This window comes from Actinosynnema sp. NPDC023794 (assembly GCF_040639675.1).
In the GTDB taxonomy this organism is placed as follows: Bacteria; Actinomycetota; Actinomycetes; order Mycobacteriales; family Pseudonocardiaceae; genus Actinosynnema; species Actinosynnema luteola.
Window position 1 is genome coordinate 56,871 of the sequence record NZ_JBFAFR010000029.1, and the last position, 54,605, is coordinate 111,475.

45 protein-coding genes and 1 tRNA gene (1 of these 46 only partly in view) are annotated in these 54,605 nt (G+C 71.0%); 26 read left to right on the forward strand and 20 right to left on the reverse strand.

Annotation, left to right across the window (positions count from 1 at the left end; translation table 11 throughout):
• The 3 genes from AB0H12_RS36225 to AB0H12_RS36235 all read right to left on the reverse strand — a co-directional run.
• Positions 1 to 311, reverse strand: partial view of a lytic polysaccharide monooxygenase auxiliary activity family 9 protein gene (locus tag AB0H12_RS36225; protein WP_499629012.1) — the 5' end (the start) only. 361 nt of this gene lie to the left of the window's left edge; only the first 311 of its 672 coding nucleotides appear in the window; the start codon lies at positions 309 to 311; its stop codon lies off the left edge, out of view.
• Between the two features lie 231 nt (positions 312 to 542).
• The gene (locus AB0H12_RS36230) at positions 543 to 950 is read right to left on the reverse strand and encodes a nucleoside deaminase (RefSeq protein WP_230571930.1); all 408 of its coding nucleotides are present in this window, start codon (positions 948 to 950) and stop codon (positions 543 to 545) included.
• Positions 947 to 1,780 carry an LLM class flavin-dependent oxidoreductase gene (locus tag AB0H12_RS36235; protein WP_499629014.1) on the reverse strand — a complete coding sequence of 278 codons (834 nt, stop codon included), beginning with the start codon at positions 1,778 to 1,780 and terminating at the stop codon, positions 947 to 949. Before AB0H12_RS36235 ends, AB0H12_RS36230 begins: the two co-directional genes overlap by 4 nt.
• Positions 1,781 to 1,873: 93 nt before the next feature.
• On the opposite strand from AB0H12_RS36235, the gene AB0H12_RS36240 reads away from it, so the two are divergent.
• On the forward strand, positions 1,874 to 2,320 hold the full coding sequence (locus AB0H12_RS36240) for an Lrp/AsnC family transcriptional regulator (RefSeq protein ID WP_499629016.1): 447 nt from the start codon (positions 1,874 to 1,876) through the stop codon (positions 2,318 to 2,320).
• 21 nt (positions 2,321 to 2,341) lie between these two features.
• On the opposite strand, the gene AB0H12_RS36245 is transcribed toward AB0H12_RS36240, so the two are convergent.
• The 3 genes from AB0H12_RS36245 to bdeA form a co-directional block, all read right to left on the reverse strand.
• Positions 2,342 to 3,232, reverse strand: a complete 891-nt coding sequence (locus AB0H12_RS36245; protein ID WP_499629018.1) for a hypothetical protein — start codon at positions 3,230 to 3,232, stop codon at positions 2,342 to 2,344.
• Positions 3,229 to 3,819 (reverse strand): RNA polymerase sigma factor, encoded by a 591-nt coding sequence (locus AB0H12_RS36250; protein WP_499629020.1) that lies wholly within the window; start codon positions 3,817 to 3,819, stop codon positions 3,229 to 3,231. The genes AB0H12_RS36245 and AB0H12_RS36250 overlap by 4 nt, the downstream gene beginning before the upstream one ends.
• A gap of 319 nt (positions 3,820 to 4,138) precedes the next feature.
• A complete protein-coding gene (bdeA, locus tag AB0H12_RS36255) occupies positions 4,139 to 5,008 on the reverse strand; it encodes a bis(hydroxyethyl) terephthalate hydrolase (protein WP_499629022.1) in 870 nt (289 codons plus the stop codon).
• A 273-nt stretch (positions 5,009 to 5,281) separates the two neighbouring features.
• Between bdeA and AB0H12_RS36260 the strand changes: the two genes are divergently transcribed.
• The gene (locus AB0H12_RS36260) at positions 5,282 to 7,882 is read left to right on the forward strand and encodes a glycoside hydrolase family 3 protein (protein ID WP_499629024.1); all 2,601 of its coding nucleotides are present in this window, start codon (positions 5,282 to 5,284) and stop codon (positions 7,880 to 7,882) included.
• 224 nt (positions 7,883 to 8,106) lie between these two features.
• Here AB0H12_RS36260 and AB0H12_RS36265 read toward each other — a convergent pair whose 3' ends face one another.
• Complete coding sequence (locus AB0H12_RS36265; protein ID WP_499629027.1) at positions 8,107 to 8,994, reverse strand: EamA family transporter; 888 nt, start codon at positions 8,992 to 8,994, stop codon at positions 8,107 to 8,109.
• An 80-nt stretch (positions 8,995 to 9,074) separates the two neighbouring features.
• Here AB0H12_RS36265 and AB0H12_RS36270 point away from each other — a divergent pair, with 80 nt between their 5' ends.
• From AB0H12_RS36270 to AB0H12_RS36280, 3 genes are all read left to right on the forward strand, one after another.
• Positions 9,075 to 9,566: a MarR family winged helix-turn-helix transcriptional regulator gene (locus AB0H12_RS36270; protein WP_499629029.1), complete on the forward strand. Its 492-nt coding sequence runs from the start codon at positions 9,075 to 9,077 to the stop codon at positions 9,564 to 9,566.
• Between the two features lie 134 nt (positions 9,567 to 9,700).
• On the forward strand, positions 9,701 to 11,779 hold the full coding sequence (locus AB0H12_RS36275; protein WP_499629031.1) for a glycosyl hydrolase: 2,079 nt from the start codon (positions 9,701 to 9,703) through the stop codon (positions 11,777 to 11,779).
• A gap of 156 nt (positions 11,780 to 11,935) precedes the next feature.
• Positions 11,936 to 12,292, forward strand: a complete 357-nt coding sequence (locus AB0H12_RS36280) for a hypothetical protein (RefSeq protein WP_499629033.1) — start codon at positions 11,936 to 11,938, stop codon at positions 12,290 to 12,292.
• Between the two features lie 73 nt (positions 12,293 to 12,365).
• On the opposite strand, the gene AB0H12_RS36285 is transcribed toward AB0H12_RS36280, so the two are convergent.
• Complete coding sequence (locus AB0H12_RS36285; RefSeq protein WP_499629035.1) at positions 12,366 to 13,388, reverse strand: alpha/beta fold hydrolase; 1,023 nt, start codon at positions 13,386 to 13,388, stop codon at positions 12,366 to 12,368.
• Between the two features lie 58 nt (positions 13,389 to 13,446).
• On the reverse strand, positions 13,447 to 14,763 hold the full coding sequence (locus AB0H12_RS36290; RefSeq protein WP_499629037.1) for a cytochrome P450: 1,317 nt from the start codon (positions 14,761 to 14,763) through the stop codon (positions 13,447 to 13,449).
• Positions 14,764 to 14,943: 180 nt separating this feature from the next.
• Here AB0H12_RS36290 and AB0H12_RS36295 point away from each other — a divergent pair, with 180 nt between their 5' ends.
• The 3 genes from AB0H12_RS36295 to AB0H12_RS36305 all read left to right on the forward strand — a co-directional run bounded on the left by AB0H12_RS36295 (position 14,944) and on the right by AB0H12_RS36305 (position 18,652).
• Entirely contained in the window at positions 14,944 to 15,762 is an 819-nt protein-coding gene (locus tag AB0H12_RS36295; RefSeq protein WP_499629096.1) for an SAM-dependent methyltransferase, read from the forward strand.
• 264 nt (positions 15,763 to 16,026) lie between these two features.
• Positions 16,027 to 18,021: a putative bifunctional diguanylate cyclase/phosphodiesterase gene (locus AB0H12_RS36300; RefSeq protein ID WP_499629038.1), complete on the forward strand. Its 1,995-nt coding sequence runs from the start codon at positions 16,027 to 16,029 to the stop codon at positions 18,019 to 18,021.
• Positions 18,022 to 18,184: 163 nt separating this feature from the next.
• Entirely contained in the window at positions 18,185 to 18,652 is a 468-nt protein-coding gene (locus tag AB0H12_RS36305) for a DoxX family membrane protein (protein ID WP_499629040.1), read from the forward strand.
• 39 nt (positions 18,653 to 18,691) lie between these two features.
• On the opposite strand, the gene AB0H12_RS36310 is transcribed toward AB0H12_RS36305, so the two are convergent.
• The gene (locus tag AB0H12_RS36310) at positions 18,692 to 19,438 is read right to left on the reverse strand and encodes a TetR/AcrR family transcriptional regulator (protein WP_499629041.1); all 747 of its coding nucleotides are present in this window, start codon (positions 19,436 to 19,438) and stop codon (positions 18,692 to 18,694) included.
• A 102-nt stretch (positions 19,439 to 19,540) separates the two neighbouring features.
• Here AB0H12_RS36310 and AB0H12_RS36315 point away from each other — a divergent pair, with 102 nt between their 5' ends.
• Genes AB0H12_RS36315 through fxsT form a run of 3 tightly spaced genes read left to right on the forward strand, consistent with a single transcriptional unit; the run spans position 19,541 to position 23,610 of the window.
• Positions 19,541 to 20,464 carry an ATP-binding cassette domain-containing protein gene (locus tag AB0H12_RS36315; RefSeq protein WP_499629043.1) on the forward strand — a complete coding sequence of 308 codons (924 nt, stop codon included), beginning with the start codon at positions 19,541 to 19,543 and terminating at the stop codon, positions 20,462 to 20,464.
• Positions 20,461 to 21,219, forward strand: a complete 759-nt coding sequence (locus AB0H12_RS36320) for an ABC transporter permease (protein ID WP_499629045.1) — start codon at positions 20,461 to 20,463, stop codon at positions 21,217 to 21,219. The genes AB0H12_RS36315 and AB0H12_RS36320 overlap by 4 nt, the downstream gene beginning before the upstream one ends.
• Before the next feature lie 18 nt (positions 21,220 to 21,237).
• Complete coding sequence (gene fxsT / locus AB0H12_RS36325) at positions 21,238 to 23,610, forward strand: FxSxx-COOH system tetratricopeptide repeat protein (RefSeq protein WP_499629047.1); 2,373 nt, start codon at positions 21,238 to 21,240, stop codon at positions 23,608 to 23,610.
• Positions 23,611 to 23,613: 3 nt separating this feature from the next.
• On the opposite strand, the gene AB0H12_RS36330 is transcribed toward fxsT, so the two are convergent.
• Entirely contained in the window at positions 23,614 to 24,129 is a 516-nt protein-coding gene (locus AB0H12_RS36330; RefSeq protein WP_499629049.1) for an ArsR/SmtB family transcription factor, read from the reverse strand.
• 55 nt (positions 24,130 to 24,184) lie between these two features.
• Between AB0H12_RS36330 and AB0H12_RS36335 the strand changes: the two genes are divergently transcribed.
• Positions 24,185 to 24,829, forward strand: a complete 645-nt coding sequence (locus AB0H12_RS36335) for an MFS transporter (RefSeq protein WP_499629051.1) — start codon at positions 24,185 to 24,187, stop codon at positions 24,827 to 24,829.
• Positions 24,742 to 25,146, forward strand: a complete 405-nt coding sequence (locus tag AB0H12_RS36340) for a hypothetical protein (protein ID WP_499629053.1) — start codon at positions 24,742 to 24,744, stop codon at positions 25,144 to 25,146. The genes AB0H12_RS36335 and AB0H12_RS36340 overlap by 88 nt, the downstream gene beginning before the upstream one ends.
• Before the next feature lie 3 nt (positions 25,147 to 25,149).
• On the opposite strand, the gene AB0H12_RS36345 is transcribed toward AB0H12_RS36340, so the two are convergent.
• Together AB0H12_RS36345 and AB0H12_RS36350 are read right to left on the reverse strand one after the other, a co-directional pair.
• On the reverse strand, positions 25,150 to 25,512 hold the full coding sequence (locus AB0H12_RS36345) for a MerR family transcriptional regulator (RefSeq protein ID WP_499629054.1): 363 nt from the start codon (positions 25,510 to 25,512) through the stop codon (positions 25,150 to 25,152).
• Positions 25,513 to 25,607: 95 nt separating this feature from the next.
• The gene (locus AB0H12_RS36350) at positions 25,608 to 26,534 is read right to left on the reverse strand and encodes a MerR family transcriptional regulator (protein WP_499629056.1); all 927 of its coding nucleotides are present in this window, start codon (positions 26,532 to 26,534) and stop codon (positions 25,608 to 25,610) included.
• Positions 26,535 to 26,689: 155 nt separating this feature from the next.
• Here AB0H12_RS36350 and AB0H12_RS36355 point away from each other — a divergent pair, with 155 nt between their 5' ends.
• Positions 26,690 to 27,178 carry a hypothetical protein gene (locus AB0H12_RS36355; protein ID WP_499629059.1) on the forward strand — a complete coding sequence of 163 codons (489 nt, stop codon included), beginning with the start codon at positions 26,690 to 26,692 and terminating at the stop codon, positions 27,176 to 27,178.
• A 6-nt stretch (positions 27,179 to 27,184) separates the two neighbouring features.
• Here AB0H12_RS36355 and AB0H12_RS36360 read toward each other — a convergent pair whose 3' ends face one another.
• Positions 27,185 to 27,817 (reverse strand): TetR/AcrR family transcriptional regulator, encoded by a 633-nt coding sequence (locus tag AB0H12_RS36360; RefSeq protein WP_499629060.1) that lies wholly within the window; start codon positions 27,815 to 27,817, stop codon positions 27,185 to 27,187.
• Positions 27,818 to 27,843: 26 nt separating this feature from the next.
• On the opposite strand from AB0H12_RS36360, the gene AB0H12_RS36365 reads away from it, so the two are divergent.
• From AB0H12_RS36365 to AB0H12_RS36385, 5 genes are all read left to right on the forward strand, one after another.
• The gene (locus AB0H12_RS36365; protein WP_499629062.1) at positions 27,844 to 28,545 is read left to right on the forward strand and encodes a hypothetical protein; all 702 of its coding nucleotides are present in this window, start codon (positions 27,844 to 27,846) and stop codon (positions 28,543 to 28,545) included.
• Between the two features lie 87 nt (positions 28,546 to 28,632).
• On the forward strand, positions 28,633 to 29,079 hold the full coding sequence (locus tag AB0H12_RS36370) for an SRPBCC domain-containing protein (RefSeq protein WP_499629064.1): 447 nt from the start codon (positions 28,633 to 28,635) through the stop codon (positions 29,077 to 29,079).
• Complete coding sequence (locus AB0H12_RS36375; RefSeq protein ID WP_499629066.1) at positions 29,076 to 29,408, forward strand: ArsR/SmtB family transcription factor; 333 nt, start codon at positions 29,076 to 29,078, stop codon at positions 29,406 to 29,408. The genes AB0H12_RS36370 and AB0H12_RS36375 overlap by 4 nt, the downstream gene beginning before the upstream one ends.
• Before the next feature lie 124 nt (positions 29,409 to 29,532).
• The gene (locus tag AB0H12_RS36380; protein ID WP_499629068.1) at positions 29,533 to 30,930 is read left to right on the forward strand and encodes an MFS transporter; all 1,398 of its coding nucleotides are present in this window, start codon (positions 29,533 to 29,535) and stop codon (positions 30,928 to 30,930) included.
• Between the two features lie 41 nt (positions 30,931 to 30,971).
• The gene (locus AB0H12_RS36385) at positions 30,972 to 31,322 is read left to right on the forward strand and encodes a VOC family protein (protein ID WP_499629071.1); all 351 of its coding nucleotides are present in this window, start codon (positions 30,972 to 30,974) and stop codon (positions 31,320 to 31,322) included.
• A 72-nt stretch (positions 31,323 to 31,394) separates the two neighbouring features.
• Here AB0H12_RS36385 and AB0H12_RS36390 read toward each other — a convergent pair whose 3' ends face one another.
• Together AB0H12_RS36390 and AB0H12_RS36395 are read right to left on the reverse strand one after the other, a co-directional pair.
• Entirely contained in the window at positions 31,395 to 32,555 is a 1,161-nt protein-coding gene (locus AB0H12_RS36390) for a polysaccharide lyase family 7 protein (RefSeq protein WP_499629073.1), read from the reverse strand.
• 72 nt (positions 32,556 to 32,627) lie between these two features.
• On the reverse strand, positions 32,628 to 33,398 hold the full coding sequence (locus AB0H12_RS36395; RefSeq protein ID WP_499629074.1) for an NAD(P)H-dependent oxidoreductase: 771 nt from the start codon (positions 33,396 to 33,398) through the stop codon (positions 32,628 to 32,630).
• A gap of 99 nt (positions 33,399 to 33,497) precedes the next feature.
• On the opposite strand from AB0H12_RS36395, the gene AB0H12_RS36400 reads away from it, so the two are divergent.
• The 4 genes from AB0H12_RS36400 to AB0H12_RS36415 all read left to right on the forward strand — a co-directional run bounded on the left by AB0H12_RS36400 (position 33,498) and on the right by AB0H12_RS36415 (position 42,391).
• Positions 33,498 to 34,364, forward strand: coding sequence for a helix-turn-helix transcriptional regulator (locus tag AB0H12_RS36400; RefSeq protein WP_499629076.1), 867 nt, complete (start codon positions 33,498 to 33,500; stop codon positions 34,362 to 34,364).
• Positions 34,365 to 34,594: 230 nt separating this feature from the next.
• The gene (locus AB0H12_RS36405) at positions 34,595 to 38,938 is read left to right on the forward strand and encodes an alpha-L-arabinofuranosidase family protein (RefSeq protein ID WP_499629078.1); all 4,344 of its coding nucleotides are present in this window, start codon (positions 34,595 to 34,597) and stop codon (positions 38,936 to 38,938) included.
• A 5-nt stretch (positions 38,939 to 38,943) separates the two neighbouring features.
• Positions 38,944 to 41,358, forward strand: a complete 2,415-nt coding sequence (locus tag AB0H12_RS36410) for an OmpL47-type beta-barrel domain-containing protein (protein ID WP_499629080.1) — start codon at positions 38,944 to 38,946, stop codon at positions 41,356 to 41,358.
• A gap of 88 nt (positions 41,359 to 41,446) precedes the next feature.
• Positions 41,447 to 42,391 carry an acyltransferase domain-containing protein gene (locus tag AB0H12_RS36415; RefSeq protein ID WP_499629082.1) on the forward strand — a complete coding sequence of 315 codons (945 nt, stop codon included), beginning with the start codon at positions 41,447 to 41,449 and terminating at the stop codon, positions 42,389 to 42,391.
• A 258-nt stretch (positions 42,392 to 42,649) separates the two neighbouring features.
• Here the strand turns inward: AB0H12_RS36415 and AB0H12_RS36420 are convergent, their stop codons facing one another.
• Together AB0H12_RS36420 and AB0H12_RS36425 are read right to left on the reverse strand one after the other, a co-directional pair.
• Positions 42,650 to 43,657: a hypothetical protein gene (locus AB0H12_RS36420; RefSeq protein WP_499629084.1), complete on the reverse strand. Its 1,008-nt coding sequence runs from the start codon at positions 43,655 to 43,657 to the stop codon at positions 42,650 to 42,652.
• Between the two features lie 401 nt (positions 43,658 to 44,058).
• Positions 44,059 to 44,130, reverse strand: a tRNA-Arg gene (locus AB0H12_RS36425).
• Positions 44,131 to 44,261: 131 nt separating this feature from the next.
• On the opposite strand from AB0H12_RS36425, the gene AB0H12_RS36430 reads away from it, so the two are divergent.
• Together AB0H12_RS36430 and AB0H12_RS36435 are read left to right on the forward strand one after the other, a co-directional pair.
• Positions 44,262 to 45,791 carry an SDR family oxidoreductase gene (locus AB0H12_RS36430; RefSeq protein ID WP_499629085.1) on the forward strand — a complete coding sequence of 510 codons (1,530 nt, stop codon included), beginning with the start codon at positions 44,262 to 44,264 and terminating at the stop codon, positions 45,789 to 45,791.
• A gap of 43 nt (positions 45,792 to 45,834) precedes the next feature.
• Positions 45,835 to 46,743: a cation diffusion facilitator family transporter gene (locus AB0H12_RS36435; protein WP_499629087.1), complete on the forward strand. Its 909-nt coding sequence runs from the start codon at positions 45,835 to 45,837 to the stop codon at positions 46,741 to 46,743.
• 11 nt (positions 46,744 to 46,754) lie between these two features.
• Here the strand turns inward: AB0H12_RS36435 and AB0H12_RS36440 are convergent, their stop codons facing one another.
• Positions 46,755 to 51,014, reverse strand: coding sequence for a GH92 family glycosyl hydrolase (locus tag AB0H12_RS36440; RefSeq protein WP_499629090.1), 4,260 nt, complete (start codon positions 51,012 to 51,014; stop codon positions 46,755 to 46,757).
• A gap of 178 nt (positions 51,015 to 51,192) precedes the next feature.
• Between AB0H12_RS36440 and AB0H12_RS36445 the strand changes: the two genes are divergently transcribed.
• Entirely contained in the window at positions 51,193 to 52,338 is a 1,146-nt protein-coding gene (locus AB0H12_RS36445; protein WP_499629098.1) for an ROK family transcriptional regulator, read from the forward strand.
• 213 nt (positions 52,339 to 52,551) lie between these two features.
• Here the strand turns inward: AB0H12_RS36445 and AB0H12_RS36450 are convergent, their stop codons facing one another.
• Entirely contained in the window at positions 52,552 to 54,438 is a 1,887-nt protein-coding gene (locus AB0H12_RS36450; RefSeq protein ID WP_499629092.1) for an acyl-CoA dehydrogenase family protein, read from the reverse strand.
• Positions 54,439 to 54,605: the final 167 nt, after the last annotated feature.

A 54,605-nucleotide genomic window follows, 5' to 3' on the forward strand; every position in this document is an offset into this window, starting at 1 on the left:
CCGTTCGGCAGGGCGCCCTGGTGGTTGCCGCCGACGCCGTTGCGGTACAGGCCGTTCCAGTTCCACATCGCGTTCGGGTCGGCCTTCCAGGCCTGCGCGCACATCGGGTCCGTCTGGCCCATGTTCGGGTTCAGGTGGTCGCTGCCCCAGCGCTGGTAGCAGCCGTAGTTGCGCGACGGCGGGTCGGTGACCGAGCCGTGCGCGCTCGCGACGCCTGATGCGCCCACCAGGGTGACCACGCTGGCGGCGAGGACCGCGAGGACCGAGCTGAAGACGCCGATCACCGATCGGGTACCGCGTCGGAAGGTCATGTGAGTGTGTCCTCCACGTTGAGGATGACCGAGTACAGGGCTGGGAGCGCTCCCAGATCCCAAGGTAGCGAACCGCACACCGTCTGTGAACCCCATCCGCGCACGAAGCTGTTTCCTCGCAGTTGGGCACCCGAACGGCCCAACCAGCACCCCCAACCGCGAGAGTCCAACGCCCAGACCGCGAGAGTCCTACGTTCAGAACACCCGGATTCACCGTTCAGAACGCGGTCACTACCGGTAGTAGCCCTCCACCGGAACGGTCGCCTCCTCCAGCAGCGCCGGCCCCTCCTGCGGCACGGGCGCGAAGCCGCCACCCGGCTTCAGCGCGTTCAGCTGCTCGGTCGACAACGCGAACACCACCCGCCCCAGCCCCGACCGCTCGATCGCGCCGACGCACATCCCGCACGGCTGGCAGCTGGTGAACATCGTGGTCCCGGCCGCCACCTCCGGCGCGAGCGACCGCGCCGCCCACCGGGCCAGCTTCAACTCCGGGTGCGCCGTGATGTCGTCGTCCGTCACGCTGGAGTTGCGCTCTTCCTTCAACACTGCGCCGTCCGGCCCCACCAACAACGACCCGAACGGCGGGTTGCCCGACGCACGCGCCTCCGCCGCCAACTCGATCGCCCTGCGCAAGCTCATCGGAACTCCTTTCGCACCGTGGCCAACGCCTGCCACGCGACTTCCGGGTGGACGGTCTCCTGTGGATCCCCGACGAACGGGTCCAGCACCACGGCCGACGCTCCCGACGACCGCAACTCGGCCAGGTCGCCCAAGACCTGCGCCACGGTCCCCTCACCCAACCGCCGCTCCGGCCCCAGCTCGTCGGACGTGATGTGCAGCAGGACACGAGGAGTCAACGCGGGCAACGGTTTCCCCTCGGCCTCCGCGATGACCTCCAACCGCGCCAACGCCTCCCGGTACGCCGCAGGCGTGAGGCGCAAGCTGTGCCACGCGTCCCCCAGTCGAACGGCCCGCCGCAGCGCCGCGTCGGAGTGCCCGCCCACCCAGATCGGGATCCGCCCGGCCCGGTAGTCCGACTCGTCCCGCCACGCCTCCCGCACCACCCGCAGCCCCTCGTCGGTCAACCGGCCGCGTTCGGCGAAGCGCACGCCCAGCGCCTCGTACTCCTGCCGCGCCCACCCGACGCCGACACCGAGCACGAACCGACCGCCGGACAGCTCGTTCACGTTCGCCGCCATCCGCGCCACCAGCAACGGGTGCCGGTAGGGCAGCACCAGCACGGTGGTGCCGAGCCGGATCCGCGACGTCACACCGGCCAGCCACGCCAGCGCGGTGAACGGCTCGTAGAACGGGGCCGGGTACTGCTCGGCCACGTCCGGCGTCACGGCCACGTGGTCGGACACCATCAACAGGTCGAAGCCGAGGCCCTCGACCGTCCGCGCCCAGTCCCGCAGCACGTCCGGCGAGGTGCCCGGCCCGAAGTTCGGGACGTTCACACCGATCTGCACGGCGCCAACGCTATGCCGAAATGCCGCGATCCTGAAGAGACTTCGCCCGGCCTGGAGCGGCTTCCGCCGCAAATTCCACGGTAAAATCGGCACGTGACCGGGAACCTCGATCCGACCGACTGGTCCATCCTCGCCGAGCTGCAACGCGACGGCCGGATCGCGCTCAGCGAGCTGGGCCGCCGGGTCAACCTCAGCGCCTCGGCGACCACCGAACGCGTCCGCAGGCTGGAGTCCGCCGGCGTGATCACCGGCTACCGGGCCGAGGTCGACCTGGCCAAGGTCGGCTACGCCGTGCTCGCCGTCGTCCGCCTGAAGTACCCGGGCAACCGGCACGAGCCGCTGCACGCGCTGCTGGCCGACCGCCCCGAGATCCTGGAGTGCCTGCGCACCACCGGCGACGACTGCTACACGCTCAAGGTCGCCGCCACGTCCATGCCGCACCTGGAGCAGGTGGTCAACGACCTGACCGGCTTCGGCAGCACGACCACGAACATCGTCTACAGCCAGACCCTGCCGTACCGGGGTGTGTCGCCGGCGTAGCGCGGCACACCCCGGTCCCGACTACCGCCACTCCACGGCCGGCGCGCACGTCGCCGGGTCGAGGTCGCGCGCACCCGCCACGACCATCCCGTCCGGGCGCACCCAGCACTTGGTCCGGTCCCACACGTTCAACCAGTCGCCGAGCAGCGTCCCCTGCGCGTCGTACGCCTGGAGGACGGCCTGCTGGTCCCACCCGTCGGGGATCTGCCAGTCGGACGGGTGAGCCAGGCGGGCCACGAACGTGCCGTTGACCGGCCGCACCTCGGTCGACCTGCCGCCCTGCCGGTAGACGACCTTGGCGACGCGACTCGTCACGCGGCCGACCGCCATGTCGTACCCAAGGGCGCCCGCGTGCTCGGGCTTGCCGCCGTCTCCGCCGGAGGCCGAGGCGGCCTGGTCCACGGCGAGCTCGCCGGGCAGCCACCCGACCTCCATGCCGCCGGTCATCGCCGAGTTGTAGGGCATGGTGGGGCCGTCGACCGTGCAGCTCAGCATGTGGTGCTCGGTGTAGAGCAGGGCGAGCGTGCCGACCTCGTCGGTCAGGTACTGGTGCAGCACGGCCTCGCCGTCGACACCCGCGCTCTCCGCGCAGCCCTTCGCGATCTCGGCGATCCGCGCCGGTGACAGGTCCGGGATCACCGGCTGCCGCGGCGTCGAGGAGGGGGCCGCGGACGGCGTGGTCGACAACTCGACGGGCGTGTCGGACGTCGCCGCGGGCTCCACGCCGGCCTGCCGCGACGGCACCACGACCGCGACCAGGGCGACGACGGCCGCCGCCGCGACACCGGCCGTGAGCAGGGGTGCGAACCGGACGGCACGGCGACCGCCGGTCACCTCCTGCTCCAGGCGCGCGCGGATCTGGGCGCGACGTCGGGGCGGAACGTCCCGGTTCGGGGGGAGTGCGTGGTTCATCGGTCCTCCAGGGTGAGCGCGGGGACGGCGACGACCTGCGCGGCGCCCAGCCTGCGGGTCAGCCGGGCCTTCGCCTTGCTGACCCTGGCCCGGACGCTGACCTCGGCGATCCCGAGCACGCCTGCGGCGTCGGCGTACGACACGCCGGACCACACGCACAGCGCGAGCGCTTCGCGTTCGTTGCGGGGCAGTTCCTCGACGGCGGCCAGCAGCAACGCCATCCGCCGCTGGTCGTCGACCCGCTCGGCCACCTGGTCGGCGTGGTCGGGCACCGGGGTCTCCACCGGCGCCTTGCGGAACAGCCGCAGCCGACGCGCCACCGTGCGCCGGTCGCTGCGCACCACGTTCGTGGCCACGGCCAACAACCACGGCAGGGCGGAGTCGTGCTCCAGCCGCAGCCGGTCGCGCTTGCGCCAGGCCACCAGGAACGTGTTCTGCAGGTGGTCCTCGGCCGCCGCCCACGACGCGGTCAGCCGGAAGCAGTGGTTGTAGACCGCCTTGGCGTGCCGGTCGAACAGCACGCCGAAGGCCGGCCCGTTCCCCGCCGCGGCCTGTGACCACAGGGTGCGGTCGTCATCGGTCGTCATGTCCTGCTTGTGCCCGCCAGTCGGGGAGGTGTTGCCACTCCGCGGACCTGGACGAACGCCGAAAGGGCCGCCGTCAGCCGGGGCGGTCTCATCGTCGAGACCCCCGAAGTGCGGGGGAGAGCGCTCCCGCCCCACACCTCTGCCAAGCTGACGACGGCCCCTCGAACCCGACAACGCCGCCGCCGTGCGTTGCGGGGACGTCTGGGAACGTTCCCAGGCCTGACGGTAGCGCACCGCCGGCACGCCGGCAAGCGCTTACCTGCGGACCGACCAACGGGCCGTTCACGCTGCTGAACAGCGAGAACGGCCCACCGGACGGTCAGGAGTGCGGACAGGTGTCGCGGTACTCGGAGATGGCCGCGCCACGGGGCGCGGGGCACAGGAACTGCTCGTACCTGGTGTCGTTGTCGACGAACCGCTTGAGCCACGCGATGCTGTACTTCGCGATCGTCGTGTTGGAGCTGTTCGGCGCGTAGTGGCTCGCGCCCTCCAGCTCCAGGTACGCCTTGTCCAAGGTGGAGGGAAGGCTGGTGTAGAACGGCTCCGAGTGCGACGAGACGGACGCCACCGAGTCGTTCTCCGCGCCGACGATCAACGTGGGCGTCTGCACCGTCGACCACGTCTTGGTGGTGTTCCACGCCGTCAGCGGGATCGACGCCTGCAGACCGGGTCGGTCCTTCGTGGCCTCCAGCGCGCCGCCGCCACCCATCGAGTGGCCCATCACGCCCAGTCGCGAGGCGTCGATCCGACCCCGCACGGAACTGCTCGTCGTGAGGTAGTCCAGCGCGGCCAGCAGCTGGTCGCCCCGCGAAGCGGGCTGGTCGTACCGGGAGTTCGTGTCGATGATGAAGATGACGAAGCCCTGCGAGGCCAGGCGCGGTCCGAGCCACGAGAGGCTGGACTGGCCGGCCGTGTAACCGGGCGAGACCGCGATCGCGCCGAACGTGCCCTCGGCGGTGCTGGTCGGGTAGTAGATGGTGCCGCCGCCGAAGCCGCGCACGCTCGCCGACGACACCGCGGTCTGGCTGGTGGCGAACGGCCCGCGGGTGGCCTCGATGCTCGAGGTGGTCGGCGCCGGGCCGCGTTCGTAGGGGTTCTCGGCGGCCTCGGCGACCGTTCCGGAGGTGGTGAGGGCAACCGCCGCGGCGAAGACCAGGGCGCGGCGGGACAGGGGAGACCTCAGGGACATGGTGTGCTCTTCCCGGCGTGGCAAGGACTTGGCGGAGAGTCCTCAGTGGACCTTGCTTGGCGCGTCAGAGTCTGACCCCTTACCTACTCCAGAGTCAAGTAACTGTCTCGACACGCAGTGTGACACGAAGGAAATTCACTTCCACGAACCGGGAACGCGACCGACGACCGTAACTCCGACCTGCGAGGAAGCGCTCCCACGCACCTCTTGACCACGACCCGCGCGATCACGAGGATCGGCCGCGACAGAGCCGTCGGACGAACGGAACCGCCGATGTCCCGCAGACACCTGAGCACCGCCCTGGCCGCGGTGCTCGCCGCCGGTCTCATCACCGGAGCCGCCGCAGCCTCCCCGGACGCGTCACGCCGGCCGGTCATCGGCGAGCCGCGCACCGAGCACGGCTGCGCCCGGATCGAGGAGCGCCTCCCGCACCTGGCGGAGTGGCCGAAGGTCGACAGCCGGGTCAAGTCGAACCCGTCCGACGAGCGGCGCGTCAAGAACATCCTCGCGGGCATGACCCTGGCCGAGAAGGTCGGCCAAATGACCCAGCCGGAGATCGGCGCCATCACCCCCGACGAGGTGCGCGAGTACGGCATCGGCTCGGTCCTCAACGGCGGTGGCTCGTGGCCGAACCGCGACAAGCACGCCGCGCCCGAAGCCTGGCTCGCCCTCGCCGACGCCTATTGGGACGCGTCCAAGGCCAGTCGCACGGGCATCCCCGCCATCTGGGGCATCGACGCCGTGCACGGCAACAACAACGTCTACGGCGCCACGGTCTTCCCGCACAACATCGGCCTGGGCGCGGCGCACGACCCGTGCCTGATCCGGGACATCGGCAAGGCGACCGCCGAGCAGATCCGCGCCACCGGCCAGGACTGGGCGTTCGCGCCGACCCTGGCCGTGCCCCTCGACGACCGCTGGGGCCGCACCTACGAGGGCTTCTCCGAGGACCCGCGGATCACCCGCGCGTACGGCTACGAAGCCACCCGGGGCCTGCAGGGCAACAGCCGCAACCGGGTCGGCGTGCTCGCCACCGCCAAGCACTTCATCGGCGACGGCGGCACGACCGGCGGCAAGGACCAGGGCGTCAACCCGGCCTCCGAAGCGGAGATGATCAACGTCCACGGCCAGGGCTACTACGGCGCGCTCGCCGCCGGCGCCCAGACCGTGATGGTGTCGTTCAACAGCTGGACCAACGACGACCTCGACGAGGGCAAGCTGCACGGCAGCAAGCTCGCGGTGAACGACATCCTCAAGGGCAAGATGGGCTTCGACGGCCTGGTCGTCTCCGACTGGAACGGCATCGGCCAGGTCACCGGCTGCACCAACTCGTCCTGCCCCCGGGCGATCAACGCGGGCATCGACGTCGTCATGGTGCCCAACGACTGGAAGGCGTTCATCGCCAACACAGTCACCCAGGTCGAGAGCGGTCAGATCCCGCTCTCCCGCATCGACGACGCCGTGACCCGGATCCTCCGCGTCAAGCTCCGCTCCGGCGTCCTCGACGGCGAGAAGCCGTCCCAACGCGACCACGCCGGCTCCGCGGACGCCCTCGAAGCCCGCAAACTGGCCCGCGAGTCGGTCCGCAAGAGCCAGGTCCTGCTCAAGAACGACAACCGCGTCCTCCCCCTCTCCCCGCGCTCCAAGGTGCTGGTCGTCGGCAAGAGCGCCGACAGCATGCAGAACCAGACCGGCGGCTGGACCCTGACCTGGCAGGGCACCGGCAACACCAACGCCGACTTCCCGAACGGCACCACCGTCCTCGGCGGCCTCGAGGAGGCCCTCGGCGAGCAGAACGTCGTGTTCAGCGAAACCGGCGACGTCGATCCCGCCGGCTTCGACGCCGTGATCGCGGTGCTCGGCGAGACCCCGTACGCGGAGGGCGTCGGCGACATCGGCAAGCGCTCCCTGGAGGCGGCCAAGCTCTACCCGAACGACCTCGCCGTCCTCGACAAGGTCAGCGGCAAGGGCACCCCGGTCGTCACCGTCTACCTCTCCGGCCGCCCGCTGCACGTCAACAAGGAACTGAACCGCTCCGACGCGTTCGTCGCGGCCTGGCTGCCCGGCACCGAAGGCGGCGGCGTCGCCGACCTGCTGGTCCGAGGCAAGCACACCTACCCGGGCTTCACCGGCAAGCTCTCGTTCTCCTGGCCGCGCAGCGCCTGCCAGACGCCCCTCAACGCCGACGGCGACCCCCTCTTCAAGCCGGGCTACGGCCTGCGCTCCTGGCAAACCGGCAACGTCGGCCGACTGGACGAGACCTCCCCCGAGTTCGGCTGCTCCGGCAACGGCGGCGGCGGCACCGCCACGGAGGACCTCGAACTCCACGTCCGCACCGACATCGCCCCCTACCGCGCCTACATCGGCTCCCCGGACAACTGGAGCGGCACCGAACTGGGCCCGGACGGCGAGGCGGCCCACAGCTCGATCACCGTCGTGCCCGCCGACGTCAACGTCCAGGGCGACGCCATGAAGACCAGTTGGACCGGCACGGGCCCCGGCCAGGTCTACCTCCAGGACCCGGCGGGCGGCGCCGACCTGCGCGGCTACCTCAACGCCAACGCCGCACTGGTCTTCGACGTCATCGTCCACCAGCCCCCAGCCGCCCGAACCGTCCTCAGCACCCACTGCCAGTACCCGTGCTTCGCCGAGGTCGACGCGACCAACCTCTTCACCAACCTCCCGACCGGCACGAAGTCCACGGTGAAGATCCCGATCTCCTGCTTCGCCCAAGGCGGCCTCGACCTGGAGAACGTCAACACACCGTTCCTCGTCTACACCGAGGGCGCCTTCCAAGCCTCCTTCGCCAACGTCCGCTGGACCCCGAAAGCCGCCGCCGACCCGGACGCGAAAACCTGCGCCGAACTGACCTGATTCCCCAACGTGGGGGGCGAGCCACGCTCGCCCCCCACCACTCCCCATCCCGCCCACTGCCACTTCGCCCACCCGACCAACAACGGACCCGGCACACCGCCAACTGCTCGGCACCCGCCCTCGCGACCGGTCCCAGCTCCGCCGGGAAGTCCGGCGCCTCCAACACCGTGCCCAGCCGGCGTCACGAGGCTTCTCGCGCCTCCTCGACCACCTGCCTTCCGACGCTACCGAGCGCTCCGAACACGGTCATCCGCACGGCCTTCCCCCTTCTCCACCGACTTCCCCTTCTCCTCCGCTGACCTCCGTTGCGCCACCACCAACGCCCCGAGCACCACCACCGCACCGACCACCTGCGACCCGGTCAGTTCCTGGCTCAGCACGAGCCACCCCACGGCCGTCGCGACAACCGGGCTGAGCAGCCCGAGGAACGTCACCTGCGTCGCCGCCAGCACCCGAATCCCGCGGAACCACAGGGCGTACGACAGCGCCCCGCCGATCACGCCGAGGTACGCGAAGCCGCCGACGTTCGCCGCCGTCAACGCGGGTGGCAGCCCTTCGACCACCAGCGTCGCCGGCAGCAGCACGACGCCGCCGGCCACCAGCTGCCACCCGGTCACCGCCAACAACGGCGCGGGCGTCGTCCACCGCTTGCTCAGCACCACCCCGGCCGCCATCACGACCGCACCACCCAGCGCAGCAGCCACGCCGACCCAGTCCAGCCGCGCGTCGGCCCGCAACACCAGCAGCGCCACACCAACGACGCCCGCCACCCCGGCCAACGCCACCCGGGCCGTCATCCGCTGGCCGAGCAGCACCACCGCCAACCCCGCCACCACCAGCGGCTGCACGGCCCCGACCGTGGCCGCCACCCCGCCCGGCAACCGGTACGCCGCCAGGAACAGCAACGGCAGGAACACGCCGATGTTCAGCGTGCCCAGCACCAGCGAACGCCACCACCAATCACCCCTCGGCAGCCGTCGCGTGACCGCCACCAGCAGCAACCCGGCCGGCAACGCCCGCAACAACCCGGCCAGCAGCGGCCGGTCCGGTGGCAGGTACTCGGTGGTGACGAAGTAGGTCGTGCCCCACACGGCGGGGGCGAGCGCGGTCACCCATTTGCTTAGCACTAAGACAAACTAACTCACCGCTAAGGTATCTCCATCGTGACTTGCCTCACCGCTAAGCTAGTTCGATGGCAGACCACGTCGACCTCGTCCTCGGCCAGTGGCACGCGCAGCGCCCCGACCTCGACGTCTCGCCGATGGCGGTGATCGGCAGGCTCAGCCGCCTGGCCCGCCTGGTGGACGTCGAGCTGGGCAAGACCTTCGCCGCGCACGACCTGGACCGGGCGTCGTTCGACGTCCTCGCGACCCTGCGCCGCAGCGCGCCACCGCACCGGCTGACCCCGACCGAGCTGATGCGCGCCTCGATGGTCACGTCAGGCGCCGTCACGCAACGCCTCGACCGCCTCGAAGCGCGTGGGCTGGTGGTCCGGACTCCCCACGAGCGCGACGGTCGTGGTGTCGTCGTCGCCCTCACCGACGCCGGGCGCGACCTGATCGACCGGACGCTGCCCGACCACCTCGCCACCGAGAACCGGCTGCTCGGCGGGCTGTCGCACCCGGAGCGAACCGCTCTCGCCGACAGCCTGAAGCACCTGCTGGAATCCCTCGGCGACAAGTAACCACACCAAGTTTCTTCACTTACCAAACTTATGGCGCTATCGTGCCTTCTCGTCGAGCAGTACTTAACCGCTTAATCCACCCCGCACCTCACACCCCCGCCTCACACCGCTCAACGCCGAGAGGGTCCCCAGCCATGAGGAAACGCTCAGCCGCCAGACAGGTGACCACCACCGCCTCCTTCACCGCCGCCACCGTCACCGCCATCACCGCCGCCCTGCTGACCTCCGGTGCGATCACCTCCACCGCCGCACCGGCCGACACCGCCCCACCACATCCCAAGCCGCAGGCGGTCCGGATCTCCGACCCGCACGCCACCCCCGAAACCCGGTCCCTCTTCTCGTACCTGCGCGACCGGCAGGGCAAGGGCGTGCTGTTCGGCCACCAGCAGACGACCGAGTTCGGCGTCACCTGGGACGAGTTCACCGAGACCGACGGGCTGAAGTCCGACGTCAAGGCCGGCGTCGGCGACCACCCGGCGCTGTTCGGCTGGGACACCGGCCACCTCGGCCACGGCTCCTCGCCCGGCGACCCGGCCCCGGAGGAGAACTTCCGGGCCACCGTCGAGCTGATCGAGACCGCGCACAACGAGATCGGCGGCGTGCACACCCTCGCGTCCCACATGGACAACTTCGTCACCGGCGGCAGCTTCTACGACACCAACGGCGACGTCGTCACCCGCATCCTGCCCGGCGGCGACCACCACGCGCAGTTCAACGCCTACCTCGACCGCGTCGCCCGCCTCGCGCACGAGGTCGACGACCGCGACGGCAACCCGATCCCGATGATCTACCGGCCGTTCCACGAGAACAGCGGCTCGTGGTTCTGGTGGGGCGCCGCGCACGCGTCACCGGCGAAGTACATCGAGCTGTTCCGGTACACCGTCGAGTACCTGCGCGACGTCAAGGACGTGCACAACTTCCTGTACGCCTACTCGCCCGGCGGTGGCTTCGGCGGCGTGGACGACGTCTACATGCGCACGTACCCGGGCGACAACTACATCGACGTGTTCGGCATCGACAGCTACGACGGCAGCAACGGGTCGCCGCAGTTCCTGGACGGCATCGTCGCCGACCTCGGCATGATCGCGCGCATCGCCCAGGCGAAGGACAAGGTCTCGGCGTTCACCGAGTACGGCATCAGCGGCGCCCTGAAGCCCAACGGGCAGAACGGGAACCTCAACTGGTTCACCACGATGTTCAACGCCATCAAGGCCGACCCGTGGGCGAGCCGGAGCGCGTTCATGCTGACCTGGGTGAACTTCGGCACCGAGCAGTTCTTCCTGCCGTACCCGGCGACCGCCACCGAGCCCGAGCACGAACTGCTGCCGGACCTGAAGCGGCTGCACGCCGACCCGTTCGCGGTGTTCAGCTCCGCGCTCGATCTCTCCGACGTCTACGGGCGCAAGGTGAAGGCCGAGGCGCACAAGCCGTTCCTGCACGTCGTGTCGCCGCCCGACGGTGAGCGGATCACCACGCCCACGACCACCGTTCGCGTGCGGCTGCTCGACGCCAAGGCCGCGCTCGTCCACTACACCGTCGGGGACGACCCGACCAAGCACCCGCTCAGGCTGGACCGGCGCACCGGGTACCACACCGGCACGTGGAACATCGGCGAGGAGAACCTGACCAACAAGGTCACGCGGCTCGAGGTGACCGCGGTGACGCCGCGTGGCACGTTGTCCGCGACGAACCGCTTGATCCTCGGCGCGAAGCCGCCGCTCGCGCCCGGCGTCGTGGACGACTTCGAGGGCCACGTCGACGACGTGGCGTTGGGCGCGGAGTACAGCCCGTACGGGACGAACCGGATCTCGCTGGCGGCGGAGAACGGCGGCAAGGCGCTGAAGTTCGACTACGACTTCGGCTTCCAGACCTACACCGGCGTCGGCAAGCGGATCTCGGGTGACTGGTCGACGTACACCGGGTTGTCGTTCTGGCTGCGTCCCGACGGGTCGAACCACAAGCTCGTGCTGCAGCTCAACGCCGGCGGGGTGGCCTACGAGGCGTACCCGTCCATGTCCGGCACGTCGGCGGGCATCGTGACGATCCCGTTCGCGGACTGGCGCCCGGCGCCGTGGGACACGGGCAACGCGCACCGGCGGATCACGCCGGAGGACCTGAAGAACCTGTCCCAGTTCAACATCTTCATCAACCAGGCCGAGGGCAACCCGGTCGTGACCGGCACCTTCCACCTGGACGACATCCGCGCGGGCTGAGCCGACCCACCGCACCCACCGAACTCACCTCACCCACCGACCCCGCCCGCGTGCGCCGCCACATGCCCGGCGCGCACGCGGGCGGTTCCATTCAGCCGATTGCCATCGCCGTCCACCTTGGGTTGGCTTTGGATACACGCGATCCAAGGGGGACCGATGACACGACTCTCCACACTCTTAGGCGCGCTCCTGCTCGCCTCCGCCGCAGCCACCGCCTCCACCACCGCAGCCGCAGCCTCCGAGGTGAGCCCGCACTGCCAGGAATCCGGCTACTGCCTCTTCTCCGGCACCTCGTTCACCGGCACCCGGGCCGTCCTGCCCCTGTCGTACGGCTGCCACCCCGTCACCGACCTGGGCTTCACCACGGCCCGCTCAGCCGCCCGCGGCTTCGGCGACGGCACCGCTCTGCAACTGTTCGCCGACTCCACCTGCACCACCCGAGTGGCCACCGTCTACCACGAGGTCCCCACCACCGCCGCCGCCTCTTACCGCCTGATGCCGATCCCGAGCTGACCCGCGTTCTGAGCGTTCAACACGGGTGATCTGAACGTAGGACACACGCGACGCGAACCTAGGACTCTCGCGGTCAGAGGGTGGTGGTCCAGGCCTGGACGGCTTGGTGGTAGGTGGGGGCGTTGGGGGCGTAGTTGATCGAGTGGCCGTAGTCGGGCAGCACGTGGGCGTGCAGGCGGGCGGCGGGGGAGAAGAACGGGGACTCCGAGGCGCGCAGGGTGTCCGCGGACCGGCAGTCGCTGCCCAGCGGCCGGCCGCAGAAGTGGGTGTCGCCCGCGCCGACCACGACCATCACCGGCACGTCGATCAGCCGCGTGAACGGGATGACCACGTTGTGCAGCGTGATCGTGTCCACCGCCTCCGACGCCGCGAACACGTCCTTGGTCGCCTCGTCGAACCCGATCGCGTCGTCCACCCGCGCACCGGGCGAGTGGAACGACCCGTAACGCGTGCCGGGCGCGGTCGTCAGGTAACCCACGTCCAGGCCGGACCGCCGCAGCTGCGGGTCCAGCACGGCCGGGATCATGCCCGCCAACGCCGGGACCACGGTGACGAGGTTCATCCGGTGCGTGAAACCGGTGACCAGCACGCCGTCCACGTCGCGATACGTCCCCGCCTCGATCAACGCCATCGCCGCACCGATCGAGTGCCCGCCGACGACCACCTTCTCGAACCGCGGTCGAACGGCCCGCACCACCTGGTGCACGGCGTGCGCCTGCGTCGACGCCGTCACCAACGCGCTCAACGGCCGCGAGCTGCGCCCGGTGCCGAGCCGGTCCACGGCCAGCGTCGCGACACCGGCCCGGTTCATCGCCTGCCGGTACGACCGGGTGTCCGGCGAGTACGGGATGTCCCAGTACGAGCTGTTGTACGTGCCGCCGGGGATCAACACCTGGACGGTGGACGCGCCCGCCGGCGTGCACAGCCTGCCGTGCACGGAATGCGGCGTGCCGAGCACCGTCACCGGCACGCGCAAGTCCTCGCACGCGACCGCCCCCGCACCCGACCCCGACACGGCACTTGCAGGTGCGGGCAGCAGACCGGCCGACGCGGCGAGCACAGCGACCGCCGACAACCGCAAACGCGACCAACGCACGACTCAACAACCTCCTGGGTTCGAAACCGCCGTCACGAGAGGCGCCGCGACCTCGCGGTCAACGGGGTACCGCCGTCATCAGCAAGCCGCTGGGATAGGCGGTGGACGTGAACTTGGTGCGCACGGTCCTGCCGGGCACCGGCACGAGCCGCCACCTCGACAGCACGGTGGCGAGGGTGATCACGATCTCCGTCTGCGCGAACACGTTGCCCAGGCACTGCCGCGCGCCCGCCGCGAACGGGATGTAGGCGCCGCGCGGCACCGCGACGGACGGGGACGACCACCGGTCGGGGTCGAACCGGTGCGGGTCGGGGAAGGACGCCGGGTCGTGGTGCAGGGCGTGCGGGCTCACGATGACCTCGGCGCCCGCGGGTAACTCGACCCCGCCGAGGTCGACCGGCTCGACGGCCCGCCGCATCAGGATCCACAGCGGGTACCTCCGGAGCACCTCGTTCACCACCGCCGCCGCGTACTTCAGCCGCGGCACGTCGGCGAACGTCACCGGGCGCCCGCCGAGCACCTCGTCGAACTCGGCGACCAGCCGTCGCTCCACCTCGGGGTGCCGCGCGACCTCGTGGAATGCCCACGCCAGCGCCAGCGCCGTGGTCTCGATGCCCGCGGTGAGCAGGGTCAGCACCTCGTCGTAGGTCTGCTGGTCGGTCATGCCGTCGCCGGACTCGTCCTGCGCCAGCAACAGCATCGACAGCAGGTCGCCGTGGTCGGCCAGGCCGTCGGCCCGCCTGCTCGCGATGACCTCCAGCACGATGGCGCGCATCCGCGCGATGGCCCGGTCGAACTCGCGGTTGCCCGGCAGCGGCAGCTTCTCCACGAACGACGGCGACAGCGCGCGCACCATGCCCTGCTTGATCACCACGAACACGGACCGCCGCACCTCGGCGATCGCCCGCTGCCCGAGCTCGGTGGAGAACAGCGCCCCGCCGACGACCGTGACCGCCAGGGCCTGCATGTCGTCCTCGACCACCCGCACCTCGCCGGGCGTCCACGACGCGGTCAACGCGGTCGCGGCGCGTGTCATCGTCTCCGCGTAGTGGTCGATCCGGTCGCGGTGGAACGCGGGCTGGACCATCCGCCTCTGCCGCAGGTGGAACGCGCCGTCGGAAAGCACCAGACCATTGCCCACGTAAGGGCGGAACTTGTCGAACATCGCGCCTTTGCGGAACCGCGGACCGTCCGTGACCAGCACTTGGTGCACAAGTTGAGGAGTGGTCACGAAATACGTCGTCATCGGACCGAGGTCGACCTTCACCACATCGCCGTGATCGCGCAGTGATGAGGTGAACTCATGTCGCCGGCGCAGCATCGCCACGGAGTGGCCGAGGAATGGCAGGCGACCGGGAGCCGTCGGGACAGCCACGTCAGCTCCTCTCCGGCCGCCGAAAGCGACGGCCCACGGTAGGACCCGTTCGGTGGAAGGTGATAGCGCCCGTTCGGGTGGGTTGGTGTCGCACTGAAGGGGGGACGAGTGTTGGTTCCGCCCACCCAGTACTCTCGCCGATCCCCGAGATCATCCCCGAGGTGTGAAGAGGTGTGCGCAATTATGGCGCAGCGCGACTGGATTCCATCCGGCGTGGACATCTCCGTGCCCAGCGTGGCCCGGACCTACGACTACATGCTCGGCGGCGGGCACAACTTCGCCGTCGACCGGGCGCTCGGCGAGCAGATCGAGTCCGTGATGCCCGGCCTGCGCAACGCCGCGCGCGTCAACAGGGCGTTCCTCGGCCGCGTCGTGCGGTTCATGGTGGACCAGGGCGTGCGGCAGTTCCTCGACATCGGCTCCGGCATCCCGACCGTCGGCAACGTGCACGAGGTCGCCCAGGCGGCGGCGCCCGGCTGTCGCGTCGTCTACGTCGACCGGGACCCGGTCGCCGTCGCGCACAGCGAGCTGATGCTGGTCGACAACGACGACGCGGCCGTCGTGCAGGCCGACATGCGCGAGCCCGACGCCGTCCTGGGCAGCGACGCGGCCCGCCGGCTGCTCGACTTCGATCAGCCGATCGGCGTGCTGATGCTGCTGATGCTGCACTGGGTGCCAGACTCGGCCGACCCCCGCGCCCTGGTCGCCCGGTACCGCGACGCGCTCGCGCCCGGCAGCTACCTGGCGGTCACCCACGCCACCGGCGACAACCAGAGCGAGAACCTGACCGGGGCGACCGACGCGATCAAGCGGAGCAACAGCCCCGACCAGGTGAACTTGCGTTCCCACGCCGACATCGAGGAGATGTTCGACGGATTCGAACTGGTCGAACCGGGGTTGGTCGGTTGCGGTGAATGGCGGCCCGGCGGTCCTGGTGACATCGCCACGGAGCCCGACATGAACATGCTGGTCTACGCGGGGGTCGGCCGAAAGGTATGAGCCGAAAGAGGTGAATTGCCCGGAGGAAGTCACCGTGGGTGTTCGCGGTTCACACTTCCGGTTGAGTGTTGGCCGGCGGGGGGTGGGTAAACTGCCGCGAATCCTCGATATCACAACAGGGCAACGGGAATGTCGATCCCCAGTCAGAGACAAGGAGCCACGTCACCACCCGAACGTGGCCGGGAACTCCTCGCACGGAAGTGGTCGTACCTGCTCAGCGGAGCCGTGGTGGTCGCGCTGGGCAGGAACGAACTCGACCGCGAAATGCGGAACCGCCTCGACGACCTGTGCGCGGCGGTGCACGCCGAGGCCTCTCCCGGGTCGCCGTCGACGCGGTCGGCCGAGCGGATCGGCGAACAGCTCGTCGCGCTCGGGTACGTCACCGAGGACGGCTTGCGCGTGACCCTCGACGTGCTCGGGAAAGGGCTGCTGGGGCTGTCGGAGTTCCAACCCGTGGAACGTCATGCCCAGCCGGTCGTGGCCGTGCTCGGCGCGTTGTCGGCCGGGTTCCTCGCGGCGAGCAGGCGCGCGGTGTTCGAGCAGCAGGAGTCCATGCAGTTGTCGCTGCTCAAGGCGGTCCGCGACGCGCAGTGGCACCTCAAGGAGAGCGAGGCGCGGTTCGAGGAGGTCGTCACGTCGTCGGCCAGCGGCGTCCTGGTGGTCGACCCGGCCGGGCGGATCGTGCGGGCCAACGCGGCCATCGGCGACATCCTCGGCTACACCACCGAGGAGCTGACCGGCTTCGCCCTGCTCGACCTCGTGCACCCGGCGTCGGTCCGGGTCCTCGGCGAGGCGATGCTGGCGCTGCTCGACGACAAGCAGGAACGGGTCCGGCAGCCGCAGCGGTTGCTGCGCAAGGACGGCGACGTCGCGCGGATCTCGCTGACGATGTCGCTGCTGCGCGGCGCGGACGACCAGCCGGTGCACTTCGTCGCCGTGATCGAGGACGGCACCGAGCTGATGCTGCTGCAGTCGGAGCTGAACCGGCAGGCGCTGCACGACGTGTCGACCGGGCTGCCGAACCGGCAGTACTTCACCACCCACCTGGAGAGCGCGCTGCGCCGGGCCGACCCGGTGCGCGGGATCAGCCTCTTCCACCTGGACGTCGACGCGTTCGGCATGGTGTGCAACAGCCTCGGGCGACCGACCGGCGAACGGCTGCTGGTGCACGTGTCGCAGCGGCTGAGAACCGTGCTGGCGCGGGAGAAGGCGATGATCGCCCGGCTCGCCGACGACGAGTTCGCCATCCTCGTCGAGAACGTCGCCACCACGCCGGACGTCGCGAGCACGGTGGCCGAGCTCAACCGCGAGCTGGCCGAGCCGGTGTACTTCGACGACCGCGGGCTGGCCGTGTCGGTCAGCGTCGGCGTGGTGCGCAGACCGCCGCCGGACTGGGAGCCCGCGGACGTGATGCGGGCCGCCGAGCAGGCGTTGCGGCGGGCGAAGGCAGGCGGTCGCGGCCAGTGGGCGCTGTTCGACGACGGGCAGGACGCGGTCGAGCGGCGGGCCGACGCGCTCGCCGTCGCCATGCCCGGCGCGTGGGAGCACGGTGAGGTCGGCGTGCGCTACCGGCCGGTGGTGGGCCTGGCCGATCGCGCGCTGGTCGGCGTGGCGGCGACGCTGCACTGGGACCGCGGCGACGAGTCGCTCGACCACGCGGAGTGCGCCGCGCTGGCCGAGCGGACGGGCTTGGCCCTGCCGTTGGGCGAGTGGCAGCTGGCCACCGCGTGCGGGCAGGTGCGGTGGTGGGGCCAGAGCGCCGGGTTCACCGCGTCGCTGCACGTCGGGCTGACGAGGAACCAGTCGCGCGACGGCGACCTGGTCCGCCGCGTGCGCCGGGTCTTGGACGACACGGGGTTGCCCGCGTCACGGCTCGTCATCGGGATGCCGGTGGCGGTGCTGGCGGAGTCCGAGGCGGTGGACAACCTGACCGTGCTGGCCGAACTCGGCGTCGGCACGTCGTTGGACGACTTCGGCCTCGGACCGGACGACCTGGCGGTGGCCGCGGAGCTGCCGATCGGGTGGGTGCGGGTGGGGCGGCGGCTGGTCGAGCGGCAGTCCCGCGGCGAGGCGGACTACCTGGCCGGGCTGGTGCCGCTGGCACGACGGGCGGGCGCCCGGGTGCTCGTCGACGGGCTGGAGACGCCCGAGCAGGCCGACTGGTGGCGCGCGGCGGACGTGGTCGCGGGCGCGGGCCCGTTCTTCGGCGACCCGCTGCCGGCGGGCGCGTTCCCTGACCCGGTCGAGTGGTACGACTAGCCGCCGATCCGGGACGGCGTGGAATCAGGCCTTCACAGCGCGTTTCCTTACCGTTACAGTTCTGGGAGCGCTCCCAGAACTGTTCCGGTCAGTGTGGACCACGGAACGGGCCTTCCTTCGCGGGCGGGTCGACGTGGTCCCGCACGCGAAGGAAGTGATGTGGATGACGGAGTTCCCGTCCCGTCTGGATGCGCCCGCGCACGCCCTGCGGACGTTGAGCATCCCGTTGCTGCGGGGCTCGCTCGGAGTGGTGTTCGTGTGGTTCGGCGCCCTCAAGGTGACCGGCACGACCCCGGTGGCCGACCTGGTCGCGCGGACCGTTCCGTGGCTCGACCCGGGCGTCTTCGTGTTCGCGCTCGGTCTGGTGGAGGTCGTGCTCGGCATCGCCCTGGTGGTGGGTTTCCGGTTGCGCTGGGTGGCGCTGCTGGTCGTGCTCCACCTGGCGGGCACGTTCGCCACGCTCGTCGTGCAGCCGTCCGTCGCGTTCCAGACGGGCAACCCGCTGCTGTTGACCATGACCGGCGAGTTCGTGGTCAAGAACCTGGTCCTGATCACGGCGGGCCTCGCGGTCATGTCGGCGGACGCACCCGTGCGGCAGCGGGTGGCGCGCGTCGACGCCGCCCGGCGGTGATCGCGGTGCTGCGGGGTCCCGACCGGCCCCGCGGCACCATCACCCCCGGCCGGCCAGGTGCGCGGCCACGCCGTCGAGGTACAGGTCGAGGCTGAACCGGAAGTCGGCGTCCACGTCCTGCTCGTCGAGGAGGTTGGGGTGGTCGAACACGCCGGCGTCGACCACCCGGCCGAGGGCGGGCAGCCGCCGCGGGTCGACCACCTGTCGCAACGCCCGCGCGTACGACGGTCCGAACGCCTCGGGGTTCTCCCGGAAGCTCTCCGCCAGTTCCGTGGTCAACCGCATCTCGCCGTGCACGAACGTCAGCAGGCCCATCACCACGCCGACCTTCTCGCCCTCGTCCAGCGGCGTGTCGGCGAGCGTGCCGAGCGCGCTGTCGAACCACGCCAGGTTCTTCGGCCCGAGGGGCGGTCCGGCGAGCGGGATCCGGGCGTACCAGGGGTGCCGGCGGAACGTGGCCAGCACGGTGGTCGCCCAGAGCGTCAGCCCGGCGCGCCAGTCCGCGTCCGCCGGCATCGGCGGCGGTTCCTCGAGCGCGGCGTCGGACATCAGCTTGAGCAGCTCGTCCTTGCTCTTCACGTGCCGGTAGAGCGCCATCGTGGAGTTGCCGAGCTGCTGCGCCACCCGGGCCATCGACACCGCGCCGAGCCCTTCGGCGTCGGCGACCTCGATGGCGGCCCGGGTGATCTCGGTGACCGACAACGACGGCTTGCGGCCGCGCCTCGGCGCCTCGCGCAGACCCCACAGCAGGGCAACGTCCGCTGGTAGCTCGTGCTCCTCGGCCATCCATCACCCTCTCGTCACCGCTGTCGGCCAGTCTAGGGCTACCGAAATCAACTGCGTATGAGCTACGCTCTTTAGCGTATCTAATACACAAAGGGGGCGGCGATGATCGTCGAGGCGACCGGCCTGCGCAAGGCGTACGGGTCGACCGCGGTGCTGGACGGGATAGACCTGGAGGTCGCCGAGGGGTCGGTCTTCGCGTTGCTCGGTCCCAACGGCGCGGGCAAGACGACCACCATCCGGATCCTGTCCACGCTGTCGCGCCCGGACGGTGGCCGGCTGCGGGTGGCCGGGTTCGACGTGGTGCGCGAACCGGCCGAGGTGCGCGGCGTGATCAGCCTGACCGGCCAGTACGCGGCGGTGGACGCCGAGCAGACCGGCCGCGAGAACCTGGTCCTGGTCGGCAGGCTCATGCACCTCGGCCGACGGGCGGCGAAGGCGCGCGCGGCCGAGCTGCTGGAGCGGTTCGACCTCGTCGGCGCCGCCGACCGCCGGGTCAAGACGTACTCCGGCGGGATGCGGCGGCGCCTCGACCTGGCCATGAGCCTGGTCGCCGAGCCGAAGGTGATCTTCCTGGACGAGCCGACCACGGGCCTCGACCCGGCCAGCCGCACGACCATGTGGGACGCCATCCGCGACCTGGTCCGCACCGGCGCCACGATCTTCCTCACCACCCAGTACCTGGAGGAGGCCGACCGCCTCGCGGACCGGATCATGGTGCTGGACAAGGGGAAGGTCGCCGCGCACGGCACCGCGGACGACCTCAAGGCCAGGGTCGGCGGCCACCGGCTGGAGCTCCGCTTCGCCTCGGGCGCGGCGCTCGACGTCGCCGCCGCGCTGCTCGGCGGCCTCGCCGACCGCGAGCGGCTCGTGCTCGGCGTCCCGTCCGACGGCACGGCCGCGCACCTGCACGCGGTGCTGGACGACCTGCGTGCCGCGGCCGTGGTCCCGGCGCAGGTCTCCTCGCACCGCCCGACCCTCGACGACGTCTTCCTCGCCCTGACCGCACGTGAAGGAGTGCCGGCATGAGCCACGCGATCGCCGACTCGATGACGATGATCGGCCGCAGCATCCGGCTCGGCAGGCGCAACGTCGACACGCTGATCATGTCCGCCGTCCTGCCGCTGCTGATGATGACCCTGTTCGTGTACGTCTTCGGCGGCGCGATCAACACCGGCACCGGGTACATCAACTACGTGGTGCCCGGGATCATCCTGCTGTGCACCGGCTACGGCGCGGCGGCCACCGCGATGTCCGTGGCCGACGACATGAACAGCGGCATGATCGACCGCCTGCGCTCCATGCCGGTCCGCAGCTCCGCCGTGCTGACCGGGCACGTCACGGCCAGCGTCGCCCGCAACGCCCTGTCCACCACGATCGTGGTCGCGGCGGCGATCGCGATGGGCTTCCGCCCGTCCGCGTCACCGCTGGAGTGGGTGGCCGCGGTCGGGGTGCTCCTGCTCTACGTGCTGGCGCTGTCGTGGCTGGCGGCGGGCCTGGGCTCGGTGGCGAAGTCGGTCGAGTCGGCCGGCGCGTTGAGCTTCTTCATGCTGTTCCTGCCGTACCTGAGCAGCGCGTTCGTGCCGACCCACACCATGCCCGCGTTCTTGCGCGGCCTCAGCGAGCACCAGCCGATCACCCCGATCATCGAGACCGTGCGCGGCCTGCTCACCGGCACCCCGATCGGCGACCAGGGCTGGGTCGCCACGGCGTGGTCGGTCGGCCTGCTGGTGGTGTCGTTCGTCGTGGCCAACGCCCTCTTCCGGCGGCGCGTCGACGACTGAGGCCGTTAGCATCGCCCCATGCCGGACGACGCCGGGGCGCCGCGCAGGGTGTTCATCAGCCACACCTCCGAGCTGCGCCGCTACCCGGCGGGCACGTCGTTCGTGGACGCGATCGAATCCGCGATCACCCGGGCCGGCGACGTCGTGGCGGACATGCGCTACTTCGCCGCCCGGGACGAGCAGCCGGAGCAGGTGTGCCGCGCCGCGGTGGCCGCCGCGGACGTCTACGTGCTGCTGGCGGGTTTCCGCTACGGCTCGCCGGTGCGCGGCCGGCCGGAGCTGTCGTACACCGAACTGGAGTACGAGGCCGCGGGTGACGCGGGACTGCCCCGCCTCGTCTTCCTGCTGGACGAGGACGCGGAAGGCCCGGCCGGCCTGTTCCGCGACCCGCGGCACGGCGCGCGCCAGGAGGGTTTCCGCGAACGCCTGCGCGACAGCGGCGTCACCGCGGCCACGGTCTCGTCGCCGGCCGAGGCGGAAACCGCCGTCTACCAAGCGCTGACCGAACTGCGCCGCCCGCGGGGCCGATCCGCCCGCGTCTGGAGCATCCCCGCGCGCCTGGCCCGCTTCACCGGCCGGGAGCGACTGCTGGACGACCTCCGCGCCGCGCTGTCGTCGAGGTCGCCCGCTGTGGTCCAGGCCGTGCACGGCATGGGTGGCGTCGGGAAGACCACCGCGGCTCTCGAATACGCCCACCGGCACGCCGACGAGTACGACATCGCCTGGTGGGTGCCGTCCGGCGCGCCGGAGTTGATCCCGGACCGATTGGCCGAACTGGCCAGGGCCCTGCGCCTGGCCGACGGCGCCGACACCGCGGCCGTCGCGGTGGCGCGCCTGCTGGGCGATCTCCGCACCCGCGACCGGTGGTTGATCGTCTTCGACAACGCCGAAGACCCCGCCGCGCTCACCGAGCACCTGCCCACCGGTCCCGGCCACGTCGTCATCACCTCCCGCAACCCCGACTGGACCGACATCGCGCACCCGCTCGGCGTCGCCGAGTTCACCAGGGCCGAGTCGGTCCGCCTGCTCCGCGACCGCGCGCCCAGGCTGACCGGGCCGGACGCGGACCGGATCGCGGAGGCGTTGGGCGACCTGCCGCTGGCCGTCGACCAGGCCGCCGCGCTGCTGGCCGACACCACCCTCACCGCCGAGACCTACCTGGACCTGCTCGCCGAGCGCGCCCACGACCTCCTCGCGCGGGGCCACGCCTCGACGGCCGCCTCGTGGACGGTGGCGCTCGACCGCCTCGCCGCCGACGACCCGGCCGCCCTCCAGCTGCTCGCGCTGATCGCCTGGCTGGCGCCTGAACCGGTGCCGTCGACGCTGATCGCCGACCACCACGGATTCCTGCCCGACCCGCTGTCGTCCGTCGCCGCCGACCCGCTGGCGTTCGCCGCCACGCTGGCCACGATCCGCCGCCGGGCCATGGCCCGGGTGAGCCCCGACAGCGTGCACCTGCACCGGGTGCCGGCCGCGTTGCTGCGCACCCGGGCGGAGCCGGGCCTGGCCGCCGCCGCGTTCCGGGTCGTGTACGAGGCCGTGCCGGCGAAGTCGACGGACGACCCGTCGGTGTGGCCCGCCTGGCGGCAACTCCTGTCGCACGTGCTGGTGGTGGTGGACCCCGCCCGTGACTTCGACGTGGTGACCGGCCGGATGCTGTGGCTGGTGCGGCAGGCGGCGGTGTACCTGCGCGGCCAGGGTGAGGCCCGCCAGGCGCTACCCCTCTTCGAACGCGCCCACCGGATCGCGCGCGCGGCGTACGGCGACGACGACCAGGTGACCCTGGCGGCGGTCGGCAACCTCGCCGCCTGTGCCCTCGACCTGGGTGAGCGCCGACGTGCCCGGGAGCTCCAGGAGGCCGCGCTGGCGCGCAGCAGGGTCGTGCTCGGCGAGGACCACCCGCAGACCCTCACGTTCCTGCACGACCTCGCCGCCACGTCGTGGTCGATGGGCGAGGTCGAGCGCGCGCGTGAGCTGGGGGAGGAGGTGCTGGGGCGGCGGAAGCGGGTGCAGGGCGAGGACGACTTCGGCACGCTGGCCGCGGCGGCCAACCTCGCGGGCTTCCTCACCGCCACGGGGGAGGTGGAGGCAGGGCTGGCGCTGCACGAGGAAACCCTTGCGCGCCTGCGCGTTCTCCTGGGCGACGACCACCCCAGCACGCTCGAATCCGCGGCCAACCTGGCGAACGAGTTGTACACGGTGGGCGAGCTGGAGCGCGCCCGCGAGTTGTACGAGGACTCGGTCGCGCGCATGCGACGAGTGCTGGGCGAGAGCCACCCCCGGACGCTGGACACGGTCGTGAACCTCGCGAGCCTCCTGATCGACCTGGGTGAGATCGAACGGGCGCGGGCCTGGTGGAACGAGTTCGGCCTGTCGAAGCGCTATCCCTGAGCGCTACTCCTCCAGCCGGTGCACGACGACGATCCCGCCGTGCAGCGGCAGGTGGCGGCGTTCGTCGTCGGTGGCCACGTACTCGTCCAGCACGGCGCCGATGCGGCGCTCCAGCTCCACCACGTCCTCCGGCGACAGGTGCAGCGCGAACCGCGCGTAGGTCCGCACCGACTCCGGCCCGGCCTCCCGCAACTCCTCCTGGAACGCCTCCACCGGCGCCATTGTCGCGCCGCCGTCCACCAGCGGGCCGTCCAGCCACCACGACACGCCGGTCGAGCGGTAGGGCTTCTCCAGCGCGCCGCTCGCGCCCGTGCGCACCTCGCCGGGCTCCAGGAACCCCGCCGCCGCGAGCTGCCGCACGTGGTACAGCACGGTTCCGGGGTCGCGGCCCAACCGCTCGGCCAACTGCTTGTTGGTCAACTCCTGGTGCGCGCACAGCCGCAGGATCCGCAACCGCAACGGGTGGGCCAGCGCTTTCGTCTCCTCGACGGTCGCCGGACGCCGTCGCCGATCAGCCATGCCGCCCAACCTAACGGACCGATGGGGAAACGAACCGATGGGGAAAACTCCACCAATGGTTTCCGCCGGTACCGGCTTCTGGCGCCTCTGGACGTCCTCCGGCCTGTCGAACCTCGCCGACGGCACGTTCAAGGTCGTCCTGCCGCTGGTCGCCGTCCAGACCACCCGCGAACCGACACTGGTGGCGGGGCTGGTGTTCGCGCTGCCGGCGGGCGCGCTGACCGACCGCCTCGACCGCCGCCGCACCGTGATCCGGGCGAACACCGCCAGGGCCGTGCTGCCGGCCGTGCTCGCCGCCGCCGTGGCGTCGGGCTGGGCGAGCACCTGGTTCCTGTACGCCATCGCCTTCGCCGCCGGCATCGCCGAGACGCTCTACGACACCTCGGCGCGATCCCTGCTGCCGCAACTGGTCGACCGCGACCGGCTGCCCCGCGCCAACGCCCGCCTGCTCGCCGTCGAGCTCACCGCCCTCTGGCTGGTGGCCCTGGCCGTCCTGTGGTCGGTCCGGGGCACGTTCAAGGTCCACCGCGAGCACCGCACCACCCTGCGCGCGGACATCGGCGAAGGCTGCGCTTCCTGCTGCGCCACCGCGTGTTGCGTGCCCTCGCCGTCATGGTCGGGCTCTTCAACATCGCCAACACCGCGTCGGGCGCGGTCTTCGTCCTCTACGCCGTCGGGCCCGGTTCGGCGATGGGCCTGACCGGACAGGTGTTCGGCCTGCTCCTCGTCACCCCGGCCGCCGGCAGCCTGCTGGTCGCGGCGGCGTTCGCGGTGGCGGGCGGCGGGATCGCGGTGCTCAACGTGGTCGCGGTCTCGTTGCGGCAGCACGTGACACCGGACCGCCTGCTCGGCCGGGTGAACAGCGCCTACCGCCTGGTCGCCTGGGGCACCATGCCGCTCGGCGCGGCGTTCGGCCTCCGGGCGGTCTTCGTGATCATGACGGCGGTGTCGCTCGTGACGCTCGTCGGCCTGTCCGCCACCACCGACCGGAAGATCGACGCGGCGCCGGCGGTGTAGTCGTCACCGCCGTCCCGACGCCGCGTCGATCACCTCGTCCAGCACGTCCCGCGACCGCACCAGCTCGCCGATCATCCGGTCGATGCGGCCGCGTTCGGCGGTGAGGTCGTCCACCAGCCGTGGCGTGGCGATCTCGGACGGCCCGCCGTCCGCGTCCCGCATGCACGGCAGCATCAGCGCGATCTTCTTGCTGCTCAGCCCGGCGGCGAACAGCTCCTGGATGCGGATGACCCGGTCGACCGCGCGTTCGGGGTACTCGCGGTGGCCGCCGGTGGTGCGGTCGGCCGTCAACAGCCCTTGCTGCTCGTAGTACCGCAACGAGCGCACGCTCACCCCCGTGCGCCCGGCCAGCTCACCGATCCGCATGCCACACCCCGCGCGACTTGGACCTGACACTGATGTCAACTTCTACCGCAGTCGCACGACGCGCACAACCAGCACCTTCGACCCCGCCCGCCGATTCACGTGGGCGGCGAGGAGCGCCACCCGACGCCGGCCGCCTCGTGACCCAGGGCGCGGAGGAACCAGTCGAACGCGGGCGCCGCGCTCTCCGGCGCCCGCCACCCGTTGACCACGGCCAGCAGCCGCAGGTACCGCTCACGGCGGGGGTCGTTCGCGGCCTCCAGCAGCGCCGCCAACCGGTCGGCCGGCACGTGCGGCACCCGTGCCAGGACCTCGGCGACGACCCGACCGGCCTCGGCCGACGTCGGCTCGACCCCGGCGGCCAACGCCGGACCCACCGCGTCGCGGACCACCGCCGCCGGATGGCGCCGCAGGCCGTCGCGCACCAGGGCCTGGTGCTCGACCAGCCGTCGCACGCACGCCTGGAAGTTCGGGTCCTGCGCGAGCCGCGCCAGCTCCACCCAGGCCTCGACCTGCGCGACCTCCGGCTCCTCGGGCAGCTCCGGCGTCATGGACCGCATGACCCCCGCGAACGCCGGGTCCTCCGCCAGGTCGCCGAACGCGCGGTCGAGGAAGTCGTCGACGAGCTGTCGGCGCCCCTCTTCGGAAAGCTTGGCCAATTCGTTCATGAGACCCATCTCCTCGGGGCCGGCCCCGCGCTCCGCCACGATCGTCAGCACCGCCCGGCGCAGTCGGAGCACGCCGATCCGCGCCGCCAGCGCCTCCGCGTGCGCCGCCGCCACCTCGGCCAGCGTGAGCTCCCGGTCCAGGACCCGCCGGATCGTCGGCAGGTCGAGTCCGAGCTCGCGCAACGTCCGCAGGAGGTCCAGGCGGGCCACGGCGTCGTGGTCGTAGAGCCGGTAACCGGCCGGGCTGCGACCGGTCGGCGGCACGATCCCCTCGTCGGAGTAGAACCGGATCGCCTTGACCGTCAGCCCGGTCCGCCGAGCCAGCTCACCGATCGGGAAGACCGCGTCGCCGTCCATGTCCACCACCCTCGCGTCTCCCCTTACCGGAGACTCAAGGTTTCCACCGCGCCGGTCGAGGTGGACGCGGAGCCCCGACGTGCCCCGGTGCCGAGCGCCGGCCGGATCCGCCGAACAGCCCCGAACGCCGCGGTCGCGTCGGCATACTGTCGGCCATGATCGACACCGCGGCCCTGGCCGGTTTCTTCGCCGCCCACGGCGTCTGGAGCGTCTCGGAGGGCGAAACCCTGATCCCGCTCATCGGCTACGAGCAGCCCGATGGCGAACGAGGCATGGACCGCTACGTGCTGGACGACGTCGGTCGGTCCGCGCAGGCCGCCCAGGAAGCGTTGGAGGCCAACGAACACGGCGCCACCCGTGCCGTCATGGTCGCCGACGCGTACCTCGCCATGGACTGGGGCCGCACCGACGCCCTGATCGTGCGCGCGGTGGAACACGGCCTGATGCCGGGCGCGATGGAGCTGGCCGTCCCGTACTCCCCGCCGACGGACACGACGCCGTTCACCGTGTACCGCTTGCAGATCATCGAGGTCACGGGTTTCGCGGACCAGGACTACGACACGCTCGCCGAGGCGTTCTTCGCCGGCGTCGACTCCCACGAGCAGGCGGCCGAGGTCTGGAACACCCACCTCGACCAGTCCTGACCGACCTCACCCGGCGAGGAGCTCGCGCGCCAGGGCCTCGCCCCACCACCGCTCCACCCGGTCGGGGCGCCAGGCCCGCTCGACGGTCAGCGTCGTGTAGACGTCGATGTTGCACAGCGCCGCGTAGACGTCGACGGCCGACCGCACGTCCACACCGGACCGCAGGGTGCCGTCCGGCCAGGACGAGAACACCTGGGCGCGGGTGTCGTCGCCGCCCCGGCGACCCTCCTCGTACGCCGCCGCCAGCGCGGGCTCGGTCCGGCCCGCCTCGCGCACGAGCGCGATGACGTCACCCGAGCGCTCGAACAGCCGCCGGTCGTAGGCCGCCATCGCGGCGAGCTGCCGCGCCGGACCGGCTGACGCGTCCTCCAGCACGGCCAGCGTCGCCATCGGGTCGGCGGAGATGTCCGCCGCCTCGGCGACGGCCCGCACGAGCCCCGCTTTGTCGCCGTACGCCGCGTACACCGTGGGAACCGAGACCTTCGCCTCCTCGGCCACCGCGCGCACGGTCGTCGCGGCCCACCCGTGCGCGACGAAGAGCCTGCGCGCCGCACGCGCGATCTCGGCCCGCGTCTCCCGCGCCTGCGCGACCCGCCGCAACGAGTCGTACCGACGCTTGCCCGTCTCGCCCACGTCCACCTCTTGAGTGTAGCTATATTGATTATATGTCAACTAAAACCAAAGCGTCCGAACTGCCGTCGACCAGCACGTTCGGGCGCATCGCGGGCTTCTCCGGCCTCGGCTTCGCCGCCCTGATCGTCCTGGCCAACGTCATCATGGTGCCCACCGGCCTGCCGAAGACCGGCGCGGACGCCGCGGAGGTCATCGCCTACTTCTCGGCCAACCGGGGGGTCGTCGGCGTCGGGTCCGCCCTGACCCCGGCGGCCTGGGCGCTGTCCACCGTCTTCGCCGCGGGCGCTGTGGCGGCGCTGTGGCGGTCCGACCGCGGACGCGGCGAGGCGTGGTCGCTGGTCGGGTTCGCCGGCGTGCTGCTGCAGAACGGCGCGTTCGCCGGCGTGACCGCACTCCGCCTGGCGGTGGCCGACGACCCCGGCGGCGCCCTCTGGTCCCTGCACGACGCCCTGTTCACGCTCAACGGCGTGTTCCTGGCGTTGGCACTGCTCGGCTTCTCCGTCGGCGGGCGGCACGCCGGCCTCGTCCCGGTGTGGCAAGCCCGGCTCGGCCTGCTGTCGGCCGCGCTGCTGTTCACCTCGGCCACCCTGACCCCGCTCGTCATCGGCAGCCCGGGAGCGCTCGGACTCCTGGGCCTCACCGGCTGGCTGCTGTGGGTGGCGTGGGTGGTCGCCTACTCCGGCGCCCTCATCCGCCGGTGCGTGCCCGACGTCCGGCCGTCGCCTGTGCCGTGATGTCGTGCAACTAGCGGGTTGCACGACAGTAAGCCGGCGTGCAACCATCTGGTTGCACCTAACGACCGCACCCGAAGGAGCTCCCCCATGAGCGAAGACCGGATCGAGCGCGACACGCTGATCGACGCCTCCGTCGAGCGCGTCTGGTCGCTGGTGTCCGCACCGGGCTTCTGGGTGGCCGACCCGGAGGGCCTGGAGGCCACCACCGCCGTCGAAGGCGAGTCGGTGGTGGCCAGGAACTCCGAGCACGGCGACTTCCCGGTGCGCGTGGTGAAGGTCGAGCCGCACTCGTACGTCGCGTACCGCTGGGCCCCCGCCTTCCCCGGGCAGGAGCTGACCGAGGGCAACAGCACCCTGGTGGAGTTCACGCTGTCCGCCGAGGGCGGCAAGACCCGCCTCACCGTGGTCGAGAGCGGGTTCGCCGCGCTGGCGGTGTCCGAGGACGTGCGCGCGCGGACGATCGACGACAACGCAGCCGGCTGGCCGCAGGTGCTCGACGCGTCGAGGAAGCGCGTCGAGGAGTCGACCGTGTGACAGCGGAACCGGACGGCGCGGTGGAGGTCGGCGACGTCCTGGTCGCGCTGGCCGACCCCACCCGCCGCCTGCTGCTCGACCTGCTCGCCGCGCGGGACGCGGTCACCGCGACGACGCTCGCCGGGCGGCTGCCCGTCTCCCGGCAGGCGATCGTCAAGCACCTCGCCGTCCTGGAGGCCGCCGGGCTCGTCGTCGGCCACCGGGCCGGACGTGAGGTCAGGTACTCGCCGCGACCCGCCGGGCTGGACGCCACCACGCGGTGGATGTCCGCGCTCGCGACCGGCTGGGACCGCCGGTTGGCCGTCGTCAAGCGGGCCGCCGAGGCGTGAGAGCAGCGCGTCGGCCGGGCGTTCGGACCCGGTCCCGCCGTGAACCGCCGAGCGGCCCGGCCTTGGCCGCGAATCACGGCCGCACCACGACACCGGGGGACAACCCCGAGAAAGGGATCGCATCGTGACTGCCGAGACGTCCTCCCCGCCGCGGTTCAGCGGCAGGCAGCGGCTGGTCCTCCTCGTCCTGCTCGGAGCCGCCTTCGTGTTCGCCGCCGACTACTCGATCCTGAACGTCGCCCTGCCGCAGGTCGGCGCCGGCGTCGACATGGGACTGACCCAGCTGCCGTGGATCGTGTCCGCGTACACGCTGCCCGCGGCCGGTTTCATGCTGCTGTCCGGTCGGTTGGCGGACCTGTACGGCCGGCGCAAGCTGTTCCTCGCGGGCCAGGTCCTGCTGGCCGCGGCATCGCTGCTCGGCGGTTTCGCGACCAACCCGGAGATGCTGCTGGCCGCCCGCGCGTTGCAGGGCCTCTCCACCGCCATGGCCATTCCGGCGGGGCTGTCGCTCATCACCACGACGTTCCCCGAGGGCGAGGCGCGGGCCCGCGCCCTCGGCCTCAACGGCGCGATCCTCTCCGGCGGCTTCACGGCGGGCGCGCTGCTCGGCGGCATCCTCGTCAGCCTGCTGAGCTGGCGGGCCGCGTTCTTCGTCAACATCCCGTTCGCCCTCGCCATCCTGATCGCCACGCCCCTGCTGATCGGCGAGAGCCGGACGCCGCGGCGGCAGCAGCTCGACGTGCCGGGCGCGGTGATGGTCACCGGAGGTCTGCTGGCGGTGGTGTACGCGATCATCGAGAGCAGCCTCGTGGCCGCCGTCCTCGGCGTGGTGCTGCTGGGCGTTTTCTGGGTGGTCGAGTCGCGGTCGTCCGCGCCACTGGCGCCGGTGCGCATCCTCAAGAAGCGCACGGTGTTGTGGGGCAACTACGCGGGTCTCGTGATCTTCTCCATGGAGACCGGCATGATCTTCCTGATGACGCTCCACCTCCAGGACGTGCTGGAGTTCACCCCGGTGATCACGGGCCTCGTCTTCGGCGTCCCCGGCCTCGCGGCCGTGTTCGCGGGTCCTGTCGCCGGTCGGCTCATCGGCAAGCACGGCGCCCGGAACGTCCTGACCGCGGCGTTGGCCCTGCAAGCCCTGACGATCCTGCCGCTGGTGTTCCTCGGCGCGAGCAGGCTGGGGCCGGTGCTGCTGGCGCCCGCGCTGTTCCTCGGGTTCTTCGCGCACGTCGCGTGCATCGTGGCGTACACGGTGATCGGCACCTCGGGCCTGCCGGACGACGAGCAGGGCCTGGCGACCGGCCTGACCTCGATGACGCAGCAGGTGGCCGTCACCGTCGGCGCGCCGATCATGGTCGCGGTCGCCGCCACGCAGGCCGACCGGTTGGCAGGCAGCCACCTCGCGCTGGCGGTGAACGTGGCGGTGACGCTCGTGAGCGTGGCCCTCATCCGGTTCGGGCTCCGTCGCCGCGACGAGGAGGGCCGCACCTCGGCCCGGGAGGCCGTGGCGGCGGTCGCCTGACACCCGGCGTCAGCTCTTCCACGAACACGAGGGATTTCGACATGACGACGCTCAAGCCCGGCAGCATGGTGCTCGGCACGACCCGTCCCGCCGAGCTGCGGGCGTGGTACGTCAAGGCGCTGGCGCCGGAATCCACCGGTGACGGCCCGATCGACCTGGGCGGCTTCCTGCTGGTCGTCGACGGTCGCGACGACGTCGCCACCGAGAACGACGAGCCGGGACGCGTGATCGTGAACTTCCACGTCGAGGACTTCGACGCCGCGCGGGCCCAGCTGAACGCGGCCGGCGTGGAGTGGATCTCGATCGCGGACCGGGAGGCGGGCACGTTCGGCACGTTCGCCGACCCCGACGGCAACTACCTCCAGATCATCATGTGGAAGAAGGGCGCCTGAGGGCGGACGGCGCCCGCGTGCCCGGCCGGCGGTGTTCGCCGACCGGGCACGTCGCCGTCCGTCGCCCGAGGGTCAGGCCGCCGGGTGGATCGACGTCTCCGTGATGCTCGTCCAGTCGTTGCCGGTGTTGCCGTGACCGACGACGCGCACGTAGCGGGCCGAGGTGTCGGGGATGTCGTAGGTCTCCGGCCGGAGCGTCGTGCCCGCGCTGGAGCCGGAGAACCGGTCGGTCCACCCGGTCCCGTCGGTCGACGTCTGGATCAAGAAGTCGTGCCGCCGGGTGTCGCCCTTGTGCCAGGCCAGCTTCACCGCGCCGACCGCGCGGGCCGAACCGAGGTCGTACCGGATCCACACGCCGTCACCCTCGTCCGACCAGCGGGTGGCCAGGTCGCCGTCGAGGGTGTTGCCCGGCACGTTCCCGTCGTGCCCGCTCGCGGTGACCGCCGAGACCGGCAGCGGCGTGCCGGTCGGGGGCTCGGGCTGGGGCGCGCCCTCGCCCAACGTCACCTTGTGGATGATCGTCTCGCCGTAGTTGCCCGCGCTGCACGGGCTGGAGTTGCCGCAGTTGGCCTGCGTGTAGGCGCCCGCCTTGAAGTAGCCGGTGCTGAACGACGCGCTCAACGTGGCCGCCGGCGCGCCGTCGTAGTAGGCGTTGATCTTCCCGCCGGAGACGACGAACTTGACCTGGAACCGCGTGTTCAGCCGGAAGTCGTCGGTCACCAGCTTGTAGTGCGCGTTGTCGCCGTTGGTGACGTAGAGCTTGCTGCCCTCGACGCGGAACACGGAGACGTCGTCGTCACCGCCGTGGATCTGCCCGACGACCAGGTGCGGCTTGTCGTCCGGCAGCCGCGTGACGGTCTGGTCGACGGTCATCACGTGCGTCCCGGACGTGGACGACCAGGCCGCGTTCTGCGTCCCGCTCATCTCCCGCAACTCGGACCGCGGGTAGTTCGACCCGCTGGTGGTGACCCCGTTCACCGCCGCCCGGAACCGCACCCCGCCACACCCGGCGTCGGGCACGAACCAGGGGTCGACCCGGTAGCTCGCCAACGCGGGCTGCTTGACCTCGTCCGGGTCCTCCTCCCCGCCGATCGGCAACTGGATCTTCCAGCTGCGCAGGTCCAACACCTGGGCCGGGATGTCGCACGCCGCGGCCACCGAGCCCGGCGCCACCCCGACCAACGCACCGGCCGCCACCGTGCCGGCGGCCAACAGTCCAAGAACTCGTCCCATGCCGCCATCGTGCTGACCCGAACCCCCGCCGGACGGGCCCTTGTCGCCTTCCTGCCACGGGTCCCGGAGGTCTCACGGCCGGCGGTGGAGGTCGAGCCCGGTCGCCCCCGGCGCCTCCGTGCCCGGCAGCAGCCGCATGTCGCGGTCGTAGTCGTCGACGAGCGACCGGAACGGAACCGGCTCGTCGGTGAAGAGCCCGTCCAGCCGACGCCCGTACTCCCGCCGCGCCGCCGCGTACTCCTCCGCCGGCAGGTCGACCGTGCCGTAGACCGCGAACGGTTCGAGCGGTGTCAGGCCGGTGAACCACAGCACGCCGTGCTGGATCGGGAAGAGGAGGTCCTCCACCGCGCCGTGGACGCCCCGGTCGGTGAACGCCGACGCACGGCCGCCGATCGTCACCGACAGCAGCGCGCGCCGTCCGCCCAAAGCGGAGCCCTCGGTGTAGGGCGGTGGGACTGCCGGGCCGTGCGCGAAACCGTTGGTGAAGACGCGGTCGACCCAGCCCTTGAGGATCGCGGGGAAGGAGAACCACCACATCGGGAACTGCAGGACGACCGCGTCCGACCAGCGCAGCTTCTCCTGCTCGGCCGCGACGTCGGAGGTCAGCCGACCCGCCAGCGTGGCGTGCTCGTGCGCGGCCAGCACGTCCAGCGGCCCGTCACCGGCGTGGTCGGGGACGTCGTCGGCGTCCACGGTCGACTTCCACTTCATCGCGTAGAGGTCGGACACCCGCACTTCGTGACCGGCGGCGCGCAGGTGCTCGATCGCGAAGGAGGTCAGGGCGCCGTTGAGGGACCGCGGTTCCGGGTGCGCGCTGACGACGAGGATCTTCTTCGTGCTCATGCCGCCAGGTTCGCCGGTCCGCGGCGCGGCAGCCAGCACCCGGCGCGTCCGGCGGTCCGGCGGTCCTGGTACCGCGAGGGCCAGGGAATACTGGGAGGCATGGACGGCGTGGACGACCGCACCGAGGACGTCGAGGGGATCGGTGACGCGCGGCGTGCGCTGGGCGCGTTCCTGCGCGCCCGTCGGGCACGTGTCGCTCCGGAGCACGTCGGCCTGGCCGCCGGCCGTCGGCGACGGGTCCGCGGCCTGCGCCGCGAGGAGCTGGCCCAGCTGGCGGGCATCAGCGTGGACTACTACGTGCGCCTGGAACAGGGCCGTGCGACCCAGCCGTCACCCGAGGTGCTGGACTCGCTGGCCCGCGCGCTCGGCCTCGACCCGGCCGAGCGCGCGCACCTGACCACCTTGGTCGAAGCCAGGCACGGCGCCGCGCCGAGCGCCCGCGTCAGCCCGTTGCTGGGACGGATCGTGGCCGCGGTGGGCGACTTCCCGGCGTTCGTGACGAACCACCGCCTCGACGTGGTCGCGTGGAACAGCCTGGGCGGCGAGCTGTTCGGCGGCTTGTCCGACCCCACCCGCCGCGACCGCAACAACGCCAGGTACCTGTTCCTCGACCCGGCCTCGCACACCCTCCACCCGGACTGGGACGCCCGGGCCGCGGAAGCCGTCGGCCAACTGCGGGTCGCCGCGGGCCGCTACCCGGACGACCGCGACCTGGTCGGGTTGATCACCGACCTGTCCGCCCGCAGCCCCGACTTCCGCCGGATCTGGGCCAGTGGCGAGGTGGTGGTCTGCGGTGCCGGTCGCAAGCGCCTCCGGCACCCGGAGGCGGGAGTCCTGACGCTGGACTACGAGACCCTCCACGTGCCCGCCACGTCCGGCGGGACGGGCCTGCTCGTGCACGTCTTCAGCGCCGAGGAGGGCACGGAGGAATCCGCCGCGCTCGCCCACCTGGCCGCGGCGGTGTGACCCGACCTCCGCCGGCGGCGTGACGCCACGACCGAGCCCGAGGTCGTCAGGCGCGGCGCCGATAAGACCGGTCACACTTGTGAACGCTCACTCATGTGCCTCGTGCGGTCCAGGGCGCGTGTCCAACACCGTGAACGATCTCTTGACGACCTTCTCTGTTAACGCTCACACTCCCCGGTGGAAACGCTGGCATTTCCTACGGCGGTGGAACTCAGAGTGGAGCACCCCTCATGACGACAGCGCAGCGGTCGGTCGGAAGACCAGGCCGACGGTGGATCAGCGCCCTGGTGGCCGCGGCCCTGCCGGTCACCCTCGGGGTCGCGCTCTCCGCGGTGACCGCCCCCAGCGCGGGGGCGGTCGAAGGGGAGACGTGGACCGACGACTTCGCCTCGACGACGCTGCGCCCCGAGTGGGAGATCGTCAACGAGGACCCGGGCGGCTGGTCCCTCGTCGACGGATCCCTGCGGGTCACCGGCCAGACCGGTGACACCTACCAGGCGGTCAACACGGCGCGGAACGTGTTCGTGGTCGACATCCCGGCGGGCGACTTCACCGCCGAGGTGACCGTGCGCGCCCAGGTCGCCAAGACCTACCAGGGCGCCGGGCTGATCGCCTGGCAGGACATGGACAACTACGTCCGCTCGGGCCTGACCTTCGTGGGCTCCCTGGCACCGTCCGGGATCGCGATCGAGAACGACGTCGAGACCGCCGCGTCGTTCCGCGCCGAGCGGTTCGTCGACCGACCGGGCTCGACCGGCGAGACGCTGCAGCTGCAGCGGGTCGGCGACACCATCACCACCCGGTACAAGGACGCCTCCGGGACGTGGGTGGACGCCTCGGCGGTCACCGCCGCGTTCCAGACGACCCAGGTCGGCGTCTACGCCTTCGGCGCGCTCGACGGCACGACGCTCGCCGCCACGTTCGACGACTTCCGGGTCACCGCGGCCGCGGGCCGGGACATCCGGCCCGACGGCACGTTCTCGATCAAGGACGCCGGCGGCGCCCACCTGGTCGAGACCGAGGCCGGACTGGCCCTCTCGCCCGAGCCGCCGCTGTCCGCCCTGGTCTTCACCGCTGCCGCCCAAGCCGACGGCACGGTCCACCTGCGCACCGCCGAGGGCGACCGCCCGGTCGTCGTCGCGGACGGCCGCCTCGCGCTCGGCCAGACCGGCGGCGCGGCCTCGCCCGTGCGGCTGACCGACGCCGCGGGCGGCGAGCTGTTCCTGCGCGACGCCGAGGGCGCCGGCTACGCGGGCGGCACGGGCCCGCTGGTGTTCGGCGACAAGGCCTCCGCCGTCCGCTTCAAGCTCGCCCGGGTCAGCACGTCCGACGCCGAGCTGGCCATCGACGGCGACGCCGCCGCCGCGCAGATCAGCGACACGATGTTCGGCATCTTCTACGAGGACATCAACTACGCCGCCGACGGCGGCCTCTACGCCGAGCTGGTGCGCAACCGGTCGTTCGAGTTCAACTCCTCGGACAACGAGAGCTTCACCGGCATGACCGGCTGGGAGGTCGTCAACGGCGGCGGCGCGGCTCCGCAGGCGCTCGTCGTCGACGACGACACCCGGCTCAACGCGATGAACCGCAACCACTTCCGGCTGGTCGCCGACGGTCCCGGCGACGGCCTGCGCAACCTCGGCTACAACCGCGGCTTCGCGGTCAAGGCGGGCGCGACGTACGACGCCTCGGTCTGGGCGCGCACCACGACCGCCCAGAACCTGGCCATCCGCCTCGTCAGCGCCGACGGAGCCGTCACCTACGCCGAGGGCGCCGCGGCCGTCGACGGCTCGGACACCTGGAAGCAGTACCCGGTGACGCTCACCGGCGCCGCCACCACCGACGCGGCCCGGCTCGTCGTCACCGCGGGCGCGGCCTCGGTGGTCGGGCTCGACATGATCTCGCTCATGCCGCAGGACCGCTGGGTCGGCCCGGTGAACGGCAAGTCGGTCCTGCGCAAGGACCTGGCCGAGAAGGTCGCCGCGATGAAGCCGACGTTCCTGCGCTTCCCCGGCGGGTGCGTCACCAACGTCGGCACGTTCCGCACCTACGAGGAGAGCGGCTACACCGACCGCCGCCGCACCTACCAGTGGAAGGAAACCATCGGCGCGGTCGAGGAGCGCCCGACCAACTGGAACTTCTGGGGCTACAACCAGTCCTACGGCATCGGCTACCTGGAGTACTTCGAGTTCGCCGAGGACCTCGGCGCCGAGCCGCTGCCCGTGGTGTCGGTCGGCGCCAACGGCTGCGGCAGCACCATCCCCGAGATGAAGGACCCGGCGATGATCGCCCGCTGGGTCGACGACACCCTCGACCTCATCGAGTTCGCCAACGGCGACGTCACCACCGAGTGGGGCGCCAAGCGGGCCGCGCTCGGCCACCCGGCGCCGTTCGGGCTGGAGATGATCGGCTTGGGCAACGAGGAGAACACCACGACCTTCGAGGCGAACTTCCCGGCGTTCCGGGACGCCATCGAGGCGCGGCACCCGGAGATCACCATCATCTCCAACTCCGGCCCGGACGACGCGGGCGCGCGGTTCGACACCCTGTGGGACTACAACCGCCGCCAGAACGTCGACATGGTCGACGAGCACTACTACAACGACCCCGACTGGTTCCTGCTGAACAACCACCGCTACGACAGCTACGACCGCAACGGCCCCAAGGTGTTCCTGGGCGAGTACGCCTCGCGCGGCAACACGTTCCGCAACGCCCTGGTCGAGGCGTCGTACATGACGGGTCTGCAGCGCAACGCCGACGTGGTCCGGTTGGCGTCCTACGCGCCGCTGCTGTCCAACGAGTCGTACGTGCAGTGGAACCCGGACGCGATCTGGTTCGACAACGACGAGTCCTGGAGCACCCCCAACTGGGAGGTGCAGAAGATGTTCGGCAACAACGTCGGTGACGAGGTCGTGCCGAGCACCTTCACCGGCTCGGTCAACCAGTCGGTCGTCAACGGCGGCATCTTCCTGTCCACCTGGAACACCGCCGCGGCCTACGACAACGTCGAGGTCACGTCCAACGCCAACGGCGAGACGCTGTTCTCCGACGACTTCGCGAACGGCGACCAGTGGAACCCGGTCGCCGGCAGCTGGGGCGTCGCCAACGGCGAGTACGTCCAGTCGTCCGCCACGACCACGGACGCGCGCAGCATCATCGACGACGCGTACGCGAAGAACTGGACGAACTACACCCTGGAACTCGACGCCAAGAAGACCGCCGGCGCCGAGGGCTTCCTCATCGGGTTCGGCGCCAAGGCCACCAACGACTTCTACTGGTGGAACCTCGGCGGCTGGAACAACACCCGCTCGGTGCTGCAGAAGGCTTCCGGCGGCAGCGCGGTCGAGGTCAAGTCGGTCGAGGGCCACAGCGTGGACACCGGCGCGACCTACCGCGTGAAGGTCGTCGTCGCGGGCAACACCATCTCGCTGTACCTCAACGGCGAGCTGCAGATGACCTACGAGTCCGGCGCCGACGAGAAGCTGTTCCAGGTCGTCACGCGGGACGAGGCGAGCGGCGACATCGTGGCCAAGGTGGTCAACACCTCGGACGAGACCGTCCGCACGCGGGTCACGGTCTCGGACGCGGGCGTGCTGCCCGACGGCGAGGTCACCCAGATGACCGGCGCGCCCGGTGACACCAACACCAAGGCCGACCCGACCAAGGTGGTGCCCACGACCCGGCGGATCAGCGGGCTGTCGGACGACTTCAGCTACGACTTCCCCGCGCAGTCGATCACGTTCCTGCGGATGCGCACCACCGACGGCGTCGCTCCGGTCGTCGACGACGTGACGCTGCGCGGCACGACCGTCAACGGCTGGTACGGCGACCCGGTCACCGTGTCCGCGACCGCCACCGACGACCGCCGGCTCGACCGGATCGAGTTCCGCGTCGACGGCGGCGCGTGGCTGCCCGGCACGGAGGTCCAGGTCAGCGGCGACGGCCGGCACACCGTGGAGGTGCGCGCCGTGGACGCGGCGGGCAACGTCGGCGTGGTCCGTCCCGTGGCGTTCGGCATCGACGGCGTCGCTCCGGTCTCCAACGCCACCGTGGACGGCGCAGCGCGCACCGTCGCGGTCCGCGCGGCGGACTCCGGGGTCGGCGTCGACCGGATCGAGACCCGGATCGGCACGGCCGACTGGCAGCCGTACACGGCTCCGGTCACGGTCGGCGACGCCGAGACCGCGGTGCAGTTCCGCGCGGTCGACCGGCTGGGCAACGTGGAGCAGCCCGGAACGGTCGTGGTGCCGGCGAAGCAGGCGCAGTTGAAGTCGACCACGACGACGGTGACGCCGTCGAAGCCGAAGGCCGAGAAGGGCGCCGTCATCCCGCTGACCGTGAAGGTCGGCAGCACCTCCGGCGGCACGACGCCGACCGGCGAGATCCGAATCCTGGAGTCGTCCGTGCCCCTGGCCTCAGCGACCTTGACCAACGGGACCGCCACGGTGTCGCTCGTCACCAGCGGCCTGAGCGTCGGTGACCACACCCTCGTCGTGCGCTACGTCGGCGACGGCGGGCACAGCCCATCGCAGACCAGCGTGGTCGTGCGGATCACCAAGCCGCGGAGAGGGTGAACGGGATGAAGATCGCACTGCGGAAGCGGACCACCCTCGCACTGCTGGGCGCCGCACTCGTGGCGGGCGGGTTCACCGCCGCGCCCGCCCACGCGACCGAACCCCTGGTGGCCTCGTACGCGATGGAAGAAACGGCACAGGCGGCGGTCGACGCCGTCACGGTGACCGACGCCGACGGCGTCCGGGGCAACCTCACCCTGCCCAGGACCGGAGCTCACGGCGCGACGCTGGCGTGGCGGTCGGCCGACGAGAGCGTCGTGACCGGCACGGGCGAGGTCACCCGGCCCGCGCAGGGCAGCGAGCCGGTGACGGTGGACCTGACCGTCACCGCCACGCTGAACGGCGGCACGGCGACCCGCACGATCCCGGTCACCGTGCTCCCGATGCCCGCCCCGGCGCCGCACGAGGCGTACTTCTTCCCGTACTTCGTCGGTGAGAGCACCGACGACGGCGAGAAGATCTACTTCGCCGCGTCGAAGGGCAACGACCCGCTGTCGTGGGACGAGCTGAACAACGGCCGTCCCGTGCTCACGTCGACCATGGGGGAGAAGGGGCTGCGCGACCCGTTCCTCATCCGGTCGCACGAGGGCGACAAGTTCTACCTGCTGGCGACCGACCTGAAGATCTTCGGCGGCAACAACTTCAGCGAGGCGCAGGAGTCCGGCAGCAAGCACCTGATGGTGTGGGAGTCCACCGACCTCGTGCACTGGTCGGAGCAGCGGATGATCAAGGTGTCGTCGGACTTCGCCGGCAACACCTGGGCGCCCGAGGCGTTCTACGACGAGGCGTCGGGCGACTACGTCGTCTACTGGGCGTCGAACCTCTACCCGACGACCGACGTCACCTCCCGCGACTTCCGGACCTCTTACAACCGCATGATGTACGCGACCACGCGCGACTTCCGCACGTTCAGCGAGGCGAAGCCGTGGGTGGACGTCAAGCGGGGCACCGGTCTGGGCATGATCGACGCGACCGTGGTGCGCGACGGCGACACGTTCTACCGGTTCATCAAGGACGAGGCGTCCATGACGGTCCGGCAGGAGAAGTCGACCGACCTGATGGCCACGGTCACCGGGACGCTGCCGACCACGACGTCCTCGCCGTGGTCCCTGGTCCGCGAGCGCATCGGCGTCGGCCAGCCCAACCCGTGGGGCGGGACGTTCACCGGCGGCGAGGGTCCGACGGTGTTCCGCGACAACGTCGTGCCGGGCCGCTGGCACATGCTGATCGACCAGCCGAGCTACCACGGTGGTCAGGGTTACCTGGCGTTCCGGACCGACGACATCGCCTCCGGTGTCTGGACGTCGGTGCCGGACTCGGCGCTGCCGCGCAGCCCGCGGCACGGCACGGTCATCCCGATCAGCCAGGCCGAGCTGGACGCGCTGCGCGCGGCGATGCAGCCGAACCTGCTGGCCAAGTCGGTCGCGTCGGTGTCGGTGCGCACCCGTGAGGGCGTCGCTCCGGAGCTGCCGTCCACTGTGGACGTCACCTACGCGGACGGCTCGACCCGTGCGACCGCGGTCGACTGGGCCGACGTGGACCCGGCGCGGTACGGGTCGTGGGGTTCGTTCCGGGTCGAGGGCACGTTGGCGGGCCAGGCCGTCCGCGCGACGGTGACGGTCATCGTGACCGACCGCCTCGACCCGACGGTGTCGTTGAGCACGACGCCCGCGTCGCCGACCGGCGACTGGTTCACCGTTCCGGTCGAGGTGAAGGCCACGGCCGCCGACGAGACCGGCGTGCAGTCGGTCGAACTCGCCGTGGACGGCGGCTGGCGGACCACCGACGTGGTCACGCTGACCGACGGCAGGCACACCGTGCAGGCGAGGGCGACCGACGTCACCGGGAACGTGTCGAGCCCGGTGACCAGGTCGATCAACGTCGACACGCAGGCGCCGGTCAGCCGTGCTTCGTGGCACGGCACGGCCCGGTCCGTGTCCATCGCGGCCGCGGACGACACCTCCGGCGTCGCACGGGTCGAGTACCAGGTCGGCGACTCGGCCTGGACGACCTACACCTCGCCGCTGCCGTTCGGCGACGTCGCCACGACGGTGCGGTACCGGGCCGTCGACCAAGCCGGCCACGTCGAACAGGTGAACACGATCTCCGTGCCCCGGGAGACCTTCGACGCGAGCACGACGACCGCCACCCTCAACCGTGACGCGGTCAAGCCGGGCGGCAACGCCTACGCCCGCGTCGAGGTCCGGGGCGGCCCGCACACCCCGACCGGCACCGTCCGCATCATCTCCGGAGGAGACCTGGAAGTCGGCCGCGGCACCCTGGTGGACGGCCGCGCCACCATCGCCATCGACACGGCCACCCTCGGCACGGGCCGCTGGCACCTGGCCGTCGTCTACGACGGCGACGCCAACCACACCTCATCCACGACGACCGTCACCCTGAAGGTCACCAAGCGCTAGGCGCTCGCCGAAGCGGTCGTCCCGGGCCCGTGCCGGGACGACCGCTTCTCCATGTCCTCGGACTCGACCGGTCGGTAGGATCGTCGGCGTGGATCTGGACGACACCGCCGCCCGACTCGGGGTCGCCGTCGAGGACGTCGATCGCGTGCACCGGCTCGCCGGCGACCTGCCGTCGGCTCCGCTGCCCGCCAAGGCGGACGCGCCCGCGATCCTCGACCGGCTCGCCGTGCGGCCGGACGACGCCGCCGAGATCATGGCCGGCTGGCCCGACCCCGGCTCTCCACTGTGGACCCCGGAGCTGCGCTGGCTGCTCGACCGCTCGATCGCCCTGGTGCGCGCCGATCTCGGGGGCCACGGCTGGCTGCCGCCCGGTCCGGAGTTGCCGCGCGACCGCGGCCTCGCCTGGCGGCACCTCTACGTGTACGCGTACCTGGCCCTGGCCGACGTCGTCCGGGGCTACCACCGCGACCACGGCATCGCCGACGCCGTCTCGTGGGCGACCCTCGCGGACCTGGGCCGGAACCTCGCGATCGACCGGCGGATGCGCGGCGAGGGCTGGCCGGTCATGCAGAGCTGGCTGACGCTGCACGCGCGCGGCAGCGTCTACGAGCTGGGCCGGCTGCAGCACCAGCGCGGTGACGGCACCATCGACCTGCACGTCCCCGAGTCGGGGCCGATGACCCCGGAGGCGGTCGCGGCGTCGCTCGACGAGGCCCGCGCGTTCTTCCCGCGCCACTTCCCCGACGAGCGCTTCACGGCGTTCGCCTGCGGTTCGTGGCTGCTCGACCCGCAGCTGCGGGAGTACCTGCCGGAGCACTCCAACATCGTCCGGTTCCAGCGGAGGTTCGAACTGGAGCCCTACGAGGAGCCGGAAGGACTGGACGCCGACGTCGAGGTGCTGCGCTTCGCATTCCGCACCCTGACCACCCCGCTCGACCAACTACCCCGCCGCACCGCGCTCCAACGCGCGATCGTCGACCACCTGAAGGCCGGCCACCACTGGCAATGGCGTCGCGGCCGCTTCCCGATCTGACCCGCCGGACGAGTAAGGCCCCGTGACCGCTTCGCACTGGTCAAGGGCCTTTGGTGCTGGTGAACGGTGGTGCCCCCGGCAGGGTTCGAACCTGCACTCCCCTCCGGAGTGCGGTCTGCCAAGAGGATGTGCCGCGCCCTCTACCAGCGTGAACAGTGAAGTGATCTTCTTCCCGCGAGGCACTTGGTCAAGCGAGCGTGGCCTCAACGCACTTGGCCCCAGCTGTTGGAGCCTCCTGAACGCGGCTCTGCGAGAGCTCTATTCTGTGCCATCCCTCTCCTTGTAAGAAGCAATAATTTGATCCATTAGCTGCATCTGTCGCAACTTGTCCTGGTCGTCCTGCAGTTCGGCGTGCACGTAGTCGAAGTTTTTTGGATAGTGCAACTCCCGCTGCACGTCTACGAATACGTGGCATCGGTCATCAATTTTGATCGGGGTATTCCATTGGTCGTCCGTGGACGACTGTCGGACGGGATTGTCCACCCGTGTCGTAATGGTGACGTAGAGCTCGGGTTCATTCAAGCTTCCCGGGCGAAACCGGAAGAAGTCGCGAGATATGAGAGGATAGGGGTGTTTGTCTTCCGCTGTGTCGAGTAGGTCCCAGATGGACTTGACGGGGCGTATTTCGAACAGGGCCGTCTGGCCCGGTTCCAGAAGGTAGGTGTGCTCGACGTCCGATTTGTAGGGTACGGCCACATCTTTGTTGCCGGCGACGGGGTGTGAATCTGCGTAGAAAACGGGTCCTTCGGCCAAGCCGCCTACTTGCACGCGCGCAACCCGATCGCCTTCGTTGTACAGCATTCCTTGCAAGACGAAGTATATGTAGTCGTGCCGGTGTTTCATGTAGTCAAGCGTGAGCTTGCCCCGCGAGTGGATCGGTGGATGCGGTATCGGGGGTTCGTTGATCCAACCTTCGGTAACGGTGGGGCTTTCACTCAGCAGGTTGAGTGTGACGACGACGCGAGGAGACGCTTGGTCGATTCGCGCCCTAGCTGCCTCCAGGGCCTGTACCTCGTAGGCGTTGCGAGATAGGGAAGAGTTGTTCTGTGCCTCACGTGACTGGTCAAGGGCGGCGTCGGCCTGAATGGTAGCTGCTTTCGCCTGGGTCTCGGCTGCCCGGGCGTTGCGCCAAGCGATTCGCGCCGCCATGATCGACACGACAAGTGCTAGCAGTGCGATGAGTTCCGAGCGGTATTGCACGATGAAAGGCCATGCAGTAATCCATGCGGTCTTCGAGAAGTTCCAGACTGGTTGTAATTCATCCACCGGGTACAACTTTCGAGATCGGATCCGTCGACTATGACGACAGCGTAAGCGCTTGACAAAGAACCACCTCGGGAGGGCGGTGTTCGACGGGGTCGGGACAGGGGGAGACAAGGGGACAGCAGCACCGCCTTGGTTCAAGTGCTGCGGTGTGCCGGTACGTACCGCCTCGGGAGGGGGTGCCGCGATCGGTGTGGGACAGGTTCGACACCCCTGGCAGGCACGCCCTACGACCTGCGGCACGCGGCGGCGTGGCTCAACGGCGAGTGCCCGCGGTGACGGTCGCGGAGTGGGCGGGACACTCGGTCGAGATGCTGCTCGAGATCTGCGCCACGTGCCTGCACGAGTAAGGCCCTTGACCGCTTCGCGCTGGTCAAGGGCCTTTTCGTGCTGTTCAAGCGATGTGCCCCCGGCAGGATTCGAACCTGCGCTCCCGCCTCCGGAGGGCGGTGCTCTATCCCCTGAGCTACGGGGGCCGCAGCTACGGGTGGAAGCTTAGCGTACTGCGGACGGTTGGTTTCACCCCCTACCCTCTTCGGTTGTGGAGTCGGGGCGCGAGGGCGTGGTTCGGAACGGTGACCTGCGGATTCGGGTGTCGCAGGGTGGGGTGGCCGGGGCGGTTCCCGTGGTGTTGGCGCACGGGTTCCCCGACACGTCCGCGGTGTGGGACGGGGTGGTGCGGGAGCTCGAGAAGCGGTTCTGGGTGGTTCGGTACGACGTGAGGGGGGCTGGGGGGTCGGACGCGCCGCGCGGGGGTGGGAGCCAGGGGTACCGGCTGGAGCGGCTGGTCGAGGATCTCGTGGCGGTGGTGGGGGCGGTGGGTGGGCCGGTTCACCTCGTCGGGCACGACTGGGGGTCCTTGCAGGGTTGGGCGGCGGTTGCGGCTCGGCCCGAGTTGTTCCTGTCGTTCACCAGCATCTCCGGGCCGGATCTGGGGCACCTCGGCGACTGGGTCAGGCGCAATCGCCTGCGGCCGGTCAAGGTGGCGAGGGTGCTGGGGAAGTCCTGGTACATCGCCGGGTTCAAGGTGCCCGGTGCGGCGGAGCTGGTGTGGCGGGTGCCCGCGGTCCGGAAGTGGTTGCGGGCGGGACGGCGGGAGTTGGTCAACGGGTTGGGGATGTACCGGGCCAACGTGGGCCAGGGGCGGAAGCCGGAGAAGGTCTCGGTGCGGGTTCACCAGATCGAGTTGACCAAGGACCCGTACGTGCGGCGGGAGCACCTGGAGGCGGCGGAGCCCTGGGTCGAGCACCTCACGCGGAGCAGGATCCATGCCGGGCACTGGGCGCCGCGGACGCACCCGGAGCTGGTCGCACGGCACATCGCGGACGCCGTCGACGGCAAGCGGCGGAGGCGGCTCGTGGTCATCACGGGGGCGGGGAGCGGGATCGGCAGGGCCACGGCCGTGGCCTTCGGGCGACAGGGCGCCGAGGTGGTCGTGCTCGACGTCGACGACGGGAAGGCCCGGGAGACGGCCGAGCTGGTCGGCGGGCACGCGTACCGGGTCGACGTGGCGGATCCGGCCGCGGTGAGGGCGGTGGCGGAGGAGGTCGAGGCACGGCACGGTGTGCCCGACGTGGTGATGGCGAACGCCGGCATCGGGCTGGCCGGGTCGTTCCTCCGCACGTCGGAGGAGGACTGGCGGCGGGTCGTGGACGTCAACCTCTGGGGCGTCGTGCACACGCTGAGGGCCTTCGCGCCGCGGATGGTCGACCGGGGTGAAGGCGGCACCCTCGTCGTCACGGCGTCCGCCGCGGGCTACTTCCCGACCGCCGCGCTGTCCGCCTACTCCACCACGAAGGCCGCCGTCCTGATGCTCGCCCAGTGCCTGGACGCCGAGCTGCGCGACCACGGCGTCAACGTCACCGCGATCTGCCCCGGCATCGTCGACACCGACATCACCAAGACGTTCACGTTCGCCGGCTCGACCCCGGCTGAGCAGGACGAACAGCGTCAGAAGGCGACGAAGGCCTACCGGCGGCGCGGCTTCGGGCCGGAGAGGGTCGCCGCCGAGGTGCTCAAGGCGGTGGACAGCGGCAGATCGGTGGTACCCGTCACGGTGGAAGCGAGAGCGGCGCACCTGGGCAACCGGATCGCACCCGACCTGGTCCGCGCCTTGGGCCGGTTGTGGCGCCCCTGACACTCGAGTTGCACTCATGCGCATGTGACTATATGTTCCGCTCATGGGTCACGGACACGGCCACGGTGTGTCGTCGGGGAGCGCCAAGCACCTCGGCCGGCTGTGGCTCGCCTTCGGTATCGGCGCGGCGTTCATGGTGCTGGAGTTCGTCGTCGGCATCGCCACCGGCTCGCTGGCCCTGATCTCCGACGCGGCCCACATGCTCACCGACGTGCTGGGCGTCGGGCTGGCGCTGGCCGCCATCGTGCTGGCCCGCCGCGCGCGAACGGGCGGCAGCCGCACGTTCGGCCTCTACCGGGCCGAGGTGCTGGCCGCGCTGGCCAACGCCGTGCTGCTGTTCGGCGTGGCCGGTTACGTCGTGTACGAAGCCGTGGGGCGGTTCGGCAACCCGCCCGAGGTGCCCGGCCTGCCCGTCGTGCTGGCCGCCACCGCGGGCCTCGCGGCCAACGTCGTCTCGTTCTTCCTGCTCCGGCAGGGCGCGAAGGACAGCATCAACGTCCGCGGCGCGTACCTGGAAGTCCTGGCCGACCTCATCGGGTCGGTCGGCGTGCTCGTCAGCGGCGTCGTCACGCTGGTCTTCGGCTGGCGCTACGCCGACCCGGTCATGGGTGTCGCGATCGGCCTGTTCGTCCTACCGCGCACGTACAAGCTGGCCGCGAGCGCGCTGCGGATCCTCTTCCAGCACGCCCCGGAACGCCTGGACGTCGCCGAGGTGCAGGCCGACCTGAGCCGCCTGCCCGGCGTGGCCGAGGCGCACGACCTGCACGTCTGGACGCTCACGTCGGGCATGGAGGTCGCCTCCGCGCACCTCACCACCCGCGACCACGTGGACCCGGCCGACGTGCTGCGCGCCGCGCAGGCGCTGCTGGCCGAGCGCTACCACATCGAGCACGCCACGCTCCAGGTCGAACCAGGAGATTCCGCGCGCAGGTGCCGCGAAATCTCCTGGTGACCCTCGAGGACCTACAGCCCGGCGCACTGACCCGTCTTGGGCCCGCTCGCCGAGTTCACCCATCCGTTGTTCACCGGTTCGGGGTTGCTCCCGGTGCACGACAGCGGCCCGCCGACGGTGTTGCCCGCGACGACCGTGCCGCCCTTGTTGTCCACCAGCCGCACGGGCCCACCGACGGACACCCGTTCCAGTGACACCCGGCCGGTCGTCCCGGTCACGTTCACCGGCCCGCCGACCGACGTCTCCACCAGCACGACCGCCGCCGCGCCGGTGGCGTTCACCGGACCGTCGACCCGCCCGCCGAACACGTACAGCGACGCGCCCGCCGCCACCGTCACCGGACCGGTCACGGTGGCGCCGTCCACGCACGTCACGCCCGACTCCACGCGCAACGCCCCGACGTGCTCACCGGTCACCGAGCACGTCACGAACGGCTTGGCCAGCAGCTCGAACTCCGCCAGCGTCACCGAGGCCGGGAACTCCAGCCGGTAGTGCCGGTAGTGCCCCGGTCGCGCGATCTTGAACGCCCGCGTCTGCTGCCGCCACGCGAACGCCTCACCGGACCGCTCGTCCACCGTCGTCCAGTTCGTCCCGTCGTACGAGCCCTTCAGCACCCACGAGGTCGGGTCACCCGCACCCTTGCCCGACGTCAACGTGTAGAACGTCGCGTCCTCCTTCTTCGAGGGCAGGTCCACCTGCAACCACGACAGCGCGCCGGACGTCTGCGAGGTGTTGTCCACCAACGACGCGGGCGCCCCGGTCACCGTCCCCGACGGCGTCACGTCCCGCAGGGGAGCGGGAGCCGAGGAACCCGTGGTCAACGACGGCGGCGCGGCGTCCGGACCCGTGGCCCAGCGCGACGGCGACGACCCCATCTCGAAGTCCAGCACGCCACCGTTCGCGATCTCCGCGTGCGGCAGGTGCGACTTGTCCCACTTCTTCCCGTTGACCTTCAACGACCGCACGTAGATGTTCTCCGCGGAGTTGGCCGGCGCGTTGATCACGAGCGAGCGCCCGTTGTCCAGCCGCACGGTCATCTTCTTGAACAGCGGCGACCCGATCGCGTACGAGGCGTTGCCCATCTGCAGCGGGTAGAAGCCCATCGCGCTGAACAGCCACCACGCCGACTGCTCGCCGTTGTCCTCGTCGCCGGGGTAGCCCTGGCCGATCTCGCTGCCCAGGTAGAGCCGGGACAGGATCTCGCGCACCTTCTCCTGCGTCTTCCACGGCTGACCGGCGTAGTCGTACATGTACGTGATGTGGTGCGACACCTGGTTGGAGTGGCCCAGCTGCCCCATCCGCACGTCGCGCGCCTCGGTCATCTCGTGGATCACGCCGCCGTACGAGCCGGGGAACTTCGCCGTCTCCGGCGTGGCGAAGAACTCGTCGAGCTTCTTCGCCAACCCGTCCCGGCCGCCGTACAGGTTCGCCAGGCCCTGCCCGTCGTGCGGCACCGAGAACGCCATGTTCCAGCCGTCGGTCTCGGTGTAGTCGTGGCCCCACTCGCGCGGGTCGTACTCGTCGGTGGGCACGCGCCACGTGCCGTCGGGGTTGCGGCCCTGGAAGAAGCCCGTCGACGGGTCGAACATGTGGATGTAGTTCTGCGCCCGGTTCGAGAAGTACTCGTGCGACGCCAGGTACTGCGCGTCGCCGGTCTTCTCGTGCAGCGCCTTCGCCATGTTCGCGATGCCGTAGTCGTTGACGTAGCCCTCGATCGCCCACGACATGCCCTCGCCGGTGGCGGTGGACGTGTAGCCGGTGAAGATCGAGGTGTCCAGGCCCTTGCGGCCGACGCCCGCGTTCGGCGGCGCGACCGTCGCGTTCTTCACCGCCGCGTCGTAGGCGGCCTTGGCGTCGGGTAGCGGAACCCCCTTCACGAACGCGTCCGCGAACGCCACGTCGGAGCTCGTGCCGGTCATCAGGTTCGCGTAACCGGGCGAGGACCAGCGCGAGATCCACCCGCCGTCCCGGTACTGCTGCACGAACCCGTCGGCCAGCTCGGCCGCCTTGCCGGGCGTCAACAGGCTGTACGCGGGCCACGTGGTCCGGTAGGTGTCCCAGAACCCGTTGTTGACGTAGACCTTGCCGTCCACGACCTTCGCGCCGGTCTTCGTGGGCGTGGACGGCCCGGCGGGCTGCACGGGCGACGCGTACTGGTACTTGGGCGCGTCGGCGGTGCCGGTGTTCTCGAAGCCCGAGTTCGGGTAGAGGTAGAGCCGGTAGAGGTTGGAGTACAGCGTGGTCAGCTGGTCCTCCGACGCGCCTTCCACCTCGACCACGCCCAGCACGCGGTCCCACGCCTGCTGCGCCCGGTCGCGCACCGAGTCGAACGTGTCCGAGGCGGACACCTCCAGCTCCAGGTTGCGCTTCGCCTGGTCGACGCCCAGCAACGACGTGGCGATCTTCATCGTCACGGTCTTGTCGCCGGAGGTGTCGAACTGGAAGAAGCCCGCCACGTCGTCGCGGCCCGCGCCGGTCAGCCGACCGCTGGACTTGACCGGCTTGTCCACCACGCCGTACACGAACAGCCGCGTCGCGCCGGTCGACAGGCCGCTCTTGACGTCGGAGAAGCCCGTCACCACGCCGGTCGCCGGGTCGAGCGTGAGCCCGCCGCTGTTGTTGACGTTGTCGAACACCAGGTTCGAGGTGTCGTCCACGAACGTGAAGCGGAACAGCGCGGCGTGGTCGGTCGGCGCGATCTCGGTGCGCATCCCGTTCTCGAACCGCACGCCGTAGTAGTGCGCCTTGGCGATCTCGTTCTCGTGCTTGAACGGCAGCGCGCGCTCGGCCCGGTCGGCGGTCGGCGTGCCGACGGTCGGCATCACCTGGAACGTCTGCCGGTCACCCATCCACGGGCTGGGCTCGTGGCTCGCGGTGAACGCCTGCAACGTCGGCAGGTTGTCCCGGTTGTTGTTCTTCGCGTACTCGTACAGCCAGCTGATCGAGCCCGCGTTGGTCATGGGCGACCAGAAGTTGAAGCCGTGCGGCACCGCGGTGGCGGGGAAGTTGTTGCCCCGCGAGAACGAGCCGCTGGAGTTCGTGCCGCGGGTGGTCAGCACCCAGTCGGACGGGCGCGGCCGTTCGACCACGACCGGCGCGGACCTCACCTCGATGTCGTCGACCCAGCCGTTGAACCCGGCCGGTCCCTTCGGGTTGTCGTAGGCCACCAGGATCCGCTTGATCGTCTTGCCCGCGGCCACCGCTCCGATGACGGAGGCGATCCGGTTCCACTGGTTGGTGTAGAGCGACTTCGCCGCGCCCTGGCCGCGCGGTGACAGCTCGAACCCGTGCTGGTCGCGCGCGCCGAGGTCGCTGAGGTAGGTGCCGTCGGCGAACGCGAGGTCGAGCGAGACGAACGTGGCCGGGTAGTTCAGGTCGTCCGTGGTGAACGACGGGAAGATCAGGTACGACAGCTCGGTGGTCGACGTGACCGGGATGTCGACGTCGAAGACCTTGTTGTACGAGTACCCGCGGCCCTCGACGCGGTGCGTGCCCTGGTACCGCAGCGCCTTCACGCCGGTGAACCCGGCGCCCGCCTTGGCGTTGTACCCGCCGTTGGCCCCCTTGCCCACGGTGGTGCGCATGTTCTTCGCGGGTGGGGTGGTGGAGCCGTCGGAGAACTGCACCTCGGCCAGCTGGATGAGGTTCACGCCGCCGGCGGTCGCCGAGATGTCGAGCTGGTAGTGCTTGAACGCATCGGTGTTGGCGAGGTCGTAGACCTTGGTCTGGAACCGCTCGGCGAACGTCTCGCCGGTGCGCGCGTCGACCGGGGTCCACGTCGTGCCGTCGTGGGAGCCGCGCAGCGTCCAGTCCTTCGGGTCGCGCTCGGGCGCGTCGTTGGCCGACGACATCGCGTAGCGCTTGACCGCGACGGGCTCGGTGAAGGTGAACCGCGCCCAGCCGGTCGGCGTGAAGGTGAGCCACTTCGACGCCACGTTGGCGTCGACCAGGTTGGCCGCGACCTCGCCGGCGCCGGAGTTCTCGGAGTTGGCCACGACGTCGACCACGCGGTCGGTGACGTTGCCGGGGATGCCGGTGGAGTCGGAGCCGTCGACGCCCGACGTCTTCTCCTTGCCGTCCGGGCCGGTCTCCACGGTGCTCGTCCAGGTCGGCAGCGGCTGCCCGTCCTCGAACGAGGTGGCGAAGAGCGTCTCGCTCACGGTTGGCTCCCCCGGTGCGGCGGTCGCGGAGGTCCAGCCTCCCACGCTCCCCAGCGCCAGTGCGATGGTCGAGACGACCACCAGCGATCTCCTGCCCCGCATGTGCCCCATTGCGCACGCCCTTCGCCCATACCGACCCGATCTTCAGCGAAGCAAAGGGGGAGCTGACATCGTTGTCAAGGGCGGCCGCGCAACTTGTCCGCAAGCCTGTCCGGATGCTGCTCCACCCGATCTACACTCACTCACCGTGACGGCCCCGAACCCGCCCCAGGTGGGCACCCCCGCGGGGATGCGCGTGCTCAACCAGCGCGCGGTGCTCGACCGTCTGCGCGACGGCGGTCCGGCGACGAGGCCGCAGCTCGCCAAGGACACCGGCCTGTCGAAGCCGACCGTCGGCCAGGCGTTGCTCGACCTGGAGCAGCACGGCCTGGTGCGCCCCATCGGCCGCACGTCGGCGGGACCGGGCCGGTCGGCCGTGGTCTACGAGCCCAACCCCGCGGCGGGGCACGTGCTCGGCGTCGACATCGGCAGGCAGCGGATCCGGGTGGCGGTGGCGGACCTGGCCGGTTCGGTGATCGCGCGGTCCGACGAGCGCAACCGGTGCCGTTCGGCGACGGCCCTGGTCCGCACGGTGCGGGAGCTGGCCGAGCGGACGGCGTCCGACGCCGGGCTGTCGCCGGCCGACCTGGTGGTGAAGGTCGTCGGCACGCCCGGCGTGCCCGATCCGCGCGACCGGACCCTGCGCCACGCGCCGAACCTGCCCGGCTGGGAACGGCCGGGCCTGCTGGACGACCTGGAGGCCGAGCTGGGCGCGGGCCTGGTCGTGGAGAACGACGCGAACCTGGCCGCCGTCGGCGAGCAGGCCTACGGGGTGGCACGCGACGTCGACGTGTTCGTGTGCCTCACCGTCGGCACCGGGATCGGCATGGGGATCGTGGTGGACGGCCGGCTGTTCCGCGGCGCGCACGGCGCGGCGGGCGAGGTCGGCTACCTGCCCTACACGGGTCAGTCCGAGGAGGACGGACGGCAGCGCGGTCAGGTCGAGGCCGCCGCGGCGGCGGAATCCGTGGTGGCGCTGGCGAAGCGGCGCGGGCTGGCGGCGCGGTCGGCGCGGGAGGTGTTCGCGGCGGCGAGGGCCGGTGACGGACGGGCGTTGCTCGCGGTGCGCGACGAGGCGGAGCGGCTGGCGTTCGTGGTGGCGTCGGTGGTGGCGGTGATCGACCCCGAGCTGGTGGTGCTCGGCGGCGGCATCGGCAGCAACACCGACCTGCTGCAGGAGCCGGTGGAGGCCGCGCTGCGGCGGATGACGCCGCTCGTGCCGCGGATCGTGGCGGGCGAGCTGGGTGACGGCGCGGTGCTCAGCGGCGCCATCGCGATCGGGTTGCGGTCGGCGCGCGAGCTCGGTTTCGACCGTCGCGGCAGTGTGACTCTCTGAGAGTAGTCGAGTGACTCTCACCTGCTGATTCACTCGAAAGTCGTAGGTCTCAACTCGCCAGTAACGACGTAGCGTGAACGGAACCTCCTCCTGGAGGGTGTGTTTGTTCCTTCCGCTAGTTAGGGGAGTCGAAAGGGGAGTACGGGGGACGTGGTCCCCTTTCGACCGTGCCACGGGGCAGGTGCCGCGCCCGCAAACACCTGCCCCGTGTAACTATGTCGAGCGGTGGACGTTCTTCGCGGTGGACGCCCGGTGCGCCGAGTCCGCGATCCACGGTCCCGGGCCGGACGGGTCCAGCACCCCTTCCTCCAGCCAGGTGAACCGGCCGTCCAGGACGTGCCGGGCCAGCCTCGCGTCCGAGTCGTCGCAGTTGCGCCACAACCGGTCGAACAGCTCGTCCACCCGCACCCGCGCCTGCGCGGCGAACGCGTCCGCCACCTCGACCGCCCGGTCGCCGTCCGCCACCGCCTTCACGCACGCCGCGCTGATGGCGAACAGCTCCGCGCCGATGTCCACGACCCGCGCCAGGAACCGCTGCTTGCGCTCCAGCCGGCCCTGCCAGCGCGACATCGCGTAGAACGTCTGCCTGGCCAGCTTGCGGCTCGACCGCTCGACGAACCGCAGGTGACCGGCCAGCGGCCCGAACTCGGCGTAGGCGCGCGGCACCTGGCCCTTGCCGACCACCAGCGTCGGCAGCCACTTGGCGTAGAACCCGCCCGCCTTGGCCAGCGCCTGCGCCTTGCGCTTGGTGTCGGCCTCCGGGTCGATGAAGTCACCGGCGACGGCCAGGTGGGCGTCCACCGCCTCCCGTGCGATGAGCAGGTGCATGATCTCGGTCGAGCCCTCGAAGATCCGGTTGATCCGCAGGTCGCGCAGCACCTGCTCGGCGGGCACGCCGCGTTCGCCGCGGGCCGCCAGGGACGCCGCGGTCTCGTAGCCGCGCCCCCCGCGCAGCTGCACGAGCTCGTCCGCGACCAGCCAGGCCATCTCCGAGCCGTAGAGCTTGGCCAGCGCCGCCTCGATGCGGATGTCGTGCCCGCCCGCGTCGGCCAGCTCGCTGGACAGGTCGAGCACGGCCTCCAGCGCGTAGGCGGTGGCCGCGATGAAGGCGATCTTGCCCGCGATGGCCTCGTGCTCGCCGATCGGCCGGCCCCACTGCACGCGGTGCGCCGACCACTCGCGGGCGATCTTCAGGCTCCACTTCGCCGCGCCCGCGCACAGGGCGGGCAACGACAGCCGGCCGGTGTTGAGCGTGGTGAGCGCGATCTTCAGGCCCGCGCCCTCCTCGCCGATCAGGTTGGCCCTGGGCACGTGGACCTGGTGGAACCGGGTGACGCCGTTCTCCAGGCCGCGCAGGCCCATGAACTCGTTGCGGTTCTCCACCGTGATGCCGGGCGAGTCGGCCTCGACCACGAACGCGCTGATGCCCTTGCCCGGCACCTGCGCCATCACCACCAGCAGGTCGGCCACCACGCCGTTGGTCGTCCACAGCTTCACGCCGTCGAGCACGTAGCCGTCGTCGGTGGGCGTGGCCGTGGTGCCGAGGCGGGCCGGGTCGCTGCCCACGTCCGGCTCGGTGAGCAGGAACGCGCTGATCTCGCCGGTCGCGCAGCGGGGCAGGTACTCCCGCTTCTGCTCGTCCGTGCCGAACATCGCCAGCGGCTGCGGCACGCCGATGGACTGGTGCGCGGACAGCATCGCGCCCAGCGCGGGGCTGACCGAGCCGACCATCATCAACGCCCGGTTGTAGTAGACCTGGGACAGGCCGAGGCCGCCGTACTCGCGCTTGATCTTCATGCCGAACGCGCCGAGCTGCTTGAGGCCGGTCAGCACGTGGTCGGGGATGAGGGCGTCGCGCTCGATCTCCGCGCCGTCCACGGAGTGCTCGCAGAACTCGCGCAGGGCGGCGAGGAAGGTCTCGCCGCGCTCGCGGTCCTCGGCCGAGCCGCTGGGGTGGGGGTGGATCAGGTCGAGGCGGAAGTGGCCGAGGAAGAGCTCGCGGCCGAAGCTGGGGTGGCGCCACCGGGTCTCGCGGGCCTGTTCCGCGACCTTGCGCGCGGTGCGCTCGTCGACGTGCCGATCGGGATCCACTGCGGTCATCGCTGACCTCCGTGTTGGATTGCCGCTGCTCCGCAGACCACGACCTCGCGGAGGGGGTCTTCCACGCTACTACCGGCGGGTAGCCCCAACCGGGTGACGCGAAACGGCGGGTGGGTCGCCCGGCGCCGGGCGACCCACCCGCCCTCAGCGGGTCCTGCTGTGCCGAG

What these genes read in the sequence shown, in the direction of transcription:
- AB0H12_RS36310 (WP_499629041.1), bottom strand. Translation starts at nt 19,438, where the DNA reads ATGGCCGAGGAGCACGAGCTACCAGCGGACGTTGCCCTGCTGTGGGGT.
- AB0H12_RS36280 (WP_499629033.1), top strand. Translation starts at nt 11,936, where the DNA reads ATGACACGACTCTCCACACTCTTAGGCGCGCTCCTGCTCGCCTCCGCC.
- fxsT (WP_499629047.1), top strand. Translation starts at nt 21,238, where the DNA reads ATGCCGGACGACGCCGGGGCGCCGCGCAGGGTGTTCATCAGCCACACC.
- AB0H12_RS36335 (WP_499629051.1), top strand. Translation starts at nt 24,185, where the DNA reads ATGGTTTCCGCCGGTACCGGCTTCTGGCGCCTCTGGACGTCCTCCGGC.
- AB0H12_RS36275 (WP_499629031.1), top strand. Translation starts at nt 9,701, where the DNA reads ATGAGGAAACGCTCAGCCGCCAGACAGGTGACCACCACCGCCTCCTTC.
- AB0H12_RS36435 (WP_499629087.1), top strand. Translation starts at nt 45,835, where the DNA reads ATGGGTCACGGACACGGCCACGGTGTGTCGTCGGGGAGCGCCAAGCAC.
- bdeA (WP_499629022.1), bottom strand. Translation starts at nt 5,008, where the DNA reads ATGTCCCTGAGGTCTCCCCTGTCCCGCCGCGCCCTGGTCTTCGCCGCG.
- AB0H12_RS36305 (WP_499629040.1), top strand. Translation starts at nt 18,185, where the DNA reads ATGACGGAGTTCCCGTCCCGTCTGGATGCGCCCGCGCACGCCCTGCGG.
- AB0H12_RS36250 (WP_499629020.1), bottom strand. Translation starts at nt 3,819, where the DNA reads ATGACGACCGATGACGACCGCACCCTGTGGTCACAGGCCGCGGCGGGG.
- AB0H12_RS36450 (WP_499629092.1), bottom strand. Translation starts at nt 54,438, where the DNA reads ATGACCGCAGTGGATCCCGATCGGCACGTCGACGAGCGCACCGCGCGC.
- AB0H12_RS36340 (WP_499629053.1), top strand. Translation starts at nt 24,742, where the DNA reads ATGGTCGGGCTCTTCAACATCGCCAACACCGCGTCGGGCGCGGTCTTC.
- AB0H12_RS36230 (WP_230571930.1), bottom strand. Translation starts at nt 950, where the DNA reads ATGAGCTTGCGCAGGGCGATCGAGTTGGCGGCGGAGGCGCGTGCGTCG.
- AB0H12_RS36300 (WP_499629038.1), top strand. Translation starts at nt 16,027, where the DNA reads ATGCGGAACCGCCTCGACGACCTGTGCGCGGCGGTGCACGCCGAGGCC.
- AB0H12_RS36245 (WP_499629018.1), bottom strand. Translation starts at nt 3,232, where the DNA reads ATGAACCACGCACTCCCCCCGAACCGGGACGTTCCGCCCCGACGTCGC.
- AB0H12_RS36260 (WP_499629024.1), top strand. Translation starts at nt 5,282, where the DNA reads ATGTCCCGCAGACACCTGAGCACCGCCCTGGCCGCGGTGCTCGCCGCC.
- AB0H12_RS36350 (WP_499629056.1), bottom strand. Translation starts at nt 26,534, where the DNA reads ATGGACGGCGACGCGGTCTTCCCGATCGGTGAGCTGGCTCGGCGGACC.
- AB0H12_RS36400 (WP_499629076.1), top strand. Translation starts at nt 33,498, where the DNA reads ATGGACGGCGTGGACGACCGCACCGAGGACGTCGAGGGGATCGGTGAC.
- AB0H12_RS36270 (WP_499629029.1), top strand. Translation starts at nt 9,075, where the DNA reads ATGGCAGACCACGTCGACCTCGTCCTCGGCCAGTGGCACGCGCAGCGC.
- AB0H12_RS36315 (WP_499629043.1), top strand. Translation starts at nt 19,541, where the DNA reads ATGATCGTCGAGGCGACCGGCCTGCGCAAGGCGTACGGGTCGACCGCG.
- AB0H12_RS36365 (WP_499629062.1), top strand. Translation starts at nt 27,844, where the DNA reads ATGTCAACTAAAACCAAAGCGTCCGAACTGCCGTCGACCAGCACGTTC.
- AB0H12_RS36355 (WP_499629059.1), top strand. Translation starts at nt 26,690, where the DNA reads ATGATCGACACCGCGGCCCTGGCCGGTTTCTTCGCCGCCCACGGCGTC.
- AB0H12_RS36385 (WP_499629071.1), top strand. Translation starts at nt 30,972, where the DNA reads ATGACGACGCTCAAGCCCGGCAGCATGGTGCTCGGCACGACCCGTCCC.
- AB0H12_RS36320 (WP_499629045.1), top strand. Translation starts at nt 20,461, where the DNA reads ATGAGCCACGCGATCGCCGACTCGATGACGATGATCGGCCGCAGCATC.
- AB0H12_RS36395 (WP_499629074.1), bottom strand. Translation starts at nt 33,398, where the DNA reads ATGAGCACGAAGAAGATCCTCGTCGTCAGCGCGCACCCGGAACCGCGG.
- AB0H12_RS36405 (WP_499629078.1), top strand. Translation starts at nt 34,595, where the DNA reads ATGACGACAGCGCAGCGGTCGGTCGGAAGACCAGGCCGACGGTGGATC.
- AB0H12_RS36370 (WP_499629064.1), top strand. Translation starts at nt 28,633, where the DNA reads ATGAGCGAAGACCGGATCGAGCGCGACACGCTGATCGACGCCTCCGTC.
- AB0H12_RS36445 (WP_499629098.1), top strand. Translation starts at nt 51,193, where the DNA reads ATGCGCGTGCTCAACCAGCGCGCGGTGCTCGACCGTCTGCGCGACGGC.
- AB0H12_RS36345 (WP_499629054.1), bottom strand. Translation starts at nt 25,512, where the DNA reads ATGCGGATCGGTGAGCTGGCCGGGCGCACGGGGGTGAGCGTGCGCTCG.
- AB0H12_RS36440 (WP_499629090.1), bottom strand. Translation starts at nt 51,014, where the DNA reads ATGGGGCACATGCGGGGCAGGAGATCGCTGGTGGTCGTCTCGACCATC.
- AB0H12_RS36330 (WP_499629049.1), bottom strand. Translation starts at nt 24,129, where the DNA reads ATGGCTGATCGGCGACGGCGTCCGGCGACCGTCGAGGAGACGAAAGCG.
- AB0H12_RS36410 (WP_499629080.1), top strand. Translation starts at nt 38,944, where the DNA reads ATGAAGATCGCACTGCGGAAGCGGACCACCCTCGCACTGCTGGGCGCC.
- AB0H12_RS36390 (WP_499629073.1), bottom strand. Translation starts at nt 32,555, where the DNA reads ATGGGACGAGTTCTTGGACTGTTGGCCGCCGGCACGGTGGCGGCCGGT.